Here is a 57,671-nt window from a genome sequence, read left to right as displayed (position 1 = left end):
TTGCATCATTAAGTATCTGTGTTAATTTAGCTGGTGATACTTTCAGGTGAGATGAATCATAAGCCCGATGGATTGAAGGATAAAGATCACCTACACCAGTACCATGTAATGCTGAAATCAGATGGATACGCGCCCAAGGAATAAAATCAAAACGCCGGTCTACATCCAGTTTACACTGCTTGCGGTCATATTCAGACATATTGTCCCATTTGTTGATCGCAATTACCATAGCACGGCCAGCTTCAAGCGCATAACCGATCAGGTGTAGATCCTGCTCTACCACGCCCTCACGGGCATCGAGCACCACTACCACTACATGTGCATCTTTCATAGCTTGCAAAGTCTTTACTACCGAGAATTTCTCGATCATTTCATCGACTTTACCTTTACGGCGTACACCAGCAGTATCAATGAGAGTATATTGACGACCATCGCGCTCAAACGGAATATAGACTGAATCGCGTGTAGTTCCAGGCTCATCATATGCAACTACGCGCTCTTCACCAAGCAACCGGTTAACCAGAGTAGATTTACCGACATTCGGACGGCCAATAATAGCCAGACGCAGGCCTGTAGCTTTATCATGTTCTTCCGGATTCTCATCTTCAGGTACATCTGCCAGCACTTCTTCCAGCATTTGTGCCACACCGCGACCATGACTTGCTGCAACATGCATGGGCTCACCAAGACCGAGTTTATAAAACTCGACCACAGCTGCTTCTGCATGTACGCCATCTACCTTATTGGCTACCAGAAAGACTTTTTTGCCAAGTGTGCGTAGTTCACGCGCAATCTGTTCATCAGAGGCCAACAGCCCCGCACGCGCATCAACTACAAAAATAATGAGATCGGCTTCATGAATTGCAGTTTTAGACTGCTCTGCCATGTAAGAGTCAATTCCCTGTTCGCTTTCGCCAATACCGCCTGTATCGACTACGATAAAGGATTTGTTTTGATACACAGCATCGCCATATTTGCGGTCACGTGTTAGGCCGGCGAAGTCGGCTACAAGGGCATCACGGCTCTTGGTAATCTGGTTGAACAACGTTGATTTTCCGACGTTCGGACGACCAATGAGCGCAATTACGGGTTTCATAGATTAACCTTTATTCAAGATCAGCCAGTTGGTCTGGTCTGAACATCAGAAACTTTGGAAGAAAATAATAGATCACAGATCTAAATAAAAACACGGGGCATTGAAATTTCAATTACCCCGCGTTTCAAAAAATACGGTTGGGTTTATTTTAGCACAAGCAGAGAAGAATTAACGATTCTGCCAGACGCTTAACGCTCCCTTTCTGGTAGAAACGTAGAGCTGCCCATCAATTACCTGTAGTGAACGTACTTCGCCACCGGTTTTAGAGCGACCTACCAGTTGCCCAGAGGCTGGATCAATCAAATGTAATACGCCATCCAGATCACCAACCACCAGATCTTGACCAAGTATCACCGGATTACTTAACCGACGGTTGAGCAGGCTATCATTCTGCCAGAGCTGTTCACCTGTCGTGAGATTAAATGCCGTTACTTTACCATCGTTTTGTGCAACAAAAACCGTGTTGTTAAAAACTTCCGGACGCTGTGTACTGCTGGCATCTTCACTCCAGACTACCTGTTGTGATGCCAGATCAGTTACAGTAACTTGCCCCTGATAACTGGTCGTCACCAAAAACTGGCCAGCCATCACAGGATCGCCATCAATATCAATCAGGCGCTGCACATCCGAGCGACCGCTACTGACCGCTACACGGCGCTGCATTCGCGGCACACCCGTTAATACATCCAAAGCATAAATATAGGCATTAGATGAAGCAATCAGTACTGTACGCGGATCAGCAGAAACTGGGGCCGCCTGGCCACGCAGACTAAACTGTGCATTTGGCAACCGGTATGCCCAGACCTCTTGCCCAGAGGCCAGGTCATGTGCAAAGACATTCCCATCATTTGCCACAGTAATAACGCGACCAGCTTGTATCAGTGACGGGCTGAGTAAAGCCCCTGATAACTGCGCAGTCCATAATTGCTTGCCTGTTGCCTGTTCCAGGGCAAACAGCTGACCTTTACGGTTACCAACAATAACCACGCCATCAGCTGCCTCAGCTCCGGCACTTAGCCCTTGCTTGCTGACACGAGTCTGCCAGAGACGCTGTTTACCACGAAAAGCTGCTACTTCGCCTTTAGGATCTACTGCAAAAATAACACCATTATCAACTGCGAGTCGTAACCGGAGTGGATCAGCTTCATCGGTAAAAGAAACATTTTGCGAAAATACAGGCACCAGACTTTTTGCTTGCGCAAGTTTTGGCAGTGGATTCGGTTTGGCCTCTTCTACTTTAATTTTATTACTTGAGCAACCGATCAGCGCAGCTGATAATACTGCCATTGCAAATGATATTTTATATTTTCTATCCATTAAGACTCATCCACTTGTGTTTCCAAAATAGGGCGTTCGATTTCAGGATCATCAACTAAAACGCCTACACTTTCGAGTTTAATTTGTAAAATTTGTCGTTCTTTTTTACGCTCAGCAAGTGCCTCCCATGCGCTCTGATAAGCTTTTCTTGCTGAGGCAATATCATTTTTTGCCACATACACATCACCACGTGCTTCTTCAGCAGTAGCTTTAAAAGCCGGATCAGTTACATCAGCCAGAGTTTTAAGTGCTGCATCATATTTTTTTTGAGCCAATTGGGCATAAGCCAAGCGCAGTTTCAGCACATGAACCAGACCTTCATCCTTGAGTTTAGTCGCTTCCACCCGCTTGAGTGCTTTTTCTGCTGCAGCATAATCACCACGATCATAAGCCTGCTTAGCCATTACAAACTGGGCCTGAAGTGCGTGTACAGAATCAGGCGCTTCTTTCACAATCTTGTCAGCAGATTGTGAAAGTGCATTCAGGGCATTAATATCCTGACTATTTACATTTCTGGCTTCATCCATAAGCTGCTGCACCTTGGCAGTACGCATCTGGTTCTCAGCCAAAGTTTTCTTTTGCCAGTATTCCCAGCCAAAAAAGGCAATTAACGCAATTAAAATACCGCTAATAATGGCAGAGCCATATTTTTTGGTAAATGACTTTAAATTATCTAGCTGGTCTTCATCACTTAATGCGTTCATGTGATTATCCTTTTTTGTTTATATTCTCGGCTTATTCAGAGGCAAGCTGTTCAATCAGGTACGGCGTAAGATTGTCTATTTCAACTTCAACCTGCTCTGCATTTTCCAGACGTTTTACTGTCAGCTTCCGGTTTTCCCATTCGCGCTGCCCCAGAATCACGGCAAAAATTGCTCCAGACTGATCGGCCTTTTTCATTTGGCTTTTCATGCTGCCCTGTGATCCAGTTTTTAGGCGGAATGGACTGTTAGCTGCCTCAAACTGGTTACGGAACTGTTCTGCCATGACTAGGGCTTTCCCCTGATAAGCAGGTTCTGCCAGCAAGAATATCTCGCAGTCACGCACGGCAGTATTATCTTCAACCTGTTCAAGCAGAAGTAATAAACGCTCCATTCCCATAGCAAAACCCACAGCCGGTACAGACTGGTCTGCTTTACCTTTAAGCTGGCCTACTAAACTGTCATAACGGCCACCGGCACACACTGTGCCCTGTGAGCCTAAATGAGTGGTGGTCCATTCAAAGACAGTTTTGTTGTAATAGTCGAGGCCCCGTACCAACTTTTGATTAATGACAAAACTAATGCCTGCATCAGTCAAATACTGTTGCAACAGGTTAAAGTGCGCCAATGTTTCCTCCCCCATAAAGTCATGAAGTTTTGGCGCATTTTCTAAAATAGATTGAGTTTTAGCATCTTTGGAATCCAGAATTCGTAGGGGATTCGTGGTTAAACGGCGCTGTGAATCTTCATCCAGATCTGCTTTATGTGATTCTAGAAATCCGACCAGTGCTGCACGGTAAGCTGCACGTTCATCAGCTTCACCCAAGGTATTTAGCTCTAACTGAACTTTCTCTGCCACCCCCATACGTTTCCACAGACGTGCAGTCATCAGAATCAGCTCTGCATCCATATCTGGCGTTGCTACACCAAAAGTTTCGACCCCAAACTGATGAAACTGACGATAGCGGCCTTTTTGCGGTTTTTCATAACGGAACATCGGACCGATATACCACACACGAGGCGTCGCTCCGCGCAGCAGGTTATGCTCAAGCATTGCACGCACACAGCCTGCCGTTCCTTCAGGACGTAATGTCAGAGACTCCGGTGGATTACCTTTGTCCAGAAATGTATACATCTCTTTTTCAACAATATCGGTTGCATCACCGATCGAACGTTTAAACAGATTCGTCTGTTCAACTATCGGCAAACGGATTTGTTGATAGCCATATGCATCCATCAAAGATAACAGATGCTGCTCTAGACGTCTCCAGGCCGGGGTCTGTGCTGGAAGAATGTCATTAAAACCTTTGATTGCGACAATTGAACTCATGATGAACTACGAATGATCTCTTTAGATTTAGCTTCTTCAAGCTCGGAAACACGTTGACGAACCATAGTTTCGATTTCATCAACCAGCTGATTGGTATCAATTAAATGACTTTTTTCACCATTACGGTACACCAGTGAACGTGGACTTGCACCCACTACACCAATATCGGCTTCTTTAGCCTCGCCCGGACCATTGACCTTACAGCCAATTACGGAAACATCCATAGGTGTACGGATATCTTCCAGACGCTCCTCTAAAGCCTGCATAACTTTAATCACGTTGAATTCCTGACGTGAGCAGCTTGGACAGGCAATAAAGTTGATACCATTGGAGCGCAGACTGAGCGATTTTAAAATATCAAAACCGATTTTAATTTCTTCTTCAGGTTCAGCCGCCAGGGAAATACGCATGGTATCTCCGATGCCTTCCATTAACAAACCGCCTAGCGCAATGGCGGATTTGACAGAGCCTGTCCGGTAGACACCTGCCTCAGTCACACCTAGATGCAGCGGATTATCAATCTGCTGTGACAAGAGGCGATAAGCATCCATAGTCAGAAATACATTAGAAGCTTTAACCGAAACTTTAAACTCCTGAAAATTCAGGCGATCAAGAATGTCAATATGGCGCATCGCTGACTCAAGCAATGCCTGCCCGGTCGGTTCACCATATTTTTTCTGAATGTCCTTTTCCAGTGAACCAGCATTTACTCCAATACGCATAGAGATATCATGATGTCTGGCTGCAGCGACTACTTCACGGATTTTGGCTTCAGAACCAATATTTCCAGGATTAATACGCAGGCAATCTGCGCCAAAATCAGCAACAGCCAAGGCAATTTTATAGTCAAAGTGAATGTCAGCCACCAAAGGCACACTTACTTGCTTACGGATTTCACCAAATGCCTTTGCCGCTTCCATACTTGGCACTGAAACCCGCATGATATCCGCTCCAACATCTACACAGCGCTGAATCTGTGCAACTGTTGCAGCCACATCACAGGTTTCGGTATTGGTCATACTCTGGATACTGATGGGAGCATCACCTCCCACATACACTGAACCGACACGGATTTTACGTGTCGGCCGGCGTTTAATCGGATTTTCAATCATTGCATCGCTCTACTGTTGCGAATTAGCGAGACAAACGGAATTCTGCTTTTCCGTTCACCGTATATGGAGACAATGAAATCTGCTCACTATTTAAACTGAGTGATACTGCGGTCGCATCGTCAAGACGGATCTGATATGGGCTTTCACCGCTTAGTGTCAGGGTAGAATCCTGACGTCCTGTCGCCAGCACCTTACCTGTCGCATCAACTATATGAACAGAGGTAGGCCGGGTAAAATTCAAGACCAGCTGATCACCAGTTGCTGCTGCATTCGGACTGTTATCCAGATCAACAATCTGAACCTCTGACTGGGTTACAGCTGGACGCTCAGTTTCATCCTTTTTACCTGATGTCCAGTTCTGGATAGCAGCCACTACCAGCCAGACTAGCAGTAGAATCACAGCTGCCACAATAGCCCGTTTTATCCATTTTCGGTTACGGTCACTGTTAGAACCAGGCAGTTTACCCATAATTTTAATCGGGGAGTTATTCAGTGCATGATTTGGCAGCAGGCCGGTATCATTGGCATAAATCTCATCAAACCGCTGGATAATGGCAGTTGCATCTGTACCCAGATATTTAGCATAAGAGCGGTAATAACCTTTAATAAATGCTGCCTCAGGCAGGGTTTTATAATCATCCTGCTCAAGCGCCTTCAAAGTCTTTAAAGGTATTTTAAGGTCAGCCGCCACAGTTTCAAGTTCAAGGTTTTTTGCAATACGGATATGGCGTAAATACTCACCAGGACGCTGAACATTTCCTAACGCATTCGGCGCTACGTTAGAGCTAGAACCAGTAGGTTGCTGTGAATTAGGATTTACTTCCATACGGCCTCAGTACTGTGCTGTAATTGCAAATAACGTTGATATTCTTGGCTGTCCGGGAACAAGGCACGTAACTGGTTCACCAAAACTTGTGTTCCCATTTTATCATCATTGGCACGCGCAATTCGAATTCCGATCCAAAGAGCACGCGCACCCTGATTCTTTTGCCCTACACGACGCACATATTGTTCATAAAGCTGTGTAGCAGCAGGAATCTGTTGCCGCAAATAGAAAATTTCCGCTAACTCTAACATTGAAATGGAAGAATCGCGGTTAGCTTGCAATGCCTGTTTGAATGTTTTTTCAGCATTCGCAACATTGCCGAGCTTAAGATAAATTCGTCCCAGATTTTCAAGCGCCTGGTAACGCTGCTCATAGCCTAAAGTTGCACCAGCAATTTCCAGTTGTTCGATCGCATCTTTATAACGACCGATCTGGTACAAATAGGCGCCATAATTATTACGCGCCTGTGCATTTTTAGGCTCAATTGAAATAGAGCGTCTGAAATAGCTCTCAGCCTTGTCCAGATTTAGCTGACTCCCCTCTTGCTGGAGCAGTACTCCCATCATCATGTTCGCAGTGGCGTCTCTGGAATCAACTTCAAGTGCCTGGTCTAGTGCCCGTTTAGCAGCATCCAGATCACCCGATTTAATATATTCCGCTGCCAGCTGGGTTCGAACCTTGACTGCCTTTTCTGGATCCTTACTGAGGGTATCAGGAGTCTGGCAAGCAGTAACAAGCAAGGCCGACAAAGTCACTGTAAGTAATACAAATGTTTTATACACCGGCTTTCTCAACTGCTTTTCTCCTCTCAGGTTTATCTATCCATGAGAGCGCATAATTTCATTGCGCTCTGCTACTTTCTTTTTCCACTGTTCAGCACGACGGGTACGGTCCGCAACCTGGCCAACCAGCTGGCCGCAGGCTGCATCGATATCATCACCACGAGTCTGACGAATCGTACACACAAAACCCGCATCCGACAAAGCTTTTTGAAAAGCAATAATACGGTTGCGGCTAGAGCGGCCATAAGGAGCATGCGGGAACGGATTAAATGGTATGAGGTTAATTTTGCTTGGCAGGTTCTTTAACAGCCTGATCATCTGCTGGGCATGCTCAAGTGAGTCATTTACCCCGTCCAGCATGACATATTCAATCGTAACGTGTTTGCGTGCACTTTCATTGCCATCTTTATTAATGTAACGCTGACAGGCAGCAATCAGCTGCGCCAGCGGATACTTTTTATTGATGGGAACCAGCTCATTACGCAGTTCATCATTTGGCGCATGTAAAGAAATTGCCAGGGCTACATCAATATCCTGTGCCAGCTGGTCAATTTTAGGCACTACACCTGAAGTCGACAATGTGACACGGCGCTTGGACATCCCATAAGCAAAATCATCCAGCATAATATGCATGGAGCTTAAAACCGCATCATAGTTTAAAAGCGGTTCGCCCATTCCCATCATGACCACATTGGTCACGGAGCGGGTGCGTTCAGCTACCGGTACATCTTCCATATAAGACTGGTTAGCTACCCATAACTGCCCGATAATTTCATCAGGTGTTAAGTCACGCTGAAAACCCTGTTTACCGGTAGAGCAAAACGAGCAGTCCAAAGCACAACCGACCTGTGAAGAAATACATAGGGTTTTGCGCAAACCGGTCTTATCTTCTGCTGGAATCAGTACGGTTTCTACCAGTGAGCCTGCGCCATCTCCAACACGAAAAACCCATTTACGCGTACCGTCTTTAGAATAATGACGATGCACCACTTCAGGTGCCTTGATTTCACATAACTGTTCTAGCTTGGCACGCAGCTTTCCAGAGATATTGGTCATCTCGGCAAAGTCGGTCACAAAATATTGATGCATCCATTTCATCACCTGACCGGCACGGAACTTTTTCTCTCCAAGCTTTTCGAAAAAATTTTCCAGCTCAGCACGAGACATGCCCAGCAGATTCACCTTTTTCAGCGCACTATTTGAGGCTTGAGTAGCAGGTGAAGGCTGTTGTTCATCTGTTGACGGAGATGAAACGACCACTTCAGAACTCATGTGTATTACCTAACTCATGTCAGAGATCAATGGGAGTTGCTCAATATTCAAGCAATAAATTCTTTAGAGAATAAAAAAACCAGATAAGTATAATAACACTTATCTGGTTTAAATGCTGTCAATTAACGAGTGCGTGGGCAGATCTCGTTGTCAGCAAAGAAGTAAGCAATTTCACGCTCAGCAGATGCAACTGAGTCTGAACCGTGAGCAGCATTTTCATCAATAGAAGTTGCGAAATCTGCACGGATAGTACCAGGAGCTGCTTCTTTCGGGTTAGTTGCACCCAGAATGTCACGGTGAGCAAGCACTGCATTTTCACCTTCAAGTACAGATACAACTACTGGGCCAGAAGTCATGAATGCAACCAGGTCACCAAAGAAACCGCGTTCTTTATGTTCAGCATAGAAGCCTTCAGCTTCAGCTTGAGTCAGGTGTTTCATTTTAGTTGCAACGATTTTTAGGCCAGCTTTTTCAAAACGAGCAAAAATATCACCGATGTGGTTTTTAGCTACTGCATCTGGCTTAACAATAGATAGAGTACGTTCAACTGCCATGATTGGCTCCTTAACTGAAAATTTAAACGTCAAAAAATTTGGCGCATTATACCTGAGGTCATACGCGATAAGCAGCTTTGAATATGTAAAAAGTTTAGGTTTTTTTAGCTATTTTTAGCGGACTTCATCAATCCAGGCCATTTGAATCGCTTCAAGTAGTCCTTCAGTTGATTTTTCTGGATTATCACTAAACTCAGGTAATGCACAAACCCAGGCATGCAGGTCTGTAAAGCGTACCCATTGTGGGTCCACTTCAGGGTGTGCTTCAGAGAGTTCAATGGCAATATCAATGGTATCTGTCCAGCGTAAACCCATAATCCAAGTTTCCATCATTTATTTACTGTTACGCTACTTTATCAATTCCGTCTGGGTAGAGATAGTCTGGACATAAAAACTTATAACTTAAAGTATAAGCTCAAACCAAGGAGCACAGTAGATCAATACTCCTGCAACGCTCGCACCCAGAATAGCGCCAACCAGTACATCACTCGGATAATGCAGCCCTAGAACCATGCGTGAAACAGCTACCAGTACCGTAAAAGGCAGCATAAATATCATGAGTACAGGCTGTACATAGCCCAAACTTACCGTCGCCAATACTGCATGTAGCGTATGTCCTGAAGGAAAGCTGAAGTGATCCAGAGGGCGCTCACCCAGAATGATGACCTGATGTACCTGATAAGGTCTGGGTCGAGTAGTTTTACATTTTAAGAATTTATAGAGACCTGTTCCAAGCAGGCCACCCAATGATAAATAGATAATTTGCAGACTATAAGCCAATCCTTTAAGCATCCAGACAGCTGCCAGCATTACATACCAGAAAGCTCCATCGCCTAGTCGGCTGATTATTTTGAAAAACAGGGCTATACGCTGTGAATGGGAAAAGTGATTAAGATATAGGCAACCTTTTAAATCAAGGTCTAATATTCTAATTTTGGCATTTCTAAATCTCATTATTATTCTCCTCTTTAGAAAAAGGATGCTAGGTGGTCATGACGGACTCCTGCACGACTTGGTAAAGTGCCTGCTCAAGCTGTTGTACAGGCTGCTGCCAGCCTGCATGCTCAACCCGCTTGCGGGCGTTTAGGCCCATTGTTCTTAAAACAGCATTCTCAGGCAGGTTCTCAATTGCCCTGCTTAAACCATTTATATCTTTTAAAGGGCTGAGCCACCCCGTTTGCCCGTGTTCAACATATAAATGGGCACAAGCATAATCATAAGCGATTACAGGTAAACCGCTAGCCATTGCTTCTAAAACTACATTTCCAAATGTTTCGACTTGGCTAGCAAAAGTAAATACATCAGCACTAGCGTATGTAGTCGCTAATACTTCTCCACTTAAATTACCAGTAAAGATCACATTCGAATTCTGGACCATTTTTTGTAAGCGTGAACGGTCCGGTCCATCGCCAACAATGACTAATTTAGGTGATGACTCTTTATTGCTATAGAGTCGTGCATGATTTTCAATCAGCACATCCACTTCTTTTTCAGGAGAAAGCCGCCCCACATATAACAGAACTTTCGTATCGGCAGTTACTCCCCAGCTTTTGCGCAACTGCTCAGAGCGTTTCTCCGGATTAAATCGTTGTGGATCTACTCCACGCGCGATCACCTTTAAAGGGCAAGAGACCCCCATATCTTTTAGCAACTGCTCGGTATCCCTGCTGGGTATACAGGTCAATTGGGTACTATTATGAAACCAGCATAAATATTTCTGGACAGGTTTCACCAGAAAAGCCAAATCAAAGAAACGGCTAAAATCCTGAAAAGGAGAATGAAAACCGCTTGAAACAGGAATACCAGCTGACTTTGCCGCCTGTAATGCGGTTAATCCTAGCGGCCCTTCTGTCACAATATGCACCACATGAGGCTTGAAATCATCTAGTGCCTGGGAAACCTTTAAATACTGGGGCCAGCCAAAATGCAGTCCCGGATAGCGTGGAATCGCTTGCGAAACCACCAGACATTCCCGGTTGGGAGTAAAATGTGGACATGACTGATGCTGATGTGGCCGGATGAGTAAAATTTTATGGCCTTGTTGTTGCAGACCTTTACAAAGCTGTAGCAAAGATAAAGCTACGCCATTAATTTCGGGTGGCCAAGTTTCGGTGACCAAGGCAATTTTCAGGCGTGGACGGACTATTCCCTGAATCAGCTCAACTTCAGAGGTAGAATTAAGCTGCTGGTTTTTAAAATAGAATCTGAAATTTTCTGGAAAATCCTGCTGCTTGAAGGCTGTAGCGTATGGATTAGACATACGTCACCTGACTGATCTAGTTATTCTCATATATTCACTATAGAAGTCATGCTTGACAGAAATATGATCAGGTCATGACAGTTTTCTGACAGCTCATATAAAAAGCACGCCGAAGCGTGCTTTTTTCACTGATACACCCTAGTGTTTTAAGCTTGACCTTTTAACTTGGCATAGTCTAAAAGCACATTTGCAGCTTCAGAAACGAAGGTTTCTTCCTCGGGTAATGGTGGACGTTGAGTAGCTTTCATCTTGGCACGTGATTCTGCTAATGCTTCCAATGAAGCCTGATAGCTTTCCCAATTAGCATAAGGTTTCTGGCCTGCGATCTGGCGACGGGCATTTTCAGCAGCCAAGGTTTTCTGTTCAAGATCCTTTAACTCAGCCTTGCGTTGATCAATGTCCAGCGCAAGCTGTTTTTTCTCTTTGCCGGCCTGAGAGATGGCTTTACGTTGATCCAGATACTTAAATTGCGGATCAAGCTTTATGCGCTGGCTGGATAACTGGGCCAGTTGGGCAACATAAGGCTGAATAGATCCTTCACGCTTGAAAGGTGCAGTTGGAATAGTATCCCACTTTAAGGCATTTTTAGCTTTACGCTCGCCAAATTCCTCATCATAAATATCGACCAGTTTAATATCAGGAATGACGCCCTTATTCTGGGTACTGCCACCTGTAACGCGGTAGAATTTACGCTGTGTCAGCGTAGCCTGTCCATATGCCAGAGTATCCAGCTGCACTTGAGCAGTCCCCTTACCGGTGGTAGTACTGCCAATTACAATACCACGCTCATAATCCTGAATAGCTGCTGAATAGATTTCACTTGCTGAAGCAGAAGCCAGATTGACCAGTACCGCCAATGGGCCGGCATAGGTTTGTAATCCACCATCATTATCTTCAAAGACGCTGACATTACCGTTACCATCACGGATTTGCACTACCGGGCCTTCCTTGATGACCTGACCCAGCATACGTGCAACTTCTTCTAGTGAGCCTCCAGGATTATTGCGCAGATCAATAATTATTCCTTCTACATTTTTAGCAGAAAGTGCACGTAATGCATTATTGGTATCCTCTGAAACCGAGCGATACTCCGTACCTGCACGACGTGCGCGGTAGTTCAGGTAGAATGACGGAATTTCAATTACACCAAACACATGTTTTTTACCATCACGGTTGATTTCAACCGTCCGTGAACGGACTCCTGCATCTTCTTCCTGAATGACATCACGAACTAAAGTGACGGTACGGGCCTGTCCCATTGAAGCTCCACTACCTAAAAGCTTTAAGGTTACTTTGGTGCCGCGCTTGCCTCGAATCAGTCCAACAATTTCTGCACTTGGCCAACCAATGACGTCAATCATTTTGCCGCCATCTTGTGACACCCCGATAATTCGGTCACCAGATTTCACTTGTCCCGATTTACCAGCCGGGCCACCTTCTACAATTGTTTCAATTTTAGTGTAGTCTTCATTACCACGTTCCGGCCGGATTGATACCCCGATGCCTTCAAGCTGTAAAGTGGTCTGACGGTTCAGCTCCATTGCATCAATTGGCGGAAAATAGTTACTATGCGGATCATAAGTTGCCAGCATAGCATTCAAGGTTTTGTCCAGTACATCATCACTCTTAATGCGACTGATACGTTCCAGCTGACGGGTATAACGTTTGGTGAGGGTCTGAACCGGGGACAAGTCCTCAAAACTGGAAAGATCCTGACCGTTTGCCAGCTCCGGGTTATCTTTAATCGCTTTTTGCTTGGCCAGTTCTTCTTCTTTAGTGATAGTCAGGTTAATCAGCTGGGACACCAGCATTTTCCGCCAAAAATCTTGCTGCTCGGCAGTTGTTTTAAAATAAGGTGCCTTCTCTCGGTCTGTTTCGATAAAGACATTCGGCTGTTTCAAATTCTGCGGTTTCTTGAGTTCATTAAGCATGAACTGGTAAAACGCAGCTAGACGCTGACGGTACTGCGCATGAATTGTATAGGGACCAGACAGATCTCCTGCCTTTAAGGATGCGCCAAAATTTGAACCGTATTTATTTTTATATTGCTCGACTTCCGGCTGTAGAAATAGTGAATGGTCTGGATCAAGGCTGTCCAGATACATCTCCAGAATCCGATTGGATGTCTGGGCATCAAGACGCATATTTAAGTAATGCTGACGGTCTACCAAAGTTGCCAACTGACGTGAAACCAGAGCCTGTTCCTGGGTCGGCTGAAGCAATACAGAAGAAACAGCCGTTTGATTGGTTGCAGCAGTTGCCTGACTAATGGCATGTGAAAAGAACAGTCCCCCAGTTGCCACTGCAACTGCACAAGCGAGCATTTGAAGTTTCATAAATAATTAATACTTCCTTGGATATTCCCAATTACACCACGATGTTTCCGAAATGAACAAAGCGAATTCAATATCTTAAACAGGCCGAAAAGTTGTATCGTGTAGTTTTATCATATTCTGTACCCACAAAATGTAGCAAAACATTGCTGAATTCAGGTATTGTTTTAATTAAAGATCTTAATACGGAACCCCATATGATTGGCGCACTAATGCTCGATATCGCCGGTACAACCCTGACCTTAGAAGATATTGAACTATTAAAGGCTCCGCAAGTCGGCGGCATGATTTTATTTTCAAGGAATATTGAGTCTCCTGAACAGGTCCGTACGCTGACTGATCATATGCGCTTGATTCGTCCAGATATTTTAATTGCGATAGATCAGGAAGGTGGCCGGGTACAGCGCCTTAAAACCGGCTTCACCCTGCTACCTGCCATGGGCCGTTTTGGTGAAGTCTATCAGCAGAATCCAGAAGCCGCTCTGGACCTCGCAGAAAAATGTGGCTGGCTTATGGCAACTGAAGTTCTTGCTGTAGGGATCGATTTTAGTTTTGCGCCCGTGCTCGATATCAATGCCATTAGTGATGTCATTGGTGACCGGGGCTTTGCTTTGACCCAGGCTGATATTATTCCTCTTGCACACGCTTTTATTCAAGGTATGCACCGTGCCGGTATGGCCACTACAGGTAAACATTTCCCAGGCCACGGTAATGTCAAAGCAGACTCTCACGTGGCCGCTGCCATTGATAACCGTAGTTATGATAAAATTTATCAGAATGACATGCAGCCATTTATTCAATTACAGTCCGAACTGGATGCACTCATGCCGGCTCATGTAATTTATGAGCAGGTCGATTCTAAACCAGCCGGTTTTTCCGAGTTTTGGGTACAACATATTTTGCGTAAAGAACTTAAATTTGATGGTGTATTATTTTCAGATGACCTGACCATGCAGGCCGCTTGTGTAGCTGGTGGTGCTGATGCGCGTATACAGGCTGCACTGCAAGCTGGCTGTGATATGGGTCTGGTTTGCAATGACCGTACAGCTGCTCGTCTAGCACTGAACGCCATTCAGGATTTCCCATTACCAGACCAGCAACGTCTGGAACGGATGCGCGGTAAAATCCCAGATATTTTACCTAAATCAGGACTTGAACTGGGTACCGAATGGCAACAAATCAAACAGGAAATTGAAGCATTTAAAGCAAATAGCTGCCATTAAGCGGTTAAAGTCAAAAGAGCATTACACATGCTCTTTTTTCTTATATAAATAGCAACTGATTAAAATAAAAATGAGGATTTATTCATGCCACGAGAACTATCTAGACACCGGCATATTTCTTTTACTGCTCATTATACTGGTTATATTTGGTATCAGATGGGAATTTCACATCCTGAACTTGCTACGTCCAAGGGTAAAAGTCTGGCGATGCTGGTCAAACCGGTAGAAAGCTGGGCAGAGAAATTTATAGGCGCCAGTATGCGCAGCTCTTTGAAACAGCGTCATGAAATGCTAGATGATGCGCTTAAACAGTTGCTTGAGCAAACACCAAATTTACAGGTTCTGGAAATTGCTTGTGGATTATCACCACGTGGTTGGTGGTTTAGAAAACATTATCCACAAATCGACTATCGTGAATTGGACTTGCCAGCAATGGCACATATCAAGCAACAAGCACTACAACAGATTGACCCTAATAGCCCAGAAGTTTTATCTGTTGATTTATTTAGTGAAAACTTTAAACAGGTTTTTGAAATTTTTGATCCTAAACGTCCCTTAGTCGTTATCAGTGAAGGATTAGTCAACTATTTTGACCTGGCTCACTTAAAACAGCTGATCAGCAATATTTCTCTTTATGGCAGTAAGTTTAGAACATTACATTATCTGACCGACCTTTATCCCCAGCCCCAAGGCAGACGTCTGGCAAAGGTCATGTGGAGCAGCAGTAAATTATTAAAATGGATGTCACGTAGTGCTTTTACTTTCCATTTTCAAAATCCGGCTGAAGTACAGCAATTTATACAGAACGCAGGTTTTGATGAGGGCGAGGTTATTCAACCTGCAAATTCTCTTTATTCAAAAGGCTCTAAGCCGGCTCAAGAGGCCCGGTCACATGATATTGTCTGGATGGTTCATGCACAAAAAAAACAGCGTATATGACGCTGTTTTTTTTAATATTTTAAATCAAGCTAAAGTCATAGCTTCCTGCTGACAGGCAATAAAATGAAGTAAACGTTCTGCCAGTTCAAAACTGCCATGCTTGAACAGTGCACGTATACCCTGCTGTTCTGCTTCAAAAATCAGACACTCTATTTGAAACACTCCCTGATCATCTTCAAGGTGAAGTGCCAGATCACGTGGATATTGCTGTATCAGGTTTAGTTGCTGCGGGTCAGGAATTTTTAAATACACACCAAAAAAGCTGATGTCAGAAATATTCACTTGAAATCCTACAGGCAGGTAACGGTGTGACAGCTGTGAAAGTTGACCGTACATAGAGATACGTCTTTCTCCACGTCGCTCCATCGTCAGGATTTCTTCACGAGTCATGGGAATAATGCCTTCGAGTCCTTCCAGCGCTTCGGCATTTAGGAAGGTTGAAAAGAGACGCATAGTTTCTTTACGCCGCTGTAACTGTGGAACATGGTCAGCATTGGCAATCAGGGCAAACTCCATATCCGGACATTGCAAGGCAAAATATGCGTTTTCATGAGGTAGTGTAAAACTGTCATATTGTCCAGCTGCAACAAGTGTTTTACAGGCAGGAGCAGGAACATGCTGTAATCTGAGTAAACGACTGCAATTAATCGCATAACGCTCACGTTCAGTAGATTGAAAATCAGCCATTTGTCGAAAGAACAGACGTTTGGCAGTAGGTGACATACGGGTCTTGTCTAGCTTGGCATGATTAACCAGATACAGAATCACCGCCTGGCCGAACTCTTCCATCCGGTCTTCCTGCATAAGTTTGAGTGATTCTTCTAAAATCATGCGCCAGCTTTTCCGGGTTTTTTGCATTACGCCCATCAGAATCATACGCTCTACCAGTTCAGGTCGCTGCTCGGCAAAATAAGCCGCTACTACAGACCCAAGGGACATGCCCATAACTGATACTTTTTCCAGTCCTTCAATGTCGAGCCATCGACCAAGCATAGCCGCCAGGTCTGGCAATTCCAGACTTCCGGCAGACACACCGCTGTCATGATTCATAATTTGCTGGTTAGCCCCCATAGAAGGCAAGTCAATCAGAATAATCGGACCACTGGCAAAAAGCTGTTCAACACAATACTTGTAGGAATTGAAATTCTGAAATGCTCCACCCACAATAACGATAGGAGTTTTATGCACTGTCGCAGGTTGGGCGATAGCCATATACTCAACTTTCCAGCCGTCAATCCAGGTCATGCGTGGAGGTTGTTTAAAAATGTCCTTATGGTAAAAATCAAAAAAATGACGGTGTTGCTTCCCTTCGGCATCCATGTCCAGTTGGATAATGGAATTCATACTCCCTCCTCAACGCTTGCTTTATTTTTTATTGTGCAAGTCGGTTTTTAAAACCAAGGTATTCCTCTACCTTTTATAGATGTTTTGTTTTCTATAATTTTTTATTCATTTTATAGAATGCATTTCATAGTATACAAATGCTTTATTTTTGGGCAACTGCTTTCGTTACCGTTCATCTAGTTTTAGCGCTGAAAGTATTTCCAAAACTTTTTTATACTGCACTACATGACAGTTTTTTTTGAGACAAGCCTTCATTGCGCAGGCGGAGACTGTTACTATCAAAGAAAATTCTGAGTGATCAAACCGCTATGCACAATTCGATTGAACAGTATATGCAAACGGTCGGACAACAGGCTCGTCAGGCTTCGCGTCTGCTGGCCAGTGCTTCTACCGATACTAAAAACAATGCCTTGTCCGCAATCTACACAGCGCTTGAGAACAGTGAAACACAAATTCTCACGGCTAACCAGATGGATATGACCAAGGGCCGTAACAATAATTTGGACAGTGCACTGCTCGATCGCTTGGAACTGACTCCCAGCCGTTTCAAAGGTATGCTGCAGGGTTTAAAGGATGTCATCGGTCTGGTAGATCCGATTGGTGAAATTACTGACATGTCGTATCGTCCCTCAGGCATCCAGCTCGGTAAAATGCGTGTGCCCTTAGGCGTAGTCGGTATGATTTATGAATCCCGTCCGAATGTTACTCTGGAAGCTGCTTCCCTTGCGCTTAAATCAGGTAACGCCATCATTTTACGTGGTGGCTCTGAAGCATTCGAATCAAATCAGGCGATTGCAGCGGCTATTCAACATGGTTTAAAAACTGCCGGACTGCCCGAACATGCGGTTCAGGTACTGGAAACCACCGACCGGGCTGCTGTAGGCCAACTGATTACCTTGACCGAATATGTCGATGTTATTGTTCCACGTGGTGGCAAAAGCCTGATTGAACGAATCACAGAAGAGGCACGTATTCCTGTGATCAAGCATTTAGACGGTAACTGCCATGTATTTGTAGAGGCACAGGCAGATTTGCATAAAGCCTTGCCAATTGCTTTAAATGCAAAGACTCATCGTTACGGCGTATGTAATGCCATGGAAACCCTGCTGGTCGATGAACAGATTGCTGATGACTTTCTACCCCATATTGCCGAGCTGTATCAGGAAAAGCAGGTTGAGCTACGTGGCTGTCCTGAAACCCGTCGTATTTTGGGTACTTCAGTCAAGGCCGCCACTGAAGAAGACTGGTACACTGAATATCTTGGGCCAATTCTGGCAGTAAAAGTCGTGAGTGGTATTGATGAAGCAATTGAGCACATCAATAAATATGGCTCGCATCATACTGATGCCATTATTACTGAAAACTTCTCTCTGGCACGTAAGTTTCTGGCCCTAGTAGACTCAAGTTCAGTGATGGTCAATGCATCGACCCGTTTTGCTGACGGCTTTGAATATGGTCTGGGTGCCGAGATCGGCATTTCAACTGATAAGATTCATGCCCGTGGTCCGGTGGGCCTCGAAGGGCTAACCTCACAAAAATGGATCGTTTTAGGTGATGGACAAATCCGTCATTAATTTCCTGTTTAATTAGGATTACCTGTATACAAATCCTGATGTTTAGCATCAAACTCTGGTGCTAAACAGCCCAAATACTCCAGAATTTCTCTTTTCAGTCTAATAATTATAAAAACAAGGAGATGGATATGTTCTTTTATTTAATGTTGAGTACTTTCATTTTAGCACTGCTGGTTTCCTTCATTGTGATGCGAATTTTTTCCAGCTCTATTAATACTATTTTAGCCCGTATCATTCATGATCCTATTTATACAGCTTGGGCCAAATATACAAAATTTGCCGGCATGGTCGTAGGTACCTCTTCCGGAGTTCGCATCTACGATATGGAAAAATATATTAATCCTGTCAACTACGGCCCCAAAGATGAACATTTTATTATTGAACTGACGAATGAGCGCTGGTTTCTGGAAATTTACCGGACAATTATCGAAACTTTGCAAGGTTTAGCCTGGATGATGCTGGTATTTTTTATGGTGGCACTGATTGCCTATGTTCTGGTGAGATGGGCCGAGATGAAATATAAATCTCAGGGGCAAGAGTAATAAATAAAGAAATGAACTATAGATGAAATTTGCAACGATACTTTAGCTTTGCGCAAAACCGAATATGATTTTTTTATTCCTGTGCTACGCTATAACAATTAACTGATTAATATTAAATATTATTGAATAGACCATCCATAGTGCTTAAGTCTAATCGGCTAAAGTCTAGGTTGGACAGAAAAAATACACGTGTTAAAACATACTCATGATCTCTAGCCTGTACACTGGTTCAAGATCAGAGGGACAAGATTATTTCAATTAGAATTCGGGTATCCAACGTGTCTACATCAGTATTAGTCATCAATTGCGGTTCTTCATCTATTAAATATGCCTTAATCTCTGAGCAGGCAAAAGATCGTATCTATGGTTTGGCAGAAAATCTGGGCTCTGCTGATGCACGCATCAAAGGTGTTACCATTGGTGGACAACCACTTGAACTTTCGATCCCTCATGCTGATCACGAACAGGCACTAGAAACCATTTTAAGCCGCCTGTCACAATACAAACCGCAAGCAATTGGTCACCGGGTAGTTCACGGCGGCACACTAACCAAGGCCGAACTACTGACTGATACGATTGTAGAACGTATTCGTGAAGCAACTCCGCTCGCACCATTGCATAACCCGGCTCATCTGGTAGGTATCGATGCCACCATGCGCCTGTTTCCTGAGCTTCCTCAGGTTGCAGTTTTCGACACTGCTTTTCACCAGACAATGCCGGCGCATGCTTATCGCTATGCCGTACCAAAATTCCTATACACAGAACATAATGTCCGTCGCTATGGCTTCCATGGCACTAGTCATGCTTACGTTTCTGAGCGTGGTTCAGAACTGGCTGGAAACCTTAAACAAGGGGGCTGGCTAACTGCACATCTGGGTAACGGTAGTTCAACTTGCGCTATTTGGAATGGTCAGAGCGTAGATACATCAATGGGGCTTACCCCTCTTGAAGGTGTAGTAATGGGCACACGCAGTGGCGATGTTGATCCAAGTCTGCACAGCTTCTTAGCAGCCAACCTTGGCTGGGATGTCTATAAGATTGACCGCATGCTGAACAAGGAAAGTGGCCTGCTGGGCTTATCTGATCTTTCTAATGACATGCGGACTTTAATTGAAGCTTCTGAACAGGGCAATGAAGATGCCACGCTGGCAATTGAAGTATTCTGTTACCGTCTTGCCAAATCTCTTGCTGCCATCAGCTGTGGTCTGCCACGTATTGACGGACTGATCTTTACTGGGGGTATTGGGGAAAACTCAGCTTATATTCGTGAAAAGACGCTCTCCTATCTGCCACACTTTGGCTTCAACTTAAATAAAACCCAAAACAATGAATTAAAACGTGGTACTGAAGGTCGGATTGACCAAGGCCATGGCCCACAAATATGGGTGATTCCAACCGATGAAGAAGCACGTATCGCCCAAGAAACCCGTCAGGTAGCTGCACAGACGAGTTTACTATCAAAAAAGTCTGAACTTGCTGTAGAGCCTGCTTAATTGCGGGCTTTAACCTCCTGTGATTTATATTTTGTTTAATTTTTTAAGGCTCCTATGAATACAATTCTACTGATTCCAACTGGAGAAGGTGTCGGTCTGACTTCAGCCTGCCTGGGAATGATCTATGCACTGGACTGTAATGGTATTAAGGCAGGATTTTTAAAACCTTTTTCTGAATCTTTTCAGGAAAATGATCAGAACCGTACCACTAGCCTGTTTGAACATTTATTCCAGACCAGTACGGTTGAACCGATTGCATATGAAAGAGTTAGCCAGCTGATCGCACTGGAAGAAATGGATGAACTGCTTGAAGAAGCAGTCAGCCTGCATCGCAGTGTTGCCGCCAAACATGATGTGATTATTGTAGAAGGCTTACTGCCAAATCATGAGGACCAGTTTGCAGGTGAGTTAAATGCCGCCCTTGCACAGGCACTAGATGCCAAGGTAATCCTAGTCAGTACTGCAGATGTACAGAATCCGCGTAAAACTGCTGAAAAAATTGAAGCACATCTACGCCAGATCGGTGGCGCTGCTTCAGAGCGTACGGCAGGTGTGCTGTTCATGCGGACTAAAGGCTTACCTGAAGAAGTTGCACAGATTCCGGTGACCATTGACCCTTCACTGCGTTTAAGTGCAGAAATTGCAACCTTCACGATCGAGCTGCAAAAATATAACCGTTATTTAGGGACTGCTGACTTACCGATTATTGGTCTGGTTCCATTTAGCAATACCCTGAGTGTTCCACGTACACTGGACATTGCCCGTCTGATTCAGGGCGAATGGATTCATCAGGGAGAAGCACGGCAGCGTCGTATATTACATAGCAGCCTGATTACCTCAAGTATTGAATATGAGCTGAACAAATTTGTTGCCGGTGAACTGATTATCAGCGCTTCCGAACGTACCGATGTACTGCTTGCCAGCAGTTTAGCTACCAGTCATGGTATACCGCTAGCAGGCCTGGTACTAACCGAGCGTCAGGCACCCAATGCCCAGATTCTGAATTTCTGCCAGAATACTATCAAACAGGGACTGCCCATTTTACATACGCAGCTGACTACTCTGGAAACAGCACAGCGTCTGGCAAATCTGAGTAATGAAATACCGGTTGACGATACAGAACGTGCCGAGCAGGTTACCCGTTTTGTCTCCAGTCATATTGATCTGGACTGGCTGACCCAGCAAATCAATGGCAATGCAACTCCCCGCCTGTCCCCTTCAGCTTTCCGGCATGAACTGGTCCAGAAGTCGATTGCTGCGAAAAAGCGCATCGTTCTACCAGAGGGTGATGAACCTCGTACTATTCAGGCTGCAGCGATCTGCCAGTCTCGCGGAATTGCTCACTGTATCTTGCTAGCCAAACCAGAAGCAGTTTTAGAAATTGCCAAGGCCCGTAATATTGAATTACCAGACAATCTTGAAATCATTGATCCGGATACTATTCGTAGCCAGTACATTAGCAGTATGGTCGAGCTGCGAAAAGGCAAGATCAATGACATTCAGGCCAAAGAACAGTTACAGGATACTGTAGTGCTGGGCACCATGATGCTGGCACTGGATCAGGTTGACGGACTGGTTTCTGGGGCGGTACATACCACGGCTAACACAGTGCGACCGGCATTTCAGCTGATTAAAACAGCTCCAGAATATTCGCTGGTCTCTTCAGTATTCTTTATGCTGTTACCAGATGAAGTCTATGTATATGGGGATTGTGCTATTAATCCCGATCCAGATGCCCAGCAGCTTGCTGAGATTGCCATCCAATCCGCAGATTCAGCCAGAGCATTTGGTATTGACCCGCGTATTGCCATGATCAGTTACTCAACCGGAACCTCAGGTACCGGTGCCGATGTTGATAAAGTTCGTGAAGCAACGGAGATTGCCCGTCAACGTCGTCCCGATCTGTTGATTGATGGTCCTTTACAGTATGACGCTGCGTCTGTTGAAAGCGTGGGCCGCCAGAAAGCACCTGAGTCACCTGTAGCAGGACGCGCCAATGTCTTTATCTTCCCAGACCTTAATACCGGCAATACAACTTACAAGGCTGTACAACGTGCGGCAAATGTCGTAAGTGTTGGCCCAATGCTGCAAGGACTGAACAAGCCGGTAAATGACCTGTCACGCGGCGCTTTGGTTGATGATATTGTTTTTACGATTGCTTTGACTGCCATTCAGGCAGAACAACAGGCGACAGTATAAATTTTTAAATAAAACAGCCCCAGTATTTCAATTGGGGCTGTTTTATTTTGCTCTAAAAACACTTTCCTTTATATTAACTGGGCCAACCATATGGTATGTCGGGCGCAGTCAGGATCTTCAAACCGCATATTTACCACCCTAAAACCGAACGTCTCAAACAGATTCTTATATTCATCGGGGTCCAGACTTGCATGATATAAAACCTCACCCTGCATTTCCCCTAGAGCTGTGCCATGACTCGGACCAGTGGTTAACATTAATGCCGTACCGGTTTTTGCATGTTTCTTAAAAATATGAAACATTGCTCTCTGGTCATTATGAGTCAAATGAAAAAAGCTGTCCCAAGCGATAATGCCATTAAAGCTTTGCTTCAAATCCAGTTGACGCATATCAGCTTCTAACCAGTTATGCTCAGGAAAACGGTTCCTAGCTATTTCGAGCATGGCAGCTGAACTATCTATACCTGTAATTTGACATTTTTTTGCAGAAAAATATTGAGCGGTTGGTATACCAGCACCGCAACCCAGGTCAAGAATAGACGATTGCTCAGGAATCAGATTTAAAAACTGTTCAAGCCAGACTTGTTCATAAAAATGCTGGGAGCGTACCTTATCCCATTCGATCGCATATTTTTTATAGATCGGAATAATATTATCTGCATATTGTTGATCTGACATACCTGATTATAGTTTTAAAATTCAGGAAAAGAATAGCAGAATGCCAAGAGAGATTACAGGCTAGAAGCAGATGAAGAAGAGAACACTCTAGAAAGAAGATAAAGCTTAGGCTTGATCTTCTAACTGACCATAGAACCAGGTTGCAGCAATAAATATCATAAATACAATAACCATGAGAATGCTAGATACTGTCATTGTTGATGACTCTATGTAGTGGATACCGGCATTATGCGAAAGTTTTATGACAACTTTATGACAATTTCCTTAAAACTTATATTACTAAAATAATTTTATATAAATCAAATAATAATGACTAAAAACCCTTGATTTTCAGGTTATATAACTGTTACCCGAGTGTCATATCACAGAAAACGCGTTTAAAAGACCTGCCAAGAATTCATTTTATGCCATCCTGCGCTACCTTTCTTTTTACTACTAAACTTTCGCCCAAAACCTTGCCGGAAATACCCACAGCGGATGCTTTTTGTCTTATAATTTTGGCCGCTAGCTAACAGCCCGCTCAAGAGACATTTGATATGACAACTATTATCAAGCAAGACGACTTGATCACTTCGGTCAAGGATGCGCTTCAGTTCATTTCGTACTACCACCCGCAAGACTTTATTCAGGCAATGAGCCGTGCGTATGACCGTGAAGAAAACCAGGCTGCTAAAGATGCAATTGCGCAGATCCTGATTAACTCACGCATGTGTGCTGAAGGTCATCGCCCAATCTGTCAGGATACAGGTATTGTCAATGTATTTCTTGAAGTGGGTCTGGATGTTAAATTCGATTTAACCATGAGCTTGGACGATGCCATTAATGAAGGTGTACGTCAGGGTTATTTGGAAAATACCAATGTCTTACGTGCTTCAGTTCTGGCTGATCCGGCATTTGGTCGCAAAAACACCAAAGATAATACCCCGGCAGTGATTCACTATAAACTCGTTCCGGGTAATAAAGTAGATATTACGGTTGCAGCAAAAGGCGGCGGTTCAGAGAACAAATCTAAACTGGCAATGCTCAATCCATCTGACTCAATCGTGGACTGGGTTTTAAAAACTGTCCCAACTATGGGTGCAGGCTGGTGTCCTCCTGGTATGCTCGGAATTGGTATCGGTGGTACTGCTGAAAAAGCTATGATGCTTGCTAAAGAAGCTCTCATGGAAGAAATCAATATGGATGAGCTGCTGCGTCGTGGCCCACAAAGCAAGATGGAAGAGCTGCGTATTGAAATCTTCGAAAAAGTTAATGCCTTAGGTATTGGTGCACAAGGTCTGGGCGGTTTGACTACAGTACTGGATATCAAGATCAAGGATTATCCTTGTCACGCTGCTGGCAAGCCAGTAGGCATGATTCCAAACTGCGCCGCGACCCGCCATGCACACTTTACACTAGACGGTTCAGGTGTAGCGCATATTCAGGCGCCGAGCCTTGAAGACTATCCTGCTGTAACTTGGGATTCCTCAACTTCTAAACGTGTTGATCTCGACCACATTACTCAAGAAGAGATGAATTCCTGGAAACCGGGCGATACCCTACTTCTTAATGGTACAATTTATACTGGCCGTGACGCTGCCCATAAACGCATGGTTGATATGCTGAACAACGGCGAAGAGCTTCCTGTTGATTTAAAAGGTAAGTTTATTTACTACGTTGGTCCGGTAGATCCTGTAGGCGATGAAGTGGTTGGTCCTGCCGGTCCGACAACAGCAACACGTATGGATAAATTCACCCGCCAAGTGCTAGAAGCAACTGGTCTCTACGGTATGATCGGTAAAGCAGACCGAGGTCCTGCTGCGGTTGAAGCGATTAAGGATAATAAAGCGACCTACCTCATGGCAGTCGGTGGCGCTGCATATCTGGTTTCTAAAGCTATTCGTGAAGCAGAAGTGGTGGCTTTTGAAGACTTAGGGATGGAGGCAATCTATAAATTTGTGGTAAAAGATATGCCTGTATCTGTAGCAGTCGATGTAAACGGCACTTCAGTGCATGCAACTGCACCTAAAATCTGGCAAGCTAAAATTGGTAAAATCCCGGTGGTGGATGCTGCTGCGGTTTAAACTGGTATAAATTAAAAAAGCATCCAATCATGGATGCTTTTTTATTTTTTTAATTAAAATATTTTCTCTAATCCTGTGCTTTTATTTGCTTAGTTAGATATTAAGAAAAGAAAACTAATTTTACCAAGTTAAAGGATTCCAGAGTTTAAAACGCTTCTTTAAAGCCAGCTCTTCACTTTCTTCATAATTTTGTTTGACAATTTTACGCTTGGGTTCAGTTAATTTACCCTGTGCATCAGTAAAAGCAGCGAAATTAAGTCCGGGACTTTTAAGCTGGGTAGTGCGAATTTCACGGAGTCCCTGTTTGACAGGCATTTGTATTAATGGTCCTGCGCGCAATAAACCAAGATTATGGTCAGGTGAGCCCCGAAATTTCTCTTCTTCATACTTCAGAAAATACTGCTGACCAGCACTCACTTTAAAGTCAGCCACTATCGGCTTTTGAAAATGTATTACGCCTAAGGGCCGGCTAATAGTCAAGCGGTAATGACCCTCGGCCAGTTCCAGCCAATAATAATGATTACTGATCAGACTCGGAATACGCTCACCATTCAGAAAAAAATTAGGTGCTACTACTTCCTGCCGGTTCCAGCGGCTATCCGGACGGTACAGATATACCACTGCAGCTTGCGGATGTTGGGGCTTAACTCGCTGAAAAAGCTGTCCCGGTTTCTGGTTTACCCAAGAACCAACTGAAAACATTCCAACCCGGTGCTGCTCTAGCATAGAAGGCGACTGACTCAGATCTATATTTTTTAACGTAGAGACCAAAGCCGGAGTTGGAAGCGAAACAGGTCGAGTATGACATCCCCATAGCATTCCGCTACCAAGTATTGTCAGCAATAAATAGCGCATGATTATCCCTTACCATGTTTTTCTTGTTTTAAATTTTTATCATGTTGCATTAACATTCTATTGAGCTTAACACCCGCATGTAAATTTGAAAATAAAAAAACGTGCCCAGCGGATTACACTCGGCACGTTTCAGATGAATAGCCAATCAGACTCAGGCAGATTTGGTATTCACAACCTTCAGCTCAGATTTAGGGACTGCCCCTTCTTCACCTTCTTGACGCGGCAAACGCTCAGAACGATATTCTGGCTCAGCACCATCATTGATTACTGCCTCATTAATGACCACTGTCCCGACATCGTTACGGCTTGGCAGGTCATACATGGTTTCGAGCAGGACATTTTCCAAAATAGAGCGTAGACCACGTGCTCCGGTATTACGTTCTAGTGCCTTTTTAGCAACAGCACGTAGGGCAGAATCTTCAAATACCAGATCCACATCTTCCATATTGAAAAGATACTGGTATTGACGGGTCAATGCATTTTTAGGCTCTGTCAGAATCTGCATCAGTGCATCTTCATCCAGCTCTTCAAGTGTTGCAATCACTGGCAGACGACCAATAAATTCTGGAATCAAGCCAAATTTAACCAGATCAGCCGGTTCTACCTGACGGAACAGCTCGGCAAGCTTTTTAGTTTCATCTTTGCTTTTTACTTCTGCAGTAAAGCCGATTCCACCTTTTTCCTGACGATGCTGTACAATTTTTTCCAATCCGGAGAAAGCGCCGCCACAGATAAACAGGACATTTGAGGTATCTACCTGGATAAATTCCTGCTGTGGATGCTTGCGTCCACCTTGAGGTGGAATAGAAGCCACTGTACCTTCAATCATTTTCAGCAAAGCCTGCTGGACACCTTCACCAGAAACATCACGGGTGATCGATGGATTTTCAGACTTACGAGTAATCTTATCAATCTCATCGATATAGATAATACCCTTCTGTGCTTTCTCGATATCGTAATCAGCTTTTTGCAAAAGCTTCTGTACAATATTCTCGACATCTTCACCAACATAACCGGCTTCAGTTAAAGTGGTGGCATCTGCCATAGCAAATGGTACATCCAGAAGACGGGCAAGAGTCTGTGCAAGTAGGGTTTTACCTGAACCTGTCGGTCCGATCAGCAAAATATTACTTTTGGCAATTTCAACCTTATCTTCTGTTTTATGTCCATTCTGGCTGACTTTCAGACGCTTGTAATGGTTGTAGACAGCTACAGACAATGTTTTTTTAGCAATATCTTGACCAATCACATATTGGTCAAGCGCAGCACGAATCTCGTGCGGTTTTGGCAAAGGACGGCTTGCCCAGTCACCAGTTTCGACTTGCTGGCTGGTTTGTACAAGGTCCAAGCATACGTCCACACATTCATTACAAATATAAGCGTCCTCGCCTGCAATCAGTTTCCCGACTTCAGACTGCGTTTTACCGCAAAATGAACAATGCTTTTGTCCTTGAGGATGTTCGGACATATTTACTCCAATACTTGAATCTTAAAAATTAAGGGCGCTTGCTGAGAACTTCATCAACCAGGCCATATTCTTTAGCAGCTTGAGCTGTCATAAAGTTATCGCGGTCAGTGTCACGTGCAATACGTTCATAGTCCTGACCACTGTGTTCAGCCATCAGACGGTTCAGGCGTTCTTTAATAAACAGTATTTCACGTGCATGGATTTCAATGTCTGAAGCCTGACCACGGAAACCGCCCAAAGGCTGGTGTATCATGACACGGGCATTTTCCAGACAGAAACGCTTACCTTTGGCACCGGCATTTAATAAAAATGCCCCCATTGAAGCCGCCTGTCCCATACAATAGGTCACTACATCTGGTTTAATAAACTGCATGGTATCGTAAATTGCCATACCTGCAGTGACTGATCCCCCTGGTGAATTGATGTAGAGATGGATATCCTTGTCAGGATTTTCTGCCTCTAAAAACAACATTTGTGCCACAATCAGATTGGCCATGTTATCTTCAACTTCACCAGTTAAAAAAATTACACGCTCACGCAGAAGCCGTGAAAAAATATCAAAAGAACGTTCACCACGAGATGATTGCTCAACCACCACCGGAACTAAAGCATTTTCAATACTTGGGACATACATAGGGCTATTTATTCCTAAAATTCTTATGACTCAGCTCATAGCCACAATATGAGGGATAATTTGCAAAAATGCAAAATTTTCCCTAGTGAATATTGAATAAAAAACGGGGAAATATCGTGTATATAAACTAATTTAACAAATTTACGACGTGTATAAAAAAAGGCGCATTAAGCGCCTTTTTCTGTATCAGTCAGATTTAAGCACGACGAGCTTGCTGTTCTTTTAGCAAATCTTCATAGCTCACTTCTGTATCTGAAACCTGAGCTGCAGCAAGAATATAGTCAACAACCTGGTCTTCAAGCACAACAGCCTCGATTTGAGCACGTTGCTGTTTATCATTTTTGAAGTACTCAATAACTTCAGTTGGGTCTTCATAAGAAGAAGCCATATCTTCGATATAAGCCTCTACACGAGCCGGATCAACTTCAAGTTTAGCATCAGCCAAAACCTTGCTTACCAGTACACCAAGTTTTACTGATTTTTCTGCCTGTTCTTTAAACAGTTCATCAGGAAGCATGCTCTTGTCAAAAGTTTGCGCGTTTGCACCACCAAACTGCTGGGTAAAATGCTGGATCATCTGTTGACGTTGGCGGTCGATTTCCTGAGCAACCATGGCACTTGGAACTTCAACTTCATTTGCTTCAACCAGTGCATCAAATGCAGCCTGTTTTACCTGGTTACGAAGACCGTTACGAACTTCGCGTTCCATATTTTTACGAACGTCAGCTTTTAACTTGTCAATTCCTTCTTCTTCAGAAACACCAAAGGTTTGCAGGAATTCAGCATCCAGTTCAGGAAGTTTTGCTTTTTCAACCTGCTTTACAGTAATTTTAAACTGTGCCGCTTTACCTGCCAGATTTTCAGCCTGATAGTCTTCAGGGAAAGTAACATCAATCACTTTCTCTTCGCCTTTCTTCATGCCAATGATGCCATCTTCAAAGCCAGGAATCATACGGCCTGAGCCTAAGACCAGTTTAAAGTCAGTTGCAGAACCGCCTTCAAATTTTTCACCATCGATTGTTCCTTCGAAGTCAAAAGTGACCTGCATGTCTTTTTTCGCCATACCTTTGGTCTCAACCCAGGTTTGACGCTGTTTTTGCAGGTTTTCAATCATCTGGTCAACATCTTTATCTTGAATTTCAGATGTTTTACGCTCAACAGTAAGAGTATCTAGAGCTTTAACTTCTACTTCAGGATAAACTTCTACAGTGGCTTCATATACCAGCGCATCATCTTTATTTTCAACTTTATCAATATTTGGCATGCCAACAGCATTGATTTTTTCTTGTTGAATCGCTTCAAATACAGTGTCACGAATAATATCGTTCACCACTTCCTGATAAATACCAGCGCCATATTCACGGCGTACAACGTTTACAGGCACTTTGCCCTGGCGGAAGCCGTTGATCTTCACAGTTTTGGCAGTGCGTTTCAAGCGAGCTTCAAACTGCTCGTTAATACGGCTCGTCGGTACAGAAACATTTAAACGACGGGCAACGCCCGAAACCGCTTCAGAAGTTACTTGCATGGCTTCCTCGATATGTGTGTTAGTAATAACAGTTTTAAAAAGTGCCACATTATATGACAACATTTAAAGATATACAAAATACACCGAAGAAACTACCTGAATTCGCCTGATTTGCATGAAATTAAGAAGATTATTTTAAATTTGGTCCCGAATTAAATATTAACTTCCTCCCTTAATATCGATAGAGAATTAAAAATATTGGAAACTCTGTCAAATTTGCCCTTTTAATAAAGTGCTGATCAATTTTAATTTTTATAAAGAAGTATTTATCAGAATATTTAGTTTTTATTTAAATATCCTATTAAGAGCTATAAACTCCCGTATTCAGAACAAAATATTAATTATCAAAAACTTATAAATTTTAAGTTACTATATAACATTAATTTATTAAATTAAATATATAAAATTTATTGCCAATACCAATACAAAAATATGGTGATAAAAAATAAGAATCATTATTATTCGCATACAATTTCACACTATACATTTTGAGTAAGAAATGGCTTTCATCAAAACACGTAAGAAAATCGTATCTTCTGCGATTGTCTCATCACTTTCAGTGATGGCGGGGCATGCTGTTGCACAAGATCAAGTTGCTCAACTTGAAACTATTCACTCCCAAGCCACCACAGAACAACAAAGCTTAAAGGTAGACCAGTCTGCAAATAGCAAATTTGTTGCTCCTTTACTAGATACCCCTAAATCAGTTTCTATTATTTCGAATCAGCTGATTGAAGATACTAAAGTAACGACTTTAAGTGATGCCTTACGCACTGTGCCTGGAATTACCCTAGGAGCAGGTGAAGGTGGAAATCCAAATGGAGACCGACCATTTATTCGGGGTTATAACTCTGAAAGTTCAATGTATGTTGATGGCGTTCGTAACGCTACCTCTCAAAACCGTGAAATGTTTGCTGTAGAACAGGTTGAAGTCACTAAAGGTTCTGCTTCTGCTATGGGCGGAGCAGGTACAGTGGGTGGCAGTATCAACTTGATTTCTAAAGTAGCTAAAAAAGGCGACTTTCTAGAAGGCTCTGTTGAAAATGGTACAGATAATTATCAGCGTATAACGCTAGATGGTAATAAAGACTTCGGTAATGGGATAGCAGCCCGCGTTGCCATTATGGGGCACCACAATGAAAAAGCCGACCAGTCTGATGGGGCTGAATATAAACGTGCCGGTATTGCACCAAGTATTACATTTGGTTTAGATACTTCTACTCGTGCGACCCTGAGCTACTACTACCTAAAAACAGACGATACTCCTGATTCAGGCGTACCATACAACAACCCTACTGGATATTCGCAATATTCAGGAAAGCCAATTGATGTCAAACAAGGAATTTATTACGGCTGGAAAGACCGTGATTTCCAAAAACAGGAAAATCAGGTTGGTACAATCAAGTTAGAACATGATCTGGCTGATAATCTAACCATTTCAAATACCGCAGTTTATAGCAAGTCTAAGAATGATTATCTGTGGACCAACCCGGATGATTCTCAAGGAAACATTTATAAAAATGGGAATGTATGGGCACGTGTAAACTCACGTATTGCTAATACTGATACATTTACTGACCAGTTAGCATTAACTGGAAAATTTAATACTGGCACTCTTAAGCATAGCTTTAACTTAGGTGCTGAGTATTCGGATCAAGAAACAGATCGTACTCAATATATTATTAATGGCTTGTCTGCTACAGGTGCAGAATACAACAAATGTACCCCTGCCGATATTGCTTCGGGCTGGTGTACTTCTGTTCAAAATCCTAATCGGGGACCATGGACAGGAAGTATCAGTACTGAAGGTGCAGACCAATATAATACACAAACTAAGTCTACTTCTATTTATTTCCTAGACAGCATTGAATTCAATCCACAATGGATTTTAGATTTAGGCTTACGTTGGGACAAGTTTGATACAGAACAAACCATGACATATGGCGCACGTAACAGTGCTGTTCTAGGTTCATCCACCACTCCTCCAACAAAACAAGTTGGCGAGCAAGTTAAAACTGAAAGTGATACTGATTTCTTCACTTATCAAGCAGGTATAACTTTCAAACCAGTTGAAAATGGTTCAATTTATGCCAGCTATGCAACATCTGCAAACCCTGTAGGTGTAGATGCTGGTGACGGTTCTGAAGGTATTGGCGCAGCGTATAGCAATTTAGATCCTGAAGAAAGCCAGACTTTCGAAATTGGGACCAAATGGGATCTTTTAGAAAATCGCTTAAATTTAACTGCTGCAATTTTCCGTACTGAAAAGCAGAATGCGCGTATTCAGTTGAGTCCTACTACTTATAGTAATATTGGCGAAAGCAAAGTTGACGGTATTGAGCTGGGCTTGAACGGTAAAATTACCGATAAATGGGATATCAGCGCCGGCTATACCTATCTAGATAGTGAAGCAACTAAGAATGGCGTAAGCTGTCGTGGCACAACCTGTACTGACCAAGCGGTATTTAACGGTAACCGGATGCCGAATGTTCCTAAAAACAGCGCTACACTTTGGACAAACTATCAGGCTCTTCCACAACTTCAACTTGGTGCTGGTGCAACTGCAATGGACAAAGTCTATGGTGACTTAGCTAATACCAAGTATGTACCGGGCTATGTCCGTTACGATGCCATGGCACGCTATAATGTAAACAAAAATGTTGATCTACAGCTGAACCTTAACAATCTCTCAGATAAACGCTATTTCACTAAAGCCTATGCTTCTCACTATGCTACAGAAGCAGAAGGCCGCAATGCTGTACTGTCTTTAAACTTTAAGTATTAATCTCGTGCCGAAAACCATAATCTTTTTATGGTTTTTAGCTTAAAATAGCCTCTATATAGGGGCTATTTTTATATCCATATTTTATTAAGACAGGTGAAAGCCGTGATCCATCATATTCCTCATGTATTAACTCAAACCCAGGTCCAGCATTTTCGGGAAGAAATGGCTAAAATTGAGTGGGTCAATGGTAAAGTCACCGCAGGGACGCTGTCAGCCACAGTCAAACAAAATCAGCAGCTTCCAGAAGACCATCCTCTTACTCATCATTTAAGTACAATTATTTTAGAATCTTTAGGGCAGCACCCATTATTTTTATCGGCCGCCATTCCTCTTGATATCATTCCTCCGTTATTCAATCGCTATGAAAATAATGAGGCTTTCGGTTTTCATGTCGACAACTCTATCCGCCGTATCCGTGGGACCAATGAGCGGTTACGGACCGATCTCTCCTGCACTGTATTTTTAAGTGAGCCGGAAGAGTATGTAGGAGGTGAACTGGTGGTAGAAGATACTTATGGTTATCACGAAGTCAAGCTGCCAGCTGGAGACATGATTCTCTACCCTTCAACCAGTCTGCATGAAGTCACACCAGTCACCCAAGGCTGCCGGATTGCTTCATTTTTCTGGGTACAAAGTATGGTACGTGATGATGCAGAACGTCATATGCTGTTTAATCTGGACCAGACTATACAAAACCTGCGCATGCAGCTGGGTGACCAGCATCAGGAAGTTATCAAGCTCACAAATCTGTATCACAACCTGATGCGCAAATGGGCAGAGCTTTAAGACAGTTAAAGAAAAAATAAACTGTTATTTTAATAGGCTTTTTCTATTAATTATAGTTGTCTGATTATTTTACAGATAACGATTGACAGCTTATTTTTTATCACGTAATTTTAAGGGCATGAATATATACCCGAATATTCTCGCCCTCCTCCCTACAGGCTCCCTCCTGAGCTTGCCCCTGATGCTGAGCCTCGCGCGCGCATAATATATACCTGCCTGTATAAGGCTAAAAGATACCCTGAAATTTTAAATAGTTTGACAAAATATAGTTAATATAAAAGTAGTACGTTGCGCTTAAATTCGATCCGAGCCACCTTGCTACATAAGGAGTTCCCTCATGATGTTGGCTGACCCAAGTAAAAAATACCGTCGTATGTATCAGCGTGTCGATTTACCAGACCGCCAGTGGCCAAATAAAGAAATCAATCAAGCGCCTATCTGGATGAGTACTGACCTGCGTGATGGTAATCAGGCCATTTTTGAACCGATGGATCTTGAACAGAAATTCAAGATGTTCCAGATGCTGGTAAAGATCGGTTTTAAACATATTGAGATTGGTTTTCCATCTGCTTCACAGATTGATTTTGACTTTACCCGTAAGCTGATTGAAGAAAATCATATCCCTGATGATGTCTATATCGAGGTTCTGGTTCAGGCACGTGACCACTTGATTCAACGCACTTTTGAAGCACTGGAAGGTGCGAAACGCGCGATTGTGCATATCTATAATGCCAACTCACCGACATTCCGTAACAAGGTATTAAATGTAGATATCAATGGTGCCAAGCAGTTAGCGATTAATGCAGCACAAAAAGTGAAAGAATATGCAGCGCAGTATCCTGAAACTGATTTTATTTTTCAGTATAGCCCTGAATGTTTCTCTGCAACCGAGCTTGAGGTTGCCAAAGACGTTTGTGATGCTGTAACTGAAATCTGGGAAGCCTCTCCGGAAAATAAGGTTATTTTAAACTTGCCAGCTACTGTAGAAGTTTCTACGCCAAATGTTTATGCAGACCAGATTGAATGGATGCACCGCAATATTGAACGTCGTGATGGCGTAATTATTTCAGTTCATTGCCACAATGACCGGGGCTGCGGTATTGCTGCCTCAGAACTGGCCATTATGGCAGGTGCAGACCGTGTGGAAGGCTGCGTATTTGGTAATGGCGAACGGACTGGTAATGTTGATGTCGCAGCAATTGCCCTGAATATGTACACTCAAGGTGTGGCACCAAACCTGGATTTTTCCAATATTAATGAAATAATTGCTACAGTTGAAGAATGTACCGGTTTGCCTGTACACCCGCGCCATCCATACGCAGGTGATCTGGTCTTTACTGCATTTTCTGGCTCGCACCAAGATGCCATCAAGAAAGGTTTTGAATTCCAGAAAAATGAAGAAATCTGGGATATGCCTTATTTGCCAATTGATCCCAAAGATCTGGACCGTGATTATGATGCAGTAATTCGCGTCAACTCACAGTCAGGTAAGGGTGGTATCGCCTATTTGCTTGAATCTAACTATAACGTTGTATTGCCACGTCGCTTGCAGATTGAATTCTCACAAGTAGTACAAGAGCACACAGATGCGACCGCAACCGAGATTACTGCCCAGGAAATCTGGTCACTGTTCAAGCAGACCTATGTCGAAGCTAAAAATACTCACTACATTGCACAGAACTATAAGCTTTCCGACCATAATGGTAATCAGGTCATTGAACTTGAAGTGACCATGAATGGCCAGAAGCAACAGATCCGTGGAGAAGGCAATGGGCCAATTTCGGCTATTCTGGATGCCTTGCAACTGCCGATTGATGTATTGAACTATGAAGAACGCAGTATTGGTTCAGGTGCTAATGCAAAAGCACTGGCACTGGTCGAACTGCAAGTCAAAGGTTCGGGTAAAAATGCTTTTGGTGCCGGCGTACACGACAATATCGTAACCTCTTCAATTGAGGCCATCCTTGCCTGTACTAACCGCCTGATTGATCAGGGCGTATTACACCCTGAACAGGTCATTGCTGCCGCGATTTAATATACAATTCCCTTTTGAAAGGATACCCTGAGCTTGGTATCCTTTTTATTATTCATTTTTAAAGATTTAAGGCGAACCATTCCCGTGTCTTTTCCAAGCGACTCAGTGGGCCTGGTCACCCCGCAAAAGTTTCAATTTGAAGAACCACTCGAACTAGAATGTGGGCGTATTCTGCCCCGTTTTGACTTGATGGTTGAAACTTATGGTACCTTGAACCAAGACAAGTCCAATGCGATTCTGCTTTGCCATGCATTGTCTGGTCATCATCATGCCGCAGGTTATCATCATGAAGATGATAAAAAACCGGGCTGGTGGGATGCCTGTATTGGGCCTGGCAAGGCCATTGATACCAACAAGTTTTTTGTAGTGGCCCTAAATAATATTGGTGGCTGCCATGGCTCAACCGGTCCAACCTCCCCTAACCCTGATAATGATAACCTGCCCTATGGTCCGGATTTTCCACTGGTCACTGTACGTGACTGGGTAAAAACCCAGGCACTCCTGTCAGACCGGTTAGGAATTGATGTGTGGTACGCGATTGTGGGTGGTTCACTCGGCGGCATGCAGGCACTACAGTGGTCAGTAGATTATCCGGACCGCTTGAAGAATTGTGTGGTGATTGCCAGTGCACCTAAACTATCTGCACAGAATATTGCTTTTAATGAGGTCGCACGCCAGTCTATTCTCTCTGATCCGGATTTCCATCATGGGCGCTATCTGGAACACGACAGTTATCCAAAACGCGGTCTGATTTTAGCGCGTATGGTCGGCCATATTACCTACCTTTCGCAAGAAGCCATGATGCAAAAATTCGGCCGTGACTTGAAGTCCGGAAAATTCATGTATGGTTTTGATGTCGAGTTTCAGGTTGAAAGCTATCTGCGTTATCAGGGTGAACAGTTTAGCCGTAATTTTGATGCCAATACTTATCTGATCATGACCAAAGCTCTGGATTACTTTGATCCCGCCCGTGAATATGAAGAGTCCCTAACCCGGGCCATGAGCCAGACCAAATGCCGTTTTCTGGTCATTTCCTTTACTACAGACTGGCGTTTTACTCCAAAGCGTTCACAAGAAATTGTAGAAGCTCTGATTACGAATCATAAACCGGTCAGTTATCTGGATATTGACGCTGAACAGGGCCATGACTCGTTCTTGTTCCCGATTCCGCTTTATGTAAAAACCTTGCGTGCTTTTCTTGGTGGCGAAGAACACCTGAAGTCCACCCCGAAGGAGACGGTATAATGCGTATTGATCAGCAGCTGGCAGAACGTTGGATCAAACCAGGCTCTAAAGTCCTTGATCTTGGCTGTGGGGATGGAGAATTACTCGCCCATATGAGCCGCCGGCATCAAATTCAGGCCTATGGACTAGAAATTGATCAAGAAAAGATTGCAATTGCCATCAGTCGCGGGTTAAATATTATCCAGCAGGATTTGAACCTGGGTTTGAGCCGTTTTGATGATCAGTCTTTTGACTATGTAGTCATGGCACAGGCTTTACAGGCGGTGGATGCACCAGATGTGTTACTTCGTGACATGGTGCGTGTAGGGAAACAGGCTATTATTACTTTCCCGAACTTCGCCCACTGGAAAACCCGTTCTTTTCTGGCTCTTAAAGGGAAAATGCCTGTTTCGGATGCTCTACCCTATATGTGGTATAACACCCCAAACATTCATTTATGTACGTTCCGCGATTTTGAAGCTTTATGCGCGGAAAATGATATCCAAATTATTAACCGACTCGCCGTGAATGGGAATCAGCAAGGTAGTTTACTGAGTAAACATGTTCCGAATCTGTTTGGTGAAGTCGCTATTTATCGAGTGAGCGCTCTATGAAAAAAACGACCTTAATTGGCACATTGGTATTTGGACTTTTAACTATCCAGGCGCATGCTGACTATATTCCACAACAACAATCTACAGCAGCCCAGGCAGCGCGTTATTCAACTATGGGGATCAATGATCTGGTTAAAGCTGCAAAAGCAGGCCAGCCAGGTGCCCAGTTCTATTTAGCCACCCATTACCAGTACGGTAAAGATATTCAAAAGGATGAAAAGCAGGCATTTGCCTGGTTTAAAGCTGCCGCTGACCAAGGTTTGTCTGCTGCCCAACTGAATGTGGGCCGGATGTATGCAGACGGGATCGGCGTAAAAAAAGATGAGATTCTGGCTCGCCGTTATTTTGAAAAAGCCGCCAGCAGCGGTGACAACCGTGCCAGCTTTAACCTGGCAATGATGGAAGAGCAGAAAAAGAACTATGTAGGTGCTTATCAGTGGTATGAACTGTCTACCCGCGACGGTATGCTCGACACTAAAGTTATTAATCTGTCTGAGGGCAAGAAAACTGCACTGGCAGCTAACCTTACCCAGGAACAGATTCGTATGGCACGTGACCGTGCAGACAAATGGATTCAGGCCCAATAATTTGAAGCTTGTATTTAAGGCGCCTTCGGGCGCTTTTTTATGGTCTCAATAAAGCATTCGATTTGAGGTAAAATATTTAAACTGTTTCTTAAAGTGACGAGCACAATAAAATGTCTGCAAATACATGGTTATCTCAGGAAAGTCTGGTTCTGGCCAGTAACAACAAAGGGAAAATTGCCGAGTTTGAAAAACTGTTTGAACAGCTGGCACTTCCAGTTGAGGTCATTCCTCAAGGTCAGCTAAATATTGCTGATGCAATTGAAGACGGGTTGAGCTTTGTTGAAAATGCCATTATTAAGGCCCGTCATGCTGCACGTATTTCTGGCAAACCGGCGATTGCCGATGATTCGGGGATTTGTGTCCCGATTTTAAATGGAGCACCCGGTATCTACTCGGCTCGCTATGCTGGAGAACATGGGAATGATGCAGCCAATAATGCTCGCTTACTGGAAGAATTAAAATCTCTGCGAAGACCCGGAGAACCGGTTGAAGCCATGTTTGTCTGTGTTTTGGCCTTAGTACAACATGCTGAAGATCCGCTACCGCAAATTTTTGAGGGCGTGTGGCAAGGAGAGATTCTGGAAAAACCACGTGGTGAACATGGCTTTGGTTATGATCCCCTGTTCTGGTTACCAGAACTTGGCCTGTCCAGTGCCGAGCTGCCAAAAGAAGAGAAAAATAAAATCAGTCATCGCGGGCAGGCCATGCAGCTATTTCAACGAAGTTTGCAGAATCATCAATAAGCCACAGTTTAAATTCGTTTTAAAGGGTGAAAAGTTCCTTTTCTTTAAGAAAGGAACTTTAAACGATGTGTAGTAGCAGACCATAAATCAGAATAATTGCGCAGCTCACCATAGTACCTGAAGCAATATACTTGGCAGAGATTCCAGTACCCTGATAATGAGTTTCTAGCGCCACAATATTTGCCGCCGGCGGCAAACAGAACAGTAGAAACATGACTCCTATATACTGCCCGATATGTGGAATAGAAATAAAAAAATAAGTCAGACTACATAAAACCAGTCCACAGCACAGTTTAAGTACAGCCAGTTTTAAACTATAAGTTATATCGTCTAGCTGAACTTTCGTCCGGCGCAGCCACATGCCTAGCACGCACATCCCCGCAAAGCTCATACCGATTTTGGCCAGACCGTAAAGCATATCAATCCATTTATGCTCAGGCATATACTGAAAACCGAATAAGCGGCACAATATAGCAATAGTCAGGGCAATTACTGGTGGTGATTGAAGCACTTTTTGCAAAATACTCTTCCAGGACTGCTGCTCCGAACTGACCGCAGTCACTGCCCAGATGTTGCCAAAAATTGAACCGCCAATATATAAAGCTACCATTGGTGCACTGATTTCAGGCCCAAATAAAGCAATCGCAAAAGGAAAACCGAGCCAAGCCATATTTACATAGCTAAAACATAAAGACTGGAGCTTGTCTTGAGAAATGAGCCAGAAAAAATAAAATAGAATTACCGCGACAATAAAACTAAATATCATCAGGCTAAGGCTGCCTGCCTGATAAAACACCATATTATAAATAATGACAACGGGTATAAATACTCGTGCCAGTAGGGTTGCAAGCGCAGTTTTTAATGCAGAGGCATATGCAGTTGTCGCCAGTCCCAGACCACATAAAAATGCAAAGAGGGGTAAAAGCAATGCCACGTGGTTTTCCTTTGGTGTTGTGGCGCTATGGTAGCACTAACATCACTTAAATGCTCTAAATGGCAGGCTGTCTTTAAACTGCAATATATAAGTCACAAGGCTGTCATACAGACCTGTTGAGATATCTTCTAGTTAAAACAGGAGAATTTTCTATGGCTGGACTATCTATTTGGCATGTGGTCATTTTTGCAATTGTTGTTATCTTACTGTTCGGCACGTCAAAACTTAAAAATTTAGGTAAAGATGTCGGTGGTGCAGTTAAAGACTTTAAAAAATCTATCCGCGAAGATGAGCAGCAAACTGTAGCTCTTCAGGAACCGCGCACTATTGAACACCAGAATGTTAGTGCTGACACAAATTCAACTGTAAAACACTAGGGTATTTTTCATGCTCAATATTGGTATGACTGAGCTGCTGGCTTTTGGCATCATTGCTTTATTGGTGCTTGGGCCGGAAAAGTTACCAGAGGCAGCACGCTTTGCTGGCAGGTGGTATGGCAAGATCAAACGTATGGTCAGTAATGTACAGGCTGATCTGGACCGTGAATTACGCCTTTCAGAACTCCGTGAGCAGATGCAGCAGGAAATGGCCCGTATTCAAGAGCTGGAACAGAAAATGCAAGCCCAGATGCATGAACTACAACAACACAAAAACTTTGCAGATAACGCTCTACAAGAACATGCAAATACTCATAATAAAAATTTATCCACGCAGTACTTTTTTATTGAGCAAGCCCCGTCTCTGGTCCTGACTCGTCAACCAGAACGGCCGGCCTGCTTTTGCCAAATTACTGAACAGCCAGAAAGCCCTGTACAGTCTTCTTATCCTGAACTCAAGGTGGCTGTATGAGTCAACTTTCTCCTTCACAGCTCCCAGGCCCAATATTAAATGAGCAGTCGCAAGCCCAACTTGAAGAGATGCCCATTACCCGGCACTTAATGATTTTACGCCGCCATCTTTTTAAAATTGTTGCTATTCTGATTGCTCTATTTTTTTGTCTGCTGCCTTTTGCAAACCGGACTTATCAGCTACTTTCAGAACCACTAAGGGCCCAGTTACCCAGCTCGTCAACCATGATTGCAACCGATGTAACCGCGACGTTCATGGCGCCCTTCAAGCTGAATTTCTTTATCGCCCTCATGATTGCGATGCCCTTTATCATTTATCAGCTCTGGACATTTGTAAAACCGGCACTATATGAAAAAGAAAAATCCTTAGCCCTGCCCTTATTGGTAGGAAGTATCAGCTTGTTTTATGCCGGCATTGCATTTGCCTATTTTGTTGCCCTGCCTTCAATTCTGCATTTCTTCATGAGTGTGTCGCCTGAAACAGTGGCACCGATGACAGACATTAATAGTTACCTAGCTTTCTGTTTGAAACTGTTTCTGGTATTTGGACTGACTTTTGAAATTCCGATTATTACTTTGCTTCTGATTTTGATTGGGGTTGTATCTACACAACAACTGGTCGAGAAAAGACGTTTTATCATTGTCGGGTGTTTTTTTATCGCCATGTTTGTTACTCCACCAGATGCAATTTCCATGGTTATGCTGGCTATTCCAATGTGGCTACTTTTCGAAGCTGGGCTTTTCTTTGGAAAACTCATTGAAAGGCGTAGAGAAGTCTAAGATCTTCAACTTCATTTCAGCAGACTCCGGTCTGCTTTTTTCATCATACTGTCTTATTTTCTTCACCTGAATGTCACTTAACCGTCAAGGTCCCGTCATATTTATCACCTAATTTAGTTACAACTTAACAACACCTTACTTGTATTTAGGAAAAAAACATGACGCAGCTGACGCCATATCATGAAGATCAAGAACTTGATAATAATACTTCATCTAATATCCATTTCCGTGACATTTTAGAGCAACGCATGACGCGCCGCAGTCTAATTACCAAGACAGCAAGTGGAGCAGTTGCCTTGGCGCTGGCTTCTACACTGACTGGCTGTAATGATGATGACGACAATAGTAGTAGCGGAACAGCACCAGTTACTCCGAATGACCCTAACCAGAAGCCTAGCAAACTTTCATTTACTCCAGTGGCTAAAAATCTGGATGACATTGTGACTGTACCTGAAGGCTATCAAGCTACTGTAATCTATGCGTTGGGAGACCCAATTAATCCAATGCTTGGGGACTGGAATGATAATGATATTCCACCTGGTCCAAGCTTCCAGTTCCGTTCTGGTGACTGCCATGATGGTATGCATTTCTTTGGTTTAAACAGCGCTACAGACCGCTTTGATGATACGGTCTCAGCACAAGGTTTGCTGGTAATGAACCATGAATACATCAACCAGACCTTCCTTCATCCTAAAGGTCCAACCAAGGTTGAAGGACGCCGTCCTGAGGATGAAGTTATTCGTGAAACCAATGCGCACGGCGTATCTGTAGTCCATATTAAAAAGGACCCGGCAACTCAAAAAGTAGAAATTGTTAAAAACTCTGTTTTTAACCGCCGTATTACTGCCTCAACAGAAATGGATTTTGCCGGTGCTGCTGCAGGTTCCAGTCTGCTTGCTACACGTTTTTCACCTGCCGGACGTCAAACACGTGGTACACATAACAACTGTGGCAATGGCTATACACCTTGGGGTACTTATTTAACTACCGAAGAAAACTTTATTGGCTATTTCCAGCGTTCAGGACATGACGAGTACCAACGTACAAATGCCGAGAAAATCGCATTAAAACGTTATGGTCTGGGACTAAAAAAAGACGAACCTTATCTTTATGAGCTGGATGAGCAGGGCGCTCCTAAAAAGGGTGAAGATGGCAAAATTGTTTATAGAAAAGATTCAAATGGTAATTTAATACCAAATATTGATGATCAGGGTCGACCAGTCTATTTGGGCGCAAGCTCACGCTATGCTTGGGAAACTGTCATTGGACAGGTTGAGTCACAGGATCTATATGACCGCTGGAATGCTGATGTAAAAGCGGATCAGCCTACTCAGGACTATCGTAACGGACCCAATACTTTTGGCTGGATGGTCGAGATTGACCCGTTTGATGGCGGTCAGAGACCGGTTAAACGTACTTCTTTAGGCCGTTTTGCACATGAAGACAGTGCCTGCCGTGCAGTAGCGGGCCAACCTTTGGCATTTTATATGGGTGACGACTCTAAAGGCGAATACATCTATAAATTTGTCTCGAGTGCAGTATGGGACCCGAAAGATGTAAACCGCGGCTATACTGCTGGCGATAAATACATGAACTCAGGAAAACTGTATGTTGCCAAGTTTAACAGTGATGGTTCAGGCCAGTGGATTGAACTAAGCTATGGTAAAAATGGTCTGAATGAAAGTAGCAGTACTTATCCCTTCACCTCTCAAGCCGATGTGGTGACATTTGCCCGTTTAGCGGGGGATGCTGTCGGCGCAACAAAAATGGACCGTCCGGAATGGGCGACCGTTAATCCGGTAAATGGTGAAATCTACGTTACCCTGACCAACAACTCGAATCGGGGAACCAGTTACCCGACAGATGCAGCTAACCCGCGTAATTATGATGACCTTAAAGACAAAAAAACTCAAAGTGGCAACGTAAATGGTCATATTATCCGTTTTAAAGAAACCGATGATAAAACTACAGCTGAAACCTTCAAGTGGGATATTTATCTGTTTGGTGCCGAAGCCTCTATGGCATCAAATATTAACCTGTCTGGTCTGACTGATAACAATGACCTGTCTTCACCAGACGGAATGTGGTTTGACCCGCGTGGTGTGCTCTGGATTCAAACAGATGATGGAGCTTATACCGATGTCACAAACTGTATGATGCTTGCTGCTTTGCCAGGTCAGATTGGTGATGGTACTACCGCAACTACTTCAAGCGGACAGCAGACATTAATGGGTGCAAAAGTAACAGACTCAACCCTGCGCCGTTTCCTGGTAGGGCCAAAACAGTGTGAAATTACCGGGATTGCCATGACCCCTGATTACAAAGCTATTTTCATTAATGTGCAGCATCCGGGCGAAGACTCTGCCAGCTATGTAACTCCTGCAAGTCACTGGCCGGCAACCCAAACTGACCGGAATAACACTACAGCCCGCCCACGTTCGGCAACTGTCGTAATTACCCGTAAAGACGGCGGCGCAATTGCGGGTTAATCCTCTTTTTATGAATATGCCGGCCTATTGACCGGCATATTTATTTTTGTTGAGTCAGAGAAATCCGCTGCTGCACAATCTGCCCGCTCTGCTCTCCTTGCTGAGTCTTTTCCAGCCAATTCCATGCATGATGGTACAACCTTAAAAAATTTGAACACCGGGTTCCGTACATCGGGCTTTGAATAAAAGTAGAAGAAAGTAGCAGTTCCATATCCTGACTGATACCCGTCTCTGGCAGGGCATTCTGATCTACCTTGCGCTCATCTTCTAAAATATCCCAGACAGCTGACTCCAGTATGTGCTCAGCAACAGGACGCTGGAGCATAGGTAAAAATTCCTGGGTAAAGCGCTTTCGTAAATGCAAGGTCTTTTGCCAGGAGTCGCTCATGAGCCCGTTAGAAATTACGTATACGCCACTGGCCAGCACCTGAGGAGCCTCACCTCGGTTACTCATATATACTGCCTGCGTTTGATCTCCTATCACCAGGTTAAAACCAGCATATTCCTGCTGTTGTTTCTCAAGCATTTGAGCAAAGCGAATGGGTTTCTGCTCAGATTCCAAAAAGGCCTGCACTAAATGACCACGCGAGGTCGGATAATGCTGCCGGTCTGTGCCATCACGAAAATTGGTGATCACTGCCCAACGTCCAGATGCTGTAATACCCATCCACGTACCACCAGATTGTAAATCTTTGCCAGCTATAACCGGACTGTTCTCCCAGTGATTCAAGACTTGCGTAGGTCGCTGATAAAACTCATCCCGGTTAGAAATCAGGCATAATGGCATACGATCTAACACTTGCCAGGCTAAAGCCACAATACACATAGGCATCTCTCATGATCTTTACACATTGAATGTACAACATTTTTAGGAACATTCCGCTAGAATCTGTGCAAAACGAATACATAAAGGAGCTGTAATGCTGACCTATCCGAGTATTGACCCAGTCGCGCTGGCACTGGGTCCTTTAAAAGTTCACTGGTATGGGCTGATGTATTTATTGGCCTTCTTGTTTGCTTGGGGACTGGCCAGCTACCGGGTTAAACAGCGTGTAGGCTGGACCACCGATATGGTATCTGATCTGGTTTTCTACGGCGCACTTGGTGTTGTGATCGGTGGACGGCTGGGTTATGTGTTCTTTTACGGATTTGATCAGTTCCTAGCCAACCCGCTCTGGTTATTCGAGGTCTGGACCGGGGGCATGAGTTTCCATGGCGGTTTTCTGGGGGTTATGCTAGCAATGCTGCTCTGGTGCCGTAAATATCAGAAAACCTGGTTCCAGACACTGGACTTTATTGCGCCATGTGTCCCCACTGGTTTGATGTTTGGCCGCATCGGAAACTTTATCGGTAGTGAGCTTTGGGGTCGTCCAGTTATCAATCCAGACTATCCCTTCGGAATGGTTTTTCCGCATGTAGATAATCTGGTACGTCACCCATCCCAGCTTTATCAAGCTTTAGGCGAAGGCCTGATTCTGTTTATCGTGTTGTGGTGGTTTAGTTCCAAGCCACGTCCACGTATGGCAGTTTCAGCGCTGTTCCTGATCGGTTATGGTATTGCACGCTTTGTGGTTGAGTTCTTCCGTGAACCGGACAATGGCCAGCTCTTTATTGGCTGGATGAGTAAAGGCCAGTTCCTGACCCTGCCAATGATACTGATTGGTCTGTGGATGATGTGGTACGCCTACCACAGAAAAATTTATGACTGGGGTCCACAGAAAAATACCTGATACATAGAGGAGCAATTGCTCCTCTTTTTTATGCTAAAGTTCTGAGCTGTTCTGCTTGATTTCAAAAGACTATGCTTGAGTTCTGGTTTGATCCTAAAGTTTCCATCACACGTAAATTGCTGATCTTTGTATCTATTGCAATAATTACTGCTGTGCTGTATGGGATGCAGCCGTTGGCATTAGACGCTATTTTAATGTTTTCGGGCACAGGTATCATTTTTTTAATCTGCCGTTACTGCAAAATGCACTTTGCAGCCGGGCAGCCCGCTGGCTTGCTCTATCGTCTGTTAACCTGGATTCCCATAGCATTATTGCTTGCCCTGATTTTTATGAATATGAAAGAGGGCGAAATTTTACTGCCAGGTGCACAGGGAATTGGTTTTATGGCACTGGCCGTTTGTCTGTTCTCGCCTTTATCCCTTCTACATAAAAACAAAAATCCAGAAGAGAGTATGTAATGCTTGATTTTTGGTATTCGGCACGCTGCACCCGTCAGGTTAAGCTGATAGTTTGTATTATGACCTGTGCCATGATTTACCTGTGTTCTACTGTGCAGGCGTTGTCGGCTGTATTGACAGGATTTAGTCTTGGTTTGGGCATATCAATACATCTACTCAGGCAGCTGAATCTTAAAATAAGACAAGATAATATTTATAAAAATGGCCTTTCTATTTTGCTCTATAGCGTACCTTTGGCTGTTTTTCTTATTTTGCTTTATGTATTGCCTGATGAACATAAAATGATTTTAGGATTACAGGTGCTAGGGTTTACTGCATTAGGACTATTTATCGTATCGATCTATGAAAACCGCGCCAAACGCTTTAAATAAATTTTTCTCCAACCAAAACGCTAGATTTATATTTGAACTATAGGCATTTCAGGTTTCAGGACAATAAGCTGTAGTTTCAAGCTGTTTTAGAAAAGTCGAAAAACCTTGAGGTGTACGGGCTATTAAGCGGCTACTGGTCATGACCCTTACCCGGTTACTCCATATCACCTTGTATTGCAGGTTTAACATTCTTTTCACCAGACCTACATCCTCATGACAGGTTAGTGCTCCAAACCCGCCAGACTTGATATAGGCCTCGGCACTAAAACTCAAGTTGGCGCCATGAATATGTCGATGATCCATATCATCACAATAATGCTGCAGATAGCGCTGCCGGGTAAGTGACGACAGATGTTGCCAGCTATCTACCTCAACCACGCCACAGATTACATCAGCAGGCTGATGCAATAGCTGCTGCTTAAGCCAGAAGCGGTCTACTTTCGAATCTGCATCAGTGCAGGCAATCCAGCGGGCACCTGTAGCAATGAGAGTGCGAACACCCAGATCACGGGCATGGCCTACACAGCGCACTGCACACTGCAAGTAGTTTATACCTGCACGTTGTACCAGTTTCAGAGACTGATCGGTACAACTATCTAGCACCACCAAAACTCTTACCTGAACGGAAGCCGGCAGTTCATCTACAGCCTGTTGAATGGCCAGCAGGCAGTCAGACAGATGCTCTTCCTCATTATGGGCAGGAATGACAATGCCAATCATGTTAGTCCCTCCTGATGTGCCAAGCTACCAGACTCTGTAGTCCAGAGGTCGACCAGAAAATCCGGATCATCTAACCCAAGATAATGATAAAGTTTCAGGTGCTGCTTTAACAGCTGATGGACTAAATTCCCGTTTAAACTAAACCCGTCAATTGGGTAACGCCAGTGACAGCACAGCAAAGTACCGGTGTCATTTAAACTCCGTTGTACCCATTCAATCAGCTGTAACAGTTCATTCTCATTTAAATAGTAAGCAATCTCGCTAATCACGATGAGATCAAATTTTTCTTCAGGACACTGCTGGGGAATCCGTTTCTGCTGTATATCAATATGTAGCTGTCCTTTTAAGCGCTGCCGGGCCAACTCGACTGCTTTGCTGTTTGCATCCAAACCAAGCAGTTCGTCACAGCGGCTGGCCAGCTCTTGACTAAAAACCCCATTGGCACAGCCAAGTTCCAATATGCGTCCGTACCTTTGCCGGGGTAGCAAGGCCAGACAAATCTGCCGTTTGCGCTGTTCATACCAGCGCTGGGTATAACCCCATGGGTCATCATTATAATGATAGAGTGTATCAAAGTAATCCTGTTCAGGCATGTATATAAACCTCGCAGGGCATCAAGATTCGCTCTACCGTATGTGAAGATAAAATAGGTGCCTGTCCGGTACTTGGGTCTGTTTCAAGCTGGCTTTTAAAGCACTGAATCGCCTGTTTCTTGAGCCTGAGCTGTGCGGCTGTCAGTTCCAGCTTGCAGGCAGATTTCCAGGGAATACGGTTGTCCTGTGGCCTGGCCCAGTGCCATGACCAGATCAGGACTTGATAACAGCTAAGCTGCTGTTGATCTGCCAGCCGCTGTACAGTTTGACCAGTTGCTTCATGATCAGGATGACCATCCTTTGCAAATGTACACACCAGAATATCATCAGGTCTGACCAGCTCTTTTAGAGCAGCATACAACTTTTGCTGCTCAGCAGTCACTTCACCATCTGTCAGCTGCAGTGCAATCCGGTTTACCCGATTCTGCACGCCTAATACTTTAAGCGCATTCAGGCTCTCTTGAGGCCGCAGCTGATCCAGCTGCTGTGGTGTATAAAGCTGTGAGTCCGGATGGCTTTGTGTACCATTAGTCACAGCCACCAGCAGAATTTCACGTTCCAGTGTACTAAGCTGCTGTATCAGGCCAGCACATCCTAAAATTTCATCGTCTGGATGCGGCGCTATAATCAGTATACGTTGCCCTGCCGGAAAGGCTTGCTCAGGGACAAGCGTCTGTAATGACTGTAACCCGCTCCATTGCTGCCAAGCCCGTTTGGTCGTGCCATTTCCATAAATCAGGCGGTCTCCTACCGGACTATTTATAACATCCATGCAGTGTCCTCCATAACCGAACGCTCACCAATCTGTTCCAGATCAAAAGCCGCATGGCTTTGCCTTAAAAAAACCGGTAAATCTGCTGCCATTTGGGCAAACATGGTATTTTCACAGAAAGGTCGTGCTCCCAATGCCTTACCAACCAAGTCCAGAACCTTTTGTGCAGTCTGCTCAGTCTGAATACGCAACATCCGAATAATCAGCTCGTGACTTTGCGTAGGATGCTGATCAATTTGTGCTGCTACATATTTGAAATATTCACGGGTGGTAGCTAACGCACTATTTACTTCACCTAGATACATTAGCCGAAAAGTATTGGGTTTCTCCTGACAGGCCTGTTGTAATGTATGGGCCAGACGGGTAGCCGCACCATACCAGCAAGCTGCCACACCAGCAGCACCATGCCAGAATCCTGATCGGTCTAGATATTGTCCGGGCTGCCCTACCGTTTGTGCAACAACTTTATTAAAACTGATTTTTGCAGTCTGGGTATAAGCCATTCCTATAGCATTCCATCCACTATGGTCGATGCAAATATCTGGCTGGTGCATGTCAACAATTAACAGCTGTGAATTATTCTGTGTATCCCGATAGGTCATGAGTCCATAATCGACCAGCCCCGCACCCGAACACCAGTACTTATTACCTGAACATTGCCCATTTTGGTAATAAAGTGGTTGTATGCCACCCTCTGCAGCCCAGACAGCATAGACTCCCGCAGGCACCTTGCTGTAACCAAGCTCATGCAAAATACTCAAAGCATCCAGATGGGATTCAAACCATTTCACCAGATTCAGGTTAGTTGCCGCGACTTTTGCCAGAACTTTCCAGCGTTCATACGTCTGGCCGCTTGCAGGATGAGGAATTTCGCTACTCAAATTGCAAAGTTGCTTAAATGTCGTGATCAAACTGTCTGAAAGATGAGAAGAATCCTGCTCAAACTTGGTCAATATGATATTCAGGGTGGTCATAAAACTCCCAGATATAGCTGTATTACTTTAAAAAGAACACAGCGAGCTCAATGATTATGATGAATTTTTTATAATTAAAAACTTATAACATTGAATAACTTGATACTCATAGAGGTCTTATACCTTTCATTCAGTCAGGTTCTGTAAAAAAATATTATTAAAAGTAACTTACTCAGTAATTATTTTTATATCCGGTTCTGTTGATATTCAGGAACGTGGTTGGAAAATAAAACCATGATGAACCTCGTCTTTTAATGTAGCGGTTTTCAGTCAGGCTAAAAAAAGCTAATATGTACGGTCAGCTGATACTTATCTCTGATCTTCTTAAGCCCTTCGATTTTCTTAGGCCCTTCCTAGTGAGAGAACCATGCGCCAATATCTAGACCTTTTACAACATATCCTTGAACATGGTGGTGATAAAGGTGATCGTACCGGAACAGGTACTCGTTCTGTATTTGGTCATCAGATGCGCTTTGACCTCTCTAAAGGCTTTCCACTTTTAACCACAAAAAAGGTCCATTTTCGCTCTATCGTCGTTGAACTGTTATGGTTTTTAAAAGGCGATACCAATGTGAAATATTTACAGGATAACAAAGTAACAATCTGGGATGAATGGGCAACAGCTGAACAAACTGCCCGCTTTGGGCGTCCTGCCGGAGAACTGGGACCAGTCTATGGACATCAATGGCGTAACTTTGGTGCGACCCAGAATGAAGATGGCAGTTATCAGCAAAACGGGTTTGACCAGATTTCCTGGCTAATTAATGAGATCAGAACCAATCCGAATTCACGCCGGCTCATCGTTTCTGGCTGGAATCCTAAAGAAGCCAGCCAGGTTGCATTGCCACCTTGCCATACCCTGTTTCAGTTTTTTGTACAAAATGGCAAATTGTCTTGCCAGCTTTACCAGCGCAGTGCCGATGTATTCCTGGGTGTACCCTTCAATATTGCGAGTTATGCCCTGCTCACTCATATGATTGCTCAAGTCTGTGACCTTCAAGTTGGTGATTTTGTCTGGACCGGGGGTGATACACACCTGTATGCCAACCATTTTGAGCAAGCCAGATTACAGCTGGGCCGTGATCCGCTAGAACTGTGTCAGTTAAAACTGAATCCAGAAGTAAAAAGTATTTTTGACTTTAAATTTGAAGATATTGACATTATAAATTATCACTCGCATCCTGCAATCAAGGCACCGGTGGCTGTATGAGTTTTCAAGGCTTAGAAGTTGTACATGTAGTTGCGATGGACCAGCAGCGCTGTATTGGCAAAAATAATGATCTGCCTTGGCACATTCCAGCTGACCTCAAGCATTTTAAAGAGATTACTCAGGGCGGTGTAGTAATCATGGGCCGCAAGACCCTGGAATCCATGGGACGTGCTCTACCTAAACGGGTCAACTGGGTAATTACCCGTGATCCAGACTGGTCGTTTGAAGGTACCAAGGTTGCACATAGCATCGAGGATGCTCTAGAACAGGCCATCACTGATGTGAAAACCAGTGAAAAACCTGAGAGTTTATTCATCATTGGGGGTGGAGAAATCTTTAGACAGACGCTGGAGATAGCTGACCGTCTGGAGCTTACTCATGTTAAACTAAATGTGCAGGGTGAAGCTTATTATCCTGAAATTCCTGAATTTTTTAAAAGGATTCAAAGTACACCACAAAAAGATGACAAAAGCGGAATTGAGTTTGAGTTTGCAACCTATCAGAAATAGAAGGGACTCAGACTGACTTGATCACTTATGCACAATATTGGAAAACGTGATTTTTTTTATTGCTTTAGGCAAAGGGTTACTGCATTTTATCTTTAGCTTGTTTGTTATTCTTTCATCTATCTGGTTATGTCTGGCACTCTGGGTTCAGGAACCTGTTAGCTGGCTGGTTACCCGGATTCTGATCGGAAGCTGGATCGCTTTTGCACTTAGTGTGCTTGGTATTTATGCCAGCCAGCATTTTTTTAGCCGCCGTATAAACAGTATCATCTATATTTTGTGTTTTATGGGTGCCCTGTCTTGGTATATAGGACTGGATGCCCGGCAAGACCGCGACTGGAACCCGGAAGTTTCCCGACTTCTTGAATACGAGCGTCAGGGTGATCAAGTAACCTTACATAATGTCCGTAACTTTGCTTGGGAAGCAGACGGTAAAGTCCATGAGCGCTGGGAAACCCGGCATTTTGATTTAAACCAGATTACCGGAATTAATATCATCACCTCTTACTGGATGGGTCCACAAATTGCTCATACCCTGGTCAGTTTTGATTTTGCCAATCAGGAGCCCCTTACCTTTTCTATTGAAATTCGTAAAGAAAGAAATGAAGAGTTTTCAGCGATTGGCGGTTTTTTTAGACAGTACGAACTGAGCTTGGTGGCCTCGGATGAGCAGGATATTATCTATACTCGTAGTAATATTCGTCATCAACAGGTATATTTTTTTCCCATCAGGATGAGTGCCTCGGAACGTAAGGCTCTTTTTTTAGAATATTTAAAGACGGCAGATGAACTGCGGGCAGAACCGCAGTGGTATAACACTCTGACCAGTAATTGTACTACCATCATTTTTGATATGGTTCAGGCAATTAACCCGTATCAGTTACCCAAAGATTATCGGCTGCTGGCTTCGGGCTATTTACCAGAGTATTTGTATGATCTGTATGCTCTAGATCATCAATGGAGCATTCAGGAATGGTATCAGCATGCACATATTAACCCGCGCACTGAACAGATCAGTCAGAATCCTGAAAAGATTCAACAGTTCTCTCAACTGATGCGTCAGGGTTTACCCTCACCTCAGCCTTAAAAAGTGAGACTTTACTCATTTTATTTAGAAAATACACCTAAAGCTACATATTGAAGCTAAATTTTGCGTTATGTTTTTACTTTAATGTCAATAACATAATAAATGATGAGAACGCTAAAATGTTTAAACAGATTTTAATGGCGAGCGTGATAGGCAGTTCGGTTCTATTTACTGCATGTACGAATATGCCTGATCAAGGCAATACTACTGTCGACGTTGTTCAAGCACAATTATTGGATCGCAACTGGACCGTAACATATATCGGCAATACCGAGATTGTTAAAACTAGCCAAGCTGTCCAGACTCTCCCAAGCCTGATGCTTGAATCAGCCACACAACGTTTTAGCGGCACTGATGGCTGCAACCGGATTATGGGTAGCTATCAGCTTACCAATAAAGGACTGGTTTTTGGCCAGATGGCATCCACCCGTATGGCTTGTTTAAATCCGAGTAACCAGCAGGTTGCTGCAGCTTATAACGAGGCTCTCGCTAAAGTAAGCGCTTATCAGGTCTATCATAAAACCTTAAAGTTACTCGACCGTCATGGCAATGTAGTAATGCAGCTTAGCAGTCCAGCCCGACTACGCTAAGAATTGAATAGATTGATTTGCCCGTTTAGACGGGCTTTTTTACGTCTGTTGCACACAAGCTCTATTGTAGCTCTATGAAAATTTATTATAGTGGAGGAAATCTATTCAACAGGATAAGACTATGCAACAGGCATTATTTGGAGGCGGCTGTTTCTGGTGTGTTGAAGCAGTTTTTCTGCAACTCAAAGGTGTAGAAAAAGTCGTCAGTGGCTATGCAGGCGGTCATACTGAGAATCCGGATTATGAAGCTGTATGTAGCGGACAGACACATCATGCCGAAGTCATTCTGGTAGAGTTTGATGAACAGCAGATCAGCTATCAGCAGCTACTTGAAGTATTTTTTGCCACTCATGACCCAACTACGTTAAACCGTCAAGGCAATGACATTGGCACACAGTACCGCTCAGTGATTTATTATTTTGATGAAGAACAGCAGCAACAGGCACAGCAGATGATTAATGCGCTCAAAGCTGAGGGTTTAGATATTGTGACAGAACTGAGTCCGGTACCTACTTTTTATGAGGCTGAAGAGTATCATCAGAATTTTTTTGCCAAAAACCCTTCCCAAGGCTACTGTAACTTTATGATTCCTCCAAAACTGTTAAAGTTGAGAAATAAATTCCAGGATTTACTCAAATCTGAATAAAAAACATCTATAAAAAAAGCGGCTATACTGGCCGCTTTTTTAACGTTTTTATTTTAATTATCACTAACGAAAGCAATATCGCTGAGCCCGGCTTCGCTCGCACGAGACATTACCTGCGCTACAGTGTCATACCGTGAGTCTTTATCTGCTCTTAGCTGAACTGTGGGTTTACGTTCAGCCTGTCCGGCTTCTGCAAACCGGGTTTCAAGCTCTTGAAGACTGATCATCTGATCATTCCATGCCACCTGATTCTGGGCATTGATACTGATTGTAATCGCCTCAGGCGGCGGATCGATAATTTCTGCTGTAGTTTGTGGCAGATTTAATGGAATTGATGGGTTGGCAACGGTCGCTGTCACCAGAAAGATGATCATCAAAACCAGCATAATATCGATGAGCGGAATGAGATTCATCTCATTCATGCCAGCATCGTTATCTTCACCCAATTGAAAAGCCATTAAGCCTGACCTCCAGCATATTGCTGCTGTGCAGCATTATTTACTTCTGTTTTAGATACATTACTGTCCTGCTGTAACATAGTATCAATCAGCAAGCTATGTGCCTGATCTTGCAGGTCATGAGCAAGTCCACGATTGAAACGTACTGCAATGTTATAAGCCAGTACTGCAGGAATCGCTACGGCCAAACCAAGTCCTGTCATGATCAAGGCCTCACCTACTGGTGTTGCAACCTGAGCAAGACCGGCCTGGCCACTCTTACCTACGGCCACCAGGGCATGAAAGATTCCCCATACTGTACCGAACAAGCCAACAAATGGTGCAATAGAAGCAATAGTCCCCAAGACTGCCACACCTTTTTCTGCAGAAGCTTTCTCTGCAGAAATCTGGCGCAGTAGAGCCTGTTCAGCGACTGCTTTACGCTGCTCAAAACCGAGTGGTGCCAGTTTGGTTTTAAGTTTAGCCAAAGCCTGCGAGAGTTGAGCATAAGCTTGCTGTTTAAGTTGGCGGGTACCCATCAGACGTAAAATAAAGATGGTCCATGTCGCAATCGACATTGCCAAGAGCACGAAATACAGTGTTTTGCTGACTGCATCCGCATGTTGCCAATAAACTGAAAAGTTCATACTCGAACTCCTGAAAATGTTAGCCGTTAGGATTCAATGTTAATTCAAATGGCTGCTCGGCCCGGATCGGATAAGCTACACCATTTTCTTTATACGGTTTGAATTTTGCACTACGCACTGCGCGTAAAATCTTTTCATCGAGTGCACTAATCCCACTTGATTTGGTAATACGGGTCCGCTCTTTAATAATAGAACCTTTTTCATCTGCCTCGATATGCACCACAATTACCCGGGTTTCACCCTGCAAGTCTTTATTACTATAAGACGGTTTTGGTGAACGGCTCCACTGTACTCCTGCTCCACCAATTGAAACAGTTTTTGGAGACGGTGGCGAAGGCGGAGCCGGTGGTGCAGCAGCAGGTGCAGGTGGCGCAGCGGGTGCGGATGCCGGTTTAGCTATTTTAGTTTCTGAAGCTGTTGTGGTAGCTACAGGTGAAGGCACTGGCGGTATTTCTACCGGTTTCGCAACAGGTTTAGGTGCTTCAGCTTTTTTCACCTGCTGAACCTTCTCAACCTTTTTCGGTGGCGGAGGTAAAGGTTTTTCAACTACTTTTACTTCTTTAACCTCTTTTGGCTTGGCAGGTTCAGCTTTTTTTGGCTCAACCTTTGGTTTAGGTGGTAAAGGTTCAGGTGGCTGCTGGATCTTGACAAACCGGACCTGTAAAGGTTCTTTTTCAATCGGTTTAAGATCAGCAGTTTTAAGATGGCTCACACCCCAAAGCACACCGATATGCCCGACCATTACCACAGCTAAAGCTGCGACAATTTTCTTTTTCATCGGGTTAGAAGGGGGCATACTGGACACGGAGGAATGACTCATAAGAATCTGTTACCTAATAGATTGCTTTACTTCAATACAACAGGAGAAGAAGATAAAGCTCATCGGTTAGCACAATGAAAGTATCGCAATAATAAATGAGAAGTGTTTTCATTTGCAACCGTTATTTAATTTATTTTAACCAACTTTCTAATTCAGCAATAAAAAAAGGCATATCCCTAGATATGCCTTTTTTTAGTCAGACTTTAATTAGTTTTACTGAAAAACAACGGTCTTGTTGCCATCTACAATAATACGGTCTTCAAGGTGCCATCTCACTGCTCGCGCCAGTACGTGGCGCTCTACATCCTGACCAAGCTCACGCAACTGCTCTACTGTAAAGTCATGGCTCACCCGTTCTACATCCTGCTCAATTATCGGACCCTGATCCAGATCAGCAGTGACATAATGTGCTGTAGCCCCAATCAGTTTTACACCTTTGTCATAAGCTTGCTGATATGGATTAGCTCCTACAAATGCTGGCAGGAACGAGTGATGAATATTAATAATTTTCATCTCCCATTTGCTGACAAACTCTTCGTCCAGGATCTGCATATAACGTGCCAGTACCAACAGATCATTGCCCTGCATCAATTCATCAATCTTCGCATAAGCTTCACGCTTGTTTTCTTTATTGACGGGCACCACTTCAAATGGAATACCAAAGTTCTCTACTGCTGAACGCAGAGTCTCATGATTAGATACCACCTTGGTAATTTCACATGGCAGAGCTCCGCGGGCATGACGCCATAGCAGCTCGAGCAAGGCATGGTCGACTTTAGAGACTAAGATACCCACTTTTTTCACATCACTGACAAAAGCCAGACGCCAGTGCATGTCATAACGCTGGGCTACATTCACAGCAAAGGTCTGGATCAGTGTTTCCTTACGGGTCTGCAAATGTTCAAGTTCAAATTCAACACGCATGAAATATCGACCGCCCTGCGCTTCAGTTGCATATTGATCAAGTGCGGTAATATTTGCTCCCTGATGATACAAAAAGCTCGATACAGCCTGCACAATGCCCGGCTTGTCTTCACAAGTAATCAGGAGTCGTGCTGTATTGGCAGTGGTCATGTTCATGTCGGTTGATATCGCTTATAAGTCAAATTAAAAACAAGCCGCATATTCTAGCGCGTTTTTACGGCGGGCAGAATAGTTATGAAAAAAGCTGTATGCTATTTTGCTGAAGACAGGCTGGCAAACAGTTCTGAAGAGCCGAAGGTTTCAAGCAGACGCTCATAAGTCTCACGACTTTCTCCCATGAGGTATGGCCCTTCCAGAAAGACCATCTGGCGCAGCGCCTGCCATACCCATTTTTCTTCAAGATGGTTGCTGTCACTGATGTGGCCAGACATATACAGGAAATTGGTCCAGTTGGTCAACACAATCCACAGGTTAATAATGAGTGCCTCAATTTCTGAAGCAGTCATTTTCATTAGCCCTGCATCGACAAAAGCCTGATAAATTCTCTGGCCCTGCTGCATGACCTGGCCGGCAAAGCGTGGATACATCTTTCTAAAGTCATCATTGTTTTCGACCAGATGATAAACATCCCGATGCAAAAAGCGGTATTCCCATAACTGGCTGCTAAGAACCTGAAAATAACGAATCTTGTCATTGGCATTCAACTGACGGTCATCTGGCAGAGACAGCATGTCGAGTGTCTCTTTCTGGTATTGTTCCATCAGTTCCTTAATAATTTCCTGCTTGTTGCGAAAATGGTAATACAGGTTACCTGGACTGATTCCCAATTCGGCTGCAATATGGTTGGTGGTTACAGAACGCTCTCCACGCTCATTAAAGAGTTGCAAACTGATCTGCAAAATCCGGTCTTTAGTTTTCATGGTCTTGGAGTGGGACATTCTTAATAACCATCTATTTCAAAAAGTTAGTGGACTAACACATAAAGTGACTTGACTATTTAGAGCATTTACTCTAAAAAATTAAATATTAGATTTTATTTAATGGTAGCGTGTCATGAATAGTCAAACAAAAACAACTCAAATGACTCCACATTCACCTGATATTCAGCATATGCAAGACTTGCTTGAACATCAGAGATTGGCGTATCAGCGTCATCAGGTACCTTCGGCCAAAGAACGTATTGACCGCCTGTCCCGTTTAAGACGCGTACTGGTAAAATATCAGGACCAGTTTGCAGAC

The 57,671-nt window shown here is 43.8% G+C and carries 55 protein-coding genes and 2 pseudogenes (2 of these 57 running past the window's edge); 27 read left to right on the top strand and 30 right to left on the bottom strand.

All coding sequences use genetic code 11. From position 1 onward, the window contains the following. The 13 genes from der to ABZP31_RS02075 all read right to left on the bottom strand — a co-directional run. Positions 1–1,096: the 5' portion of a ribosome biogenesis GTPase Der gene (der, locus tag ABZP31_RS02135; RefSeq protein WP_005016493.1), read on the bottom strand. It extends 314 nt beyond the left edge of the window; 1,096 of the gene's 1,410 nt are visible here — the first part of the coding sequence; its start codon is at positions 1,094–1,096; its stop codon lies off the left edge, out of view. Positions 1,097–1,264: 168 nt separating this feature from the next. Then, positions 1,265–2,413: an outer membrane protein assembly factor BamB gene (bamB, locus tag ABZP31_RS02130; protein WP_248133919.1), complete on the bottom strand. Its 1,149-nt coding sequence runs from the start codon at positions 2,411–2,413 to the stop codon at positions 1,265–1,267. Beyond that, a complete protein-coding gene (locus ABZP31_RS02125; protein WP_248133917.1) occupies positions 2,413–3,117 on the bottom strand; it encodes a tetratricopeptide repeat protein in 705 nt (234 codons plus the stop codon). The genes bamB and ABZP31_RS02125 overlap by 1 nt, the downstream gene beginning before the upstream one ends. A 31-nt stretch (positions 3,118–3,148) precedes the next feature. Next, positions 3,149–4,444, bottom strand: a complete 1,296-nt coding sequence (hisS, locus tag ABZP31_RS02120) for a histidine--tRNA ligase (RefSeq protein WP_005016497.1) — start codon at positions 4,442–4,444, stop codon at positions 3,149–3,151. Continuing rightward, positions 4,441–5,556, bottom strand: coding sequence for a flavodoxin-dependent (E)-4-hydroxy-3-methylbut-2-enyl-diphosphate synthase (gene ispG / locus ABZP31_RS02115; RefSeq protein ID WP_005016500.1), 1,116 nt, complete (start codon positions 5,554–5,556; stop codon positions 4,441–4,443). Before ispG ends, hisS begins: the two co-directional genes overlap by 4 nt. Positions 5,557–5,578: 22 nt before the next feature. Next, on the bottom strand, positions 5,579–6,382 hold the full coding sequence (locus ABZP31_RS02110) for a helix-turn-helix domain-containing protein (protein WP_034670256.1): 804 nt from the start codon (positions 6,380–6,382) through the stop codon (positions 5,579–5,581). Then, on the bottom strand, positions 6,373–7,176 hold the full coding sequence (pilW, locus tag ABZP31_RS02105; protein WP_005016505.1) for a type IV pilus biogenesis/stability protein PilW: 804 nt from the start codon (positions 7,174–7,176) through the stop codon (positions 6,373–6,375). Before pilW ends, ABZP31_RS02110 begins: the two co-directional genes overlap by 10 nt. Before the next feature lie 24 nt (positions 7,177–7,200). After that, positions 7,201–8,436: a 23S rRNA (adenine(2503)-C(2))-methyltransferase RlmN gene (gene rlmN / locus ABZP31_RS02100; protein WP_119878352.1), complete on the bottom strand. Its 1,236-nt coding sequence runs from the start codon at positions 8,434–8,436 to the stop codon at positions 7,201–7,203. A 122-nt stretch (positions 8,437–8,558) separates the two neighbouring features. Further along, positions 8,559–8,990: a nucleoside-diphosphate kinase gene (ndk, locus tag ABZP31_RS02095; RefSeq protein WP_005016515.1), complete on the bottom strand. Its 432-nt coding sequence runs from the start codon at positions 8,988–8,990 to the stop codon at positions 8,559–8,561. A 114-nt stretch (positions 8,991–9,104) separates the two neighbouring features. After that, positions 9,105–9,305, bottom strand: coding sequence for a Fe-S cluster assembly protein IscX (gene iscX / locus ABZP31_RS02090; protein WP_005016518.1), 201 nt, complete (start codon positions 9,303–9,305; stop codon positions 9,105–9,107). Positions 9,306–9,392: 87 nt separating this feature from the next. Continuing rightward, on the bottom strand, positions 9,393–9,944 hold the full coding sequence (locus ABZP31_RS02085; protein WP_075040828.1) for a phosphatase PAP2 family protein: 552 nt from the start codon (positions 9,942–9,944) through the stop codon (positions 9,393–9,395). A gap of 28 nt (positions 9,945–9,972) precedes the next feature. After that, entirely contained in the window at positions 9,973–11,250 is a 1,278-nt protein-coding gene (locus tag ABZP31_RS02080) for a glycosyltransferase family 1 protein (protein ID WP_174498840.1), read from the bottom strand. A 146-nt stretch (positions 11,251–11,396) separates the two neighbouring features. Continuing rightward, the gene (locus tag ABZP31_RS02075) at positions 11,397–13,586 is read right to left on the bottom strand and encodes a carboxy terminal-processing peptidase (protein ID WP_174498839.1); all 2,190 of its coding nucleotides are present in this window, start codon (positions 13,584–13,586) and stop codon (positions 11,397–11,399) included. 194 nt (positions 13,587–13,780) lie between these two features. On the opposite strand from ABZP31_RS02075, the gene nagZ reads away from it, so the two are divergent. Together nagZ and ABZP31_RS02065 are read left to right on the top strand one after the other, a co-directional pair. Then, positions 13,781–14,806, top strand: coding sequence for a beta-N-acetylhexosaminidase (gene nagZ / locus ABZP31_RS02070; RefSeq protein ID WP_174498838.1), 1,026 nt, complete (start codon positions 13,781–13,783; stop codon positions 14,804–14,806). Positions 14,807–14,890: 84 nt separating this feature from the next. Next, on the top strand, positions 14,891–15,745 hold the full coding sequence (locus tag ABZP31_RS02065) for a class I SAM-dependent methyltransferase (RefSeq protein WP_174498837.1): 855 nt from the start codon (positions 14,891–14,893) through the stop codon (positions 15,743–15,745). A 24-nt stretch (positions 15,746–15,769) separates the two neighbouring features. On the opposite strand, the gene ABZP31_RS02060 is transcribed toward ABZP31_RS02065, so the two are convergent. Next, on the bottom strand, positions 15,770–17,089 hold the full coding sequence (locus ABZP31_RS02060) for an alpha/beta hydrolase (RefSeq protein WP_174498836.1): 1,320 nt from the start codon (positions 17,087–17,089) through the stop codon (positions 15,770–15,772). Positions 17,090–17,397: 308 nt separating this feature from the next. Between ABZP31_RS02060 and ABZP31_RS02055 the strand changes: the two genes are divergently transcribed. The 4 genes from ABZP31_RS02055 (at position 17,398) to pta (ending at position 22,897) form a co-directional block, all read left to right on the top strand. Beyond that, the gene (locus tag ABZP31_RS02055) at positions 17,398–18,663 is read left to right on the top strand and encodes a glutamate-5-semialdehyde dehydrogenase (RefSeq protein ID WP_005405421.1); all 1,266 of its coding nucleotides are present in this window, start codon (positions 17,398–17,400) and stop codon (positions 18,661–18,663) included. A 128-nt stretch (positions 18,664–18,791) separates the two neighbouring features. Continuing rightward, the gene (locus tag ABZP31_RS02050; protein ID WP_005016539.1) at positions 18,792–19,205 is read left to right on the top strand and encodes a hypothetical protein; all 414 of its coding nucleotides are present in this window, start codon (positions 18,792–18,794) and stop codon (positions 19,203–19,205) included. Between the two features lie 278 nt (positions 19,206–19,483). Further along, positions 19,484–20,698, top strand: a complete 1,215-nt coding sequence (locus ABZP31_RS02045) for an acetate/propionate family kinase (RefSeq protein ID WP_005016542.1) — start codon at positions 19,484–19,486, stop codon at positions 20,696–20,698. A gap of 54 nt (positions 20,699–20,752) precedes the next feature. Beyond that, the gene (gene pta, locus ABZP31_RS02040; protein WP_174498835.1) at positions 20,753–22,897 is read left to right on the top strand and encodes a phosphate acetyltransferase; all 2,145 of its coding nucleotides are present in this window, start codon (positions 20,753–20,755) and stop codon (positions 22,895–22,897) included. A gap of 52 nt (positions 22,898–22,949) precedes the next feature. Here the strand turns inward: pta and ABZP31_RS02035 are convergent. Beyond that, positions 22,950–23,574: pseudogene (locus ABZP31_RS02035) on the bottom strand (trans-aconitate 2-methyltransferase). Positions 23,575–24,110: 536 nt separating this feature from the next. On the opposite strand from ABZP31_RS02035, the gene ABZP31_RS02030 reads away from it, so the two are divergent. After that, positions 24,111–25,637: a fumarate hydratase gene (locus tag ABZP31_RS02030; RefSeq protein ID WP_005016550.1), complete on the top strand. Its 1,527-nt coding sequence runs from the start codon at positions 24,111–24,113 to the stop codon at positions 25,635–25,637. 120 nt (positions 25,638–25,757) lie between these two features. Here the strand turns inward: ABZP31_RS02030 and ABZP31_RS02025 are convergent, their stop codons facing one another. The 4 genes from ABZP31_RS02025 to tig all read right to left on the bottom strand — a co-directional run bounded on the left by ABZP31_RS02025 (position 25,758) and on the right by tig (position 30,122). Continuing rightward, the gene (locus tag ABZP31_RS02025) at positions 25,758–26,492 is read right to left on the bottom strand and encodes a DUF2846 domain-containing protein (protein WP_248133908.1); all 735 of its coding nucleotides are present in this window, start codon (positions 26,490–26,492) and stop codon (positions 25,758–25,760) included. Positions 26,493–26,643: 151 nt separating this feature from the next. Then, the gene (clpX, locus tag ABZP31_RS02020) at positions 26,644–27,960 is read right to left on the bottom strand and encodes an ATP-dependent protease ATP-binding subunit ClpX (protein ID WP_017400714.1); all 1,317 of its coding nucleotides are present in this window, start codon (positions 27,958–27,960) and stop codon (positions 26,644–26,646) included. A 28-nt stretch (positions 27,961–27,988) separates the two neighbouring features. Next, complete coding sequence (gene clpP / locus ABZP31_RS02015; protein WP_005016556.1) at positions 27,989–28,594, bottom strand: ATP-dependent Clp endopeptidase proteolytic subunit ClpP; 606 nt, start codon at positions 28,592–28,594, stop codon at positions 27,989–27,991. A gap of 196 nt (positions 28,595–28,790) precedes the next feature. Next, entirely contained in the window at positions 28,791–30,122 is a 1,332-nt protein-coding gene (gene tig, locus ABZP31_RS02010; RefSeq protein WP_034685955.1) for a trigger factor, read from the bottom strand. Positions 30,123–30,621: 499 nt separating this feature from the next. On the opposite strand from tig, the gene ABZP31_RS02005 reads away from it, so the two are divergent. From ABZP31_RS02005 to rdgB, 7 genes are all read left to right on the top strand, one after another. Continuing rightward, a complete protein-coding gene (locus ABZP31_RS02005; RefSeq protein WP_367156879.1) occupies positions 30,622–32,907 on the top strand; it encodes a TonB-dependent receptor in 2,286 nt (761 codons plus the stop codon). 102 nt (positions 32,908–33,009) lie between these two features. After that, entirely contained in the window at positions 33,010–33,693 is a 684-nt protein-coding gene (locus ABZP31_RS02000; protein ID WP_005023351.1) for a Fe2+-dependent dioxygenase, read from the top strand. 337 nt (positions 33,694–34,030) lie between these two features. Further along, positions 34,031–35,728, top strand: a complete 1,698-nt coding sequence (leuA, locus tag ABZP31_RS01995) for a 2-isopropylmalate synthase (protein ID WP_005016564.1) — start codon at positions 34,031–34,033, stop codon at positions 35,726–35,728. A gap of 84 nt (positions 35,729–35,812) precedes the next feature. Next, on the top strand, positions 35,813–36,973 hold the full coding sequence (locus tag ABZP31_RS01990) for a homoserine O-acetyltransferase (protein ID WP_034428673.1): 1,161 nt from the start codon (positions 35,813–35,815) through the stop codon (positions 36,971–36,973). Further along, the gene (metW, locus tag ABZP31_RS01985; RefSeq protein ID WP_005016574.1) at positions 36,973–37,566 is read left to right on the top strand and encodes a methionine biosynthesis protein MetW; all 594 of its coding nucleotides are present in this window, start codon (positions 36,973–36,975) and stop codon (positions 37,564–37,566) included. Before ABZP31_RS01990 ends, metW begins: the two co-directional genes overlap by 1 nt. Next, entirely contained in the window at positions 37,563–38,153 is a 591-nt protein-coding gene (locus tag ABZP31_RS01980) for a tetratricopeptide repeat protein (protein WP_005016576.1), read from the top strand. The genes metW and ABZP31_RS01980 overlap by 4 nt, the downstream gene beginning before the upstream one ends. 110 nt (positions 38,154–38,263) lie before the next feature. Then, positions 38,264–38,896 (top strand): RdgB/HAM1 family non-canonical purine NTP pyrophosphatase, encoded by a 633-nt coding sequence (gene rdgB / locus ABZP31_RS01975; protein WP_005023345.1) that lies wholly within the window; start codon positions 38,264–38,266, stop codon positions 38,894–38,896. Positions 38,897–38,954: 58 nt separating this feature from the next. On the opposite strand, the gene ABZP31_RS01970 is transcribed toward rdgB, so the two are convergent. After that, positions 38,955–39,830, bottom strand: a complete 876-nt coding sequence (locus ABZP31_RS01970) for an AEC family transporter (protein WP_367156878.1) — start codon at positions 39,828–39,830, stop codon at positions 38,955–38,957. A gap of 152 nt (positions 39,831–39,982) precedes the next feature. On the opposite strand from ABZP31_RS01970, the gene tatA reads away from it, so the two are divergent. The 4 genes from tatA (at position 39,983) to ABZP31_RS01950 (ending at position 43,947) form a co-directional block, all read left to right on the top strand. Next, positions 39,983–40,207 carry a twin-arginine translocase TatA/TatE family subunit gene (tatA, locus tag ABZP31_RS01965; protein ID WP_005016581.1) on the top strand — a complete coding sequence of 75 codons (225 nt, stop codon included), beginning with the start codon at positions 39,983–39,985 and terminating at the stop codon, positions 40,205–40,207. Between the two features lie 10 nt (positions 40,208–40,217). Next, a complete protein-coding gene (gene tatB, locus ABZP31_RS01960) occupies positions 40,218–40,679 on the top strand; it encodes a Sec-independent protein translocase protein TatB (RefSeq protein ID WP_005023338.1) in 462 nt (153 codons plus the stop codon). After that, complete coding sequence (gene tatC, locus ABZP31_RS01955; RefSeq protein WP_248133905.1) at positions 40,676–41,458, top strand: twin-arginine translocase subunit TatC; 783 nt, start codon at positions 40,676–40,678, stop codon at positions 41,456–41,458. Before tatB ends, tatC begins: the two co-directional genes overlap by 4 nt. Before the next feature lie 158 nt (positions 41,459–41,616). After that, a complete protein-coding gene (locus ABZP31_RS01950) occupies positions 41,617–43,947 on the top strand; it encodes a PhoX family phosphatase (RefSeq protein ID WP_367156877.1) in 2,331 nt (776 codons plus the stop codon). A 40-nt stretch (positions 43,948–43,987) separates the two neighbouring features. Here the strand turns inward: ABZP31_RS01950 and ABZP31_RS01945 are convergent, their stop codons facing one another. After that, positions 43,988–44,773: an NRDE family protein gene (locus tag ABZP31_RS01945; protein WP_005023333.1), complete on the bottom strand. Its 786-nt coding sequence runs from the start codon at positions 44,771–44,773 to the stop codon at positions 43,988–43,990. Positions 44,774–44,867: 94 nt separating this feature from the next. On the opposite strand from ABZP31_RS01945, the gene lgt reads away from it, so the two are divergent. From lgt to ABZP31_RS01930, 3 genes are all read left to right on the top strand, one after another. Next, positions 44,868–45,677: a prolipoprotein diacylglyceryl transferase gene (gene lgt / locus ABZP31_RS01940; protein WP_367156876.1), complete on the top strand. Its 810-nt coding sequence runs from the start codon at positions 44,868–44,870 to the stop codon at positions 45,675–45,677. Positions 45,678–45,748: 71 nt separating this feature from the next. Continuing rightward, a complete protein-coding gene (locus tag ABZP31_RS01935; RefSeq protein ID WP_005016614.1) occupies positions 45,749–46,135 on the top strand; it encodes a hypothetical protein in 387 nt (128 codons plus the stop codon). After that, a complete protein-coding gene (locus ABZP31_RS01930) occupies positions 46,135–46,506 on the top strand; it encodes a hypothetical protein (RefSeq protein ID WP_005023331.1) in 372 nt (123 codons plus the stop codon). The genes ABZP31_RS01935 and ABZP31_RS01930 overlap by 1 nt, the downstream gene beginning before the upstream one ends. A gap of 48 nt (positions 46,507–46,554) precedes the next feature. Here ABZP31_RS01930 and ABZP31_RS01925 read toward each other — a convergent pair whose 3' ends face one another. The 4 genes from ABZP31_RS01925 to ABZP31_RS01910 are packed head-to-tail and all read right to left on the bottom strand — an operon-like array spanning position 46,555 to position 49,565. Next, complete coding sequence (locus ABZP31_RS01925; RefSeq protein WP_005023329.1) at positions 46,555–47,226, bottom strand: glycosyltransferase family 2 protein; 672 nt, start codon at positions 47,224–47,226, stop codon at positions 46,555–46,557. Beyond that, a complete protein-coding gene (locus ABZP31_RS01920; protein WP_005023325.1) occupies positions 47,223–47,819 on the bottom strand; it encodes an SAM-dependent methyltransferase in 597 nt (198 codons plus the stop codon). Before ABZP31_RS01920 ends, ABZP31_RS01925 begins: the two co-directional genes overlap by 4 nt. Further along, the gene (locus ABZP31_RS01915) at positions 47,812–48,591 is read right to left on the bottom strand and encodes a PIG-L deacetylase family protein (RefSeq protein ID WP_005023323.1); all 780 of its coding nucleotides are present in this window, start codon (positions 48,589–48,591) and stop codon (positions 47,812–47,814) included. Before ABZP31_RS01915 ends, ABZP31_RS01920 begins: the two co-directional genes overlap by 8 nt. Beyond that, positions 48,579–49,565, bottom strand: coding sequence for an acyl-CoA/acyl-ACP dehydrogenase (locus ABZP31_RS01910; RefSeq protein ID WP_005023320.1), 987 nt, complete (start codon positions 49,563–49,565; stop codon positions 48,579–48,581). Before ABZP31_RS01910 ends, ABZP31_RS01915 begins: the two co-directional genes overlap by 13 nt. A 367-nt stretch (positions 49,566–49,932) precedes the next feature. Between ABZP31_RS01910 and thyA the strand changes: the two genes are divergently transcribed. The 5 genes and pseudogenes from thyA to msrA all read left to right on the top strand — a co-directional run bounded on the left by thyA (position 49,933) and on the right by msrA (position 53,604). Then, a complete protein-coding gene (gene thyA, locus ABZP31_RS01905; protein WP_005023318.1) occupies positions 49,933–50,775 on the top strand; it encodes a thymidylate synthase in 843 nt (280 codons plus the stop codon). Further along, complete coding sequence (locus ABZP31_RS01900; protein ID WP_005023315.1) at positions 50,772–51,284, top strand: dihydrofolate reductase; 513 nt, start codon at positions 50,772–50,774, stop codon at positions 51,282–51,284. Before thyA ends, ABZP31_RS01900 begins: the two co-directional genes overlap by 4 nt. Positions 51,285–51,311: 27 nt before the next feature. After that, a pseudogene (locus ABZP31_RS01895) lies at positions 51,312–52,368 on the top strand (DUF4105 domain-containing protein). Positions 52,369–52,487: 119 nt separating this feature from the next. Beyond that, the gene (locus ABZP31_RS01890; protein WP_005023310.1) at positions 52,488–52,958 is read left to right on the top strand and encodes an META domain-containing protein; all 471 of its coding nucleotides are present in this window, start codon (positions 52,488–52,490) and stop codon (positions 52,956–52,958) included. Between the two features lie 121 nt (positions 52,959–53,079). Beyond that, positions 53,080–53,604 carry a peptide-methionine (S)-S-oxide reductase MsrA gene (gene msrA / locus ABZP31_RS01885; protein WP_005016635.1) on the top strand — a complete coding sequence of 175 codons (525 nt, stop codon included), beginning with the start codon at positions 53,080–53,082 and terminating at the stop codon, positions 53,602–53,604. A 53-nt stretch (positions 53,605–53,657) separates the two neighbouring features. Here the strand turns inward: msrA and ABZP31_RS01880 are convergent, their stop codons facing one another. From ABZP31_RS01880 to ABZP31_RS01860, 5 genes are all read right to left on the bottom strand, one after another. After that, positions 53,658–54,062 carry a biopolymer transporter ExbD gene (locus ABZP31_RS01880; RefSeq protein WP_005016638.1) on the bottom strand — a complete coding sequence of 135 codons (405 nt, stop codon included), beginning with the start codon at positions 54,060–54,062 and terminating at the stop codon, positions 53,658–53,660. Next, entirely contained in the window at positions 54,062–54,688 is a 627-nt protein-coding gene (locus ABZP31_RS01875; RefSeq protein WP_005016640.1) for a MotA/TolQ/ExbB proton channel family protein, read from the bottom strand. The genes ABZP31_RS01880 and ABZP31_RS01875 overlap by 1 nt, the downstream gene beginning before the upstream one ends. 19 nt (positions 54,689–54,707) lie before the next feature. Then, entirely contained in the window at positions 54,708–55,508 is an 801-nt protein-coding gene (locus ABZP31_RS01870; protein WP_005023308.1) for a TonB family protein, read from the bottom strand. 213 nt (positions 55,509–55,721) lie between these two features. Further along, positions 55,722–56,588 carry a formyltetrahydrofolate deformylase gene (gene purU / locus ABZP31_RS01865; protein WP_005404562.1) on the bottom strand — a complete coding sequence of 289 codons (867 nt, stop codon included), beginning with the start codon at positions 56,586–56,588 and terminating at the stop codon, positions 55,722–55,724. 95 nt (positions 56,589–56,683) lie between these two features. Further along, entirely contained in the window at positions 56,684–57,370 is a 687-nt protein-coding gene (locus ABZP31_RS01860) for a TetR/AcrR family transcriptional regulator (protein ID WP_010699874.1), read from the bottom strand. A 115-nt stretch (positions 57,371–57,485) separates the two neighbouring features. Between ABZP31_RS01860 and ABZP31_RS01855 the strand changes: the two genes are divergently transcribed. Beyond that, on the top strand, positions 57,486–57,671 hold the beginning of the coding sequence (locus ABZP31_RS01855; protein ID WP_005023304.1) for a coniferyl aldehyde dehydrogenase. It continues 1,263 nt past the right edge of the window; only the first 186 of its 1,449 coding nucleotides appear in the window; the start codon lies at positions 57,486–57,488; its stop codon lies beyond the right edge, outside the window.

Origin of the sequence: Acinetobacter sp. FL, assembly GCF_040744925.1 — a bacterium.
Classification (GTDB): Bacteria; Pseudomonadota; Gammaproteobacteria; order Pseudomonadales; family Moraxellaceae; genus Acinetobacter; species Acinetobacter radioresistens.
The sequence above is the reverse complement of the archived record's forward strand: the minus strand, read 5'-3'. Positions and strand labels throughout refer to the sequence as shown.

Excerpts from the sequence above, each read along its gene's own strand:
- bamB (WP_248133919.1), bottom strand. The coding sequence starts at position 2,413 with ATGGATAGAAAATATAAAATATCATTTGCAATGGCAGTATTATCAGCT.
- ABZP31_RS02125 (WP_248133917.1), bottom strand. The coding sequence starts at position 3,117 with ATGAACGCATTAAGTGATGAAGACCAGCTAGATAATTTAAAGTCATTT.
- hisS (WP_005016497.1), bottom strand. The coding sequence starts at position 4,444 with ATGAGTTCAATTGTCGCAATCAAAGGTTTTAATGACATTCTTCCAGCA.
- ispG (WP_005016500.1), bottom strand. The coding sequence starts at position 5,556 with ATGATTGAAAATCCGATTAAACGCCGGCCGACACGTAAAATCCGTGTC.
- ABZP31_RS02110 (WP_034670256.1), bottom strand. The coding sequence starts at position 6,382 with ATGGAAGTAAATCCTAATTCACAGCAACCTACTGGTTCTAGCTCTAAC.
- rlmN (WP_119878352.1), bottom strand. The coding sequence starts at position 8,436 with ATGAGTTCTGAAGTGGTCGTTTCATCTCCGTCAACAGATGAACAACAG.
- ndk (WP_005016515.1), bottom strand. The coding sequence starts at position 8,990 with ATGGCAGTTGAACGTACTCTATCTATTGTTAAGCCAGATGCAGTAGCT.
- iscX (WP_005016518.1), bottom strand. The coding sequence starts at position 9,305 with ATGGGTTTACGCTGGACAGATACCATTGATATTGCCATTGAACTCTCT.
- ABZP31_RS02085 (WP_075040828.1), bottom strand. The coding sequence starts at position 9,944 with ATGAGATTTAGAAATGCCAAAATTAGAATATTAGACCTTGATTTAAAA.
- ABZP31_RS02080 (WP_174498840.1), bottom strand. The coding sequence starts at position 11,250 with ATGTCTAATCCATACGCTACAGCCTTCAAGCAGCAGGATTTTCCAGAA.
- ABZP31_RS02075 (WP_174498839.1), bottom strand. The coding sequence starts at position 13,586 with ATGAAACTTCAAATGCTCGCTTGTGCAGTTGCAGTGGCAACTGGGGGA.
- nagZ (WP_174498838.1), top strand. The coding sequence starts at position 13,781 with ATGATTGGCGCACTAATGCTCGATATCGCCGGTACAACCCTGACCTTA.
- ABZP31_RS02065 (WP_174498837.1), top strand. The coding sequence starts at position 14,891 with ATGCCACGAGAACTATCTAGACACCGGCATATTTCTTTTACTGCTCAT.
- ABZP31_RS02060 (WP_174498836.1), bottom strand. The coding sequence starts at position 17,089 with ATGAATTCCATTATCCAACTGGACATGGATGCCGAAGGGAAGCAACAC.
- ABZP31_RS02055 (WP_005405421.1), top strand. The coding sequence starts at position 17,398 with ATGCACAATTCGATTGAACAGTATATGCAAACGGTCGGACAACAGGCT.
- ABZP31_RS02050 (WP_005016539.1), top strand. The coding sequence starts at position 18,792 with ATGTTCTTTTATTTAATGTTGAGTACTTTCATTTTAGCACTGCTGGTT.
- pta (WP_174498835.1), top strand. The coding sequence starts at position 20,753 with ATGAATACAATTCTACTGATTCCAACTGGAGAAGGTGTCGGTCTGACT.
- ABZP31_RS02030 (WP_005016550.1), top strand. The coding sequence starts at position 24,111 with ATGACAACTATTATCAAGCAAGACGACTTGATCACTTCGGTCAAGGAT.
- ABZP31_RS02025 (WP_248133908.1), bottom strand. The coding sequence starts at position 26,492 with ATGCGCTATTTATTGCTGACAATACTTGGTAGCGGAATGCTATGGGGA.
- clpX (WP_017400714.1), bottom strand. The coding sequence starts at position 27,960 with ATGTCCGAACATCCTCAAGGACAAAAGCATTGTTCATTTTGCGGTAAA.
- clpP (WP_005016556.1), bottom strand. The coding sequence starts at position 28,594 with ATGTATGTCCCAAGTATTGAAAATGCTTTAGTTCCGGTGGTGGTTGAG.
- tig (WP_034685955.1), bottom strand. The coding sequence starts at position 30,122 with ATGCAAGTAACTTCTGAAGCGGTTTCGGGCGTTGCCCGTCGTTTAAAT.
- ABZP31_RS02005 (WP_367156879.1), top strand. The coding sequence starts at position 30,622 with ATGGCTTTCATCAAAACACGTAAGAAAATCGTATCTTCTGCGATTGTC.
- leuA (WP_005016564.1), top strand. The coding sequence starts at position 34,031 with ATGATGTTGGCTGACCCAAGTAAAAAATACCGTCGTATGTATCAGCGT.
- metW (WP_005016574.1), top strand. The coding sequence starts at position 36,973 with ATGCGTATTGATCAGCAGCTGGCAGAACGTTGGATCAAACCAGGCTCT.
- ABZP31_RS01980 (WP_005016576.1), top strand. The coding sequence starts at position 37,563 with ATGAAAAAAACGACCTTAATTGGCACATTGGTATTTGGACTTTTAACT.
- rdgB (WP_005023345.1), top strand. The coding sequence starts at position 38,264 with ATGTCTGCAAATACATGGTTATCTCAGGAAAGTCTGGTTCTGGCCAGT.
- tatA (WP_005016581.1), top strand. The coding sequence starts at position 39,983 with ATGGCTGGACTATCTATTTGGCATGTGGTCATTTTTGCAATTGTTGTT.
- tatB (WP_005023338.1), top strand. The coding sequence starts at position 40,218 with ATGCTCAATATTGGTATGACTGAGCTGCTGGCTTTTGGCATCATTGCT.
- tatC (WP_248133905.1), top strand. The coding sequence starts at position 40,676 with ATGAGTCAACTTTCTCCTTCACAGCTCCCAGGCCCAATATTAAATGAG.
- ABZP31_RS01950 (WP_367156877.1), top strand. The coding sequence starts at position 41,617 with ATGACGCAGCTGACGCCATATCATGAAGATCAAGAACTTGATAATAAT.
- ABZP31_RS01945 (WP_005023333.1), bottom strand. The coding sequence starts at position 44,773 with ATGTGTATTGTGGCTTTAGCCTGGCAAGTGTTAGATCGTATGCCATTA.
- lgt (WP_367156876.1), top strand. The coding sequence starts at position 44,868 with ATGCTGACCTATCCGAGTATTGACCCAGTCGCGCTGGCACTGGGTCCT.
- ABZP31_RS01935 (WP_005016614.1), top strand. The coding sequence starts at position 45,749 with ATGCTTGAGTTCTGGTTTGATCCTAAAGTTTCCATCACACGTAAATTG.
- ABZP31_RS01930 (WP_005023331.1), top strand. The coding sequence starts at position 46,135 with ATGCTTGATTTTTGGTATTCGGCACGCTGCACCCGTCAGGTTAAGCTG.
- ABZP31_RS01925 (WP_005023329.1), bottom strand. The coding sequence starts at position 47,226 with ATGATTGGCATTGTCATTCCTGCCCATAATGAGGAAGAGCATCTGTCT.
- ABZP31_RS01920 (WP_005023325.1), bottom strand. The coding sequence starts at position 47,819 with ATGCCTGAACAGGATTACTTTGATACACTCTATCATTATAATGATGAC.
- ABZP31_RS01915 (WP_005023323.1), bottom strand. The coding sequence starts at position 48,591 with ATGGATGTTATAAATAGTCCGGTAGGAGACCGCCTGATTTATGGAAAT.
- ABZP31_RS01910 (WP_005023320.1), bottom strand. The coding sequence starts at position 49,565 with ATGACCACCCTGAATATCATATTGACCAAGTTTGAGCAGGATTCTTCT.
- thyA (WP_005023318.1), top strand. The coding sequence starts at position 49,933 with ATGCGCCAATATCTAGACCTTTTACAACATATCCTTGAACATGGTGGT.
- ABZP31_RS01900 (WP_005023315.1), top strand. The coding sequence starts at position 50,772 with ATGAGTTTTCAAGGCTTAGAAGTTGTACATGTAGTTGCGATGGACCAG.
- ABZP31_RS01890 (WP_005023310.1), top strand. The coding sequence starts at position 52,488 with ATGTTTAAACAGATTTTAATGGCGAGCGTGATAGGCAGTTCGGTTCTA.
- msrA (WP_005016635.1), top strand. The coding sequence starts at position 53,080 with ATGCAACAGGCATTATTTGGAGGCGGCTGTTTCTGGTGTGTTGAAGCA.
- ABZP31_RS01880 (WP_005016638.1), bottom strand. The coding sequence starts at position 54,062 with ATGGCTTTTCAATTGGGTGAAGATAACGATGCTGGCATGAATGAGATG.
- ABZP31_RS01875 (WP_005016640.1), bottom strand. The coding sequence starts at position 54,688 with ATGAACTTTTCAGTTTATTGGCAACATGCGGATGCAGTCAGCAAAACA.
- ABZP31_RS01870 (WP_005023308.1), bottom strand. The coding sequence starts at position 55,508 with ATGAGTCATTCCTCCGTGTCCAGTATGCCCCCTTCTAACCCGATGAAA.
- purU (WP_005404562.1), bottom strand. The coding sequence starts at position 56,588 with ATGAACATGACCACTGCCAATACAGCACGACTCCTGATTACTTGTGAA.
- ABZP31_RS01860 (WP_010699874.1), bottom strand. The coding sequence starts at position 57,370 with ATGTCCCACTCCAAGACCATGAAAACTAAAGACCGGATTTTGCAGATC.